This is a genomic window from Domibacillus sp. F004 (genome assembly GCF_057814295.1).
Genome location: NZ_JBVATB010000007.1, coordinates 1 through 57671, shown reverse-complemented (window position 1 = coordinate 57671; position 57671 = coordinate 1). Strand labels below are relative to the sequence as shown.

The 57671-nt window shown below is 39.9% G+C and carries 50 protein-coding genes, 2 tRNA genes, 1 rRNA gene and 1 pseudogene (1 of these 54 running past the window's edge); 19 read left to right on the top strand and 35 right to left on the bottom strand.

What is annotated here, in order from left to right; translation table 11 throughout:
• From ACZYRN_RS15790 to ACZYRN_RS15755, 8 genes are all read left to right on the top strand, one after another.
• Window positions 1-116, top strand: partial view of an ABC transporter ATP-binding protein gene (locus ACZYRN_RS15790; protein WP_488912589.1) — the 3' portion only. It extends 730 nt beyond the left edge of the window; the window shows 116 of its 846 coding nt (coding positions 731-846); its start codon lies beyond the left edge, outside the window; the stop codon is at window positions 114-116.
• Window positions 67-969: an iron-hydroxamate ABC transporter substrate-binding protein gene (locus tag ACZYRN_RS15785; RefSeq protein ID WP_488912588.1), complete on the top strand. Its 903-nt coding sequence runs from the start codon at window positions 67-69 to the stop codon at window positions 967-969. Before ACZYRN_RS15790 ends, ACZYRN_RS15785 begins: the two co-directional genes overlap by 50 nt.
• A gap of 69 nt (window positions 970-1038) precedes the next feature.
• Entirely contained in the window at window positions 1039-2049 is a 1011-nt protein-coding gene (locus tag ACZYRN_RS15780) for a FecCD family ABC transporter permease (RefSeq protein ID WP_488912587.1), read from the top strand.
• Window positions 2046-3053: a FecCD family ABC transporter permease gene (locus ACZYRN_RS15775; RefSeq protein ID WP_488912586.1), complete on the top strand. Its 1008-nt coding sequence runs from the start codon at window positions 2046-2048 to the stop codon at window positions 3051-3053. The genes ACZYRN_RS15780 and ACZYRN_RS15775 overlap by 4 nt, the downstream gene beginning before the upstream one ends.
• A gap of 327 nt (window positions 3054-3380) precedes the next feature.
• Window positions 3381-4805, top strand: coding sequence for a purine-cytosine permease family protein (locus ACZYRN_RS15770; protein WP_488912585.1), 1425 nt, complete (start codon window positions 3381-3383; stop codon window positions 4803-4805).
• A 728-nt stretch (window positions 4806-5533) separates the two neighbouring features.
• Entirely contained in the window at window positions 5534-7291 is a 1758-nt protein-coding gene (locus tag ACZYRN_RS15765) for a LytS/YhcK type 5TM receptor domain-containing protein (protein ID WP_488912584.1), read from the top strand.
• Complete coding sequence (locus tag ACZYRN_RS15760) at window positions 7275-8006, top strand: LytR/AlgR family response regulator transcription factor (RefSeq protein WP_488912582.1); 732 nt, start codon at window positions 7275-7277, stop codon at window positions 8004-8006. The genes ACZYRN_RS15765 and ACZYRN_RS15760 overlap by 17 nt, the downstream gene beginning before the upstream one ends.
• Window positions 8007-8149: 143 nt before the next feature.
• Window positions 8150-9601: a carbon starvation CstA family protein gene (locus ACZYRN_RS15755; RefSeq protein WP_488912581.1), complete on the top strand. Its 1452-nt coding sequence runs from the start codon at window positions 8150-8152 to the stop codon at window positions 9599-9601.
• A 316-nt stretch (window positions 9602-9917) separates the two neighbouring features.
• Here the strand turns inward: ACZYRN_RS15755 and ACZYRN_RS15750 are convergent, their stop codons facing one another.
• The gene (locus ACZYRN_RS15750; protein WP_488912580.1) at window positions 9918-10160 is read right to left on the bottom strand and encodes a hypothetical protein; all 243 of its coding nucleotides are present in this window, start codon (window positions 10158-10160) and stop codon (window positions 9918-9920) included.
• Between the two features lie 477 nt (window positions 10161-10637).
• Window positions 10638-12140, bottom strand: coding sequence for a malate:quinone oxidoreductase (locus tag ACZYRN_RS15745; protein WP_488912579.1), 1503 nt, complete (start codon window positions 12138-12140; stop codon window positions 10638-10640).
• Between the two features lie 543 nt (window positions 12141-12683).
• On the opposite strand from ACZYRN_RS15745, the gene ACZYRN_RS15740 reads away from it, so the two are divergent.
• A complete protein-coding gene (locus ACZYRN_RS15740) occupies window positions 12684-13007 on the top strand; it encodes a DUF5658 family protein (RefSeq protein WP_488912578.1) in 324 nt (107 codons plus the stop codon).
• A gap of 195 nt (window positions 13008-13202) precedes the next feature.
• Here ACZYRN_RS15740 and ACZYRN_RS15735 read toward each other — a convergent pair whose 3' ends face one another.
• The gene (locus ACZYRN_RS15735; RefSeq protein ID WP_488912577.1) at window positions 13203-13520 is read right to left on the bottom strand and encodes a DUF378 domain-containing protein; all 318 of its coding nucleotides are present in this window, start codon (window positions 13518-13520) and stop codon (window positions 13203-13205) included.
• Between the two features lie 216 nt (window positions 13521-13736).
• Here ACZYRN_RS15735 and ACZYRN_RS15730 point away from each other — a divergent pair.
• Window positions 13737-14082, top strand: a pseudogene (locus tag ACZYRN_RS15730) (staygreen family protein).
• Window positions 14083-14124: 42 nt separating this feature from the next.
• Here ACZYRN_RS15730 and rlmH read toward each other — a convergent pair.
• Window positions 14125-14604 (bottom strand): 23S rRNA (pseudouridine(1915)-N(3))-methyltransferase RlmH, encoded by a 480-nt coding sequence (rlmH, locus tag ACZYRN_RS15725; RefSeq protein WP_488912576.1) that lies wholly within the window; start codon window positions 14602-14604, stop codon window positions 14125-14127.
• Between the two features lie 253 nt (window positions 14605-14857).
• On the opposite strand from rlmH, the gene ACZYRN_RS15720 reads away from it, so the two are divergent.
• Window positions 14858-17143 carry a glycerophosphodiester phosphodiesterase family protein gene (locus tag ACZYRN_RS15720; RefSeq protein ID WP_488912575.1) on the top strand — a complete coding sequence of 762 codons (2286 nt, stop codon included), beginning with the start codon at window positions 14858-14860 and terminating at the stop codon, window positions 17141-17143.
• 91 nt (window positions 17144-17234) lie between these two features.
• Here the strand turns inward: ACZYRN_RS15720 and ACZYRN_RS15715 are convergent, their stop codons facing one another.
• The 31 genes from ACZYRN_RS15715 to rpmH form a co-directional block, all read right to left on the bottom strand.
• Window positions 17235-17378 (bottom strand): CxxH/CxxC protein, encoded by a 144-nt coding sequence (locus ACZYRN_RS15715; RefSeq protein ID WP_488912574.1) that lies wholly within the window; start codon window positions 17376-17378, stop codon window positions 17235-17237.
• Window positions 17379-17392: 14 nt separating this feature from the next.
• Window positions 17393-18586: a S1C family serine protease gene (locus tag ACZYRN_RS15710; protein ID WP_488912573.1), complete on the bottom strand. Its 1194-nt coding sequence runs from the start codon at window positions 18584-18586 to the stop codon at window positions 17393-17395.
• A 219-nt stretch (window positions 18587-18805) separates the two neighbouring features.
• Window positions 18806-19600: an MBL fold metallo-hydrolase gene (locus ACZYRN_RS15705; RefSeq protein WP_488912572.1), complete on the bottom strand. Its 795-nt coding sequence runs from the start codon at window positions 19598-19600 to the stop codon at window positions 18806-18808.
• 20 nt (window positions 19601-19620) lie between these two features.
• On the bottom strand, window positions 19621-20409 hold the full coding sequence (locus ACZYRN_RS15700) for a two-component system regulatory protein YycI (protein ID WP_488912571.1): 789 nt from the start codon (window positions 20407-20409) through the stop codon (window positions 19621-19623).
• Window positions 20396-21730 (bottom strand): YycH family regulatory protein, encoded by a 1335-nt coding sequence (locus tag ACZYRN_RS15695; protein WP_488912570.1) that lies wholly within the window; start codon window positions 21728-21730, stop codon window positions 20396-20398. Before ACZYRN_RS15695 ends, ACZYRN_RS15700 begins: the two co-directional genes overlap by 14 nt.
• The gene (gene walK / locus ACZYRN_RS15690; protein WP_488912569.1) at window positions 21727-23550 is read right to left on the bottom strand and encodes a cell wall metabolism sensor histidine kinase WalK; all 1824 of its coding nucleotides are present in this window, start codon (window positions 23548-23550) and stop codon (window positions 21727-21729) included. The genes ACZYRN_RS15695 and walK overlap by 4 nt, the downstream gene beginning before the upstream one ends.
• A gap of 5 nt (window positions 23551-23555) precedes the next feature.
• Window positions 23556-24269 carry a response regulator YycF gene (yycF, locus tag ACZYRN_RS15685; RefSeq protein ID WP_488912568.1) on the bottom strand — a complete coding sequence of 238 codons (714 nt, stop codon included), beginning with the start codon at window positions 24267-24269 and terminating at the stop codon, window positions 23556-23558.
• 248 nt (window positions 24270-24517) lie between these two features.
• Window positions 24518-24590: transfer RNA gene (locus tag ACZYRN_RS15680), tRNA-Phe, on the bottom strand.
• Between the two features lie 229 nt (window positions 24591-24819).
• Window positions 24820-24896 (bottom strand) — tRNA-Asp (locus ACZYRN_RS15675).
• Window positions 24897-25135: 239 nt separating this feature from the next.
• Window positions 25136-26422, bottom strand: coding sequence for an adenylosuccinate synthase (locus tag ACZYRN_RS15670; RefSeq protein WP_488912567.1), 1287 nt, complete (start codon window positions 26420-26422; stop codon window positions 25136-25138).
• 126 nt (window positions 26423-26548) lie between these two features.
• Window positions 26549-27913 carry a replicative DNA helicase gene (gene dnaB / locus ACZYRN_RS15665; protein WP_488912566.1) on the bottom strand — a complete coding sequence of 455 codons (1365 nt, stop codon included), beginning with the start codon at window positions 27911-27913 and terminating at the stop codon, window positions 26549-26551.
• A gap of 60 nt (window positions 27914-27973) precedes the next feature.
• A complete protein-coding gene (gene rplI / locus ACZYRN_RS15660; protein WP_488912565.1) occupies window positions 27974-28423 on the bottom strand; it encodes a 50S ribosomal protein L9 in 450 nt (149 codons plus the stop codon).
• A complete protein-coding gene (locus ACZYRN_RS15655) occupies window positions 28420-30393 on the bottom strand; it encodes a DHH family phosphoesterase (protein WP_488912564.1) in 1974 nt (657 codons plus the stop codon). Before ACZYRN_RS15655 ends, rplI begins: the two co-directional genes overlap by 4 nt.
• A gap of 65 nt (window positions 30394-30458) precedes the next feature.
• A complete protein-coding gene (locus tag ACZYRN_RS15650; RefSeq protein WP_488912563.1) occupies window positions 30459-31427 on the bottom strand; it encodes a YybS family protein in 969 nt (322 codons plus the stop codon).
• A gap of 91 nt (window positions 31428-31518) precedes the next feature.
• The gene (locus ACZYRN_RS15645) at window positions 31519-33483 is read right to left on the bottom strand and encodes a methyl-accepting chemotaxis protein (protein ID WP_488912562.1); all 1965 of its coding nucleotides are present in this window, start codon (window positions 33481-33483) and stop codon (window positions 31519-31521) included.
• Window positions 33484-33744: 261 nt separating this feature from the next.
• Window positions 33745-33981, bottom strand: a complete 237-nt coding sequence (gene rpsR / locus ACZYRN_RS15640) for a 30S ribosomal protein S18 (protein WP_045852641.1) — start codon at window positions 33979-33981, stop codon at window positions 33745-33747.
• A gap of 24 nt (window positions 33982-34005) precedes the next feature.
• Window positions 34006-34554 carry a single-stranded DNA-binding protein gene (ssb, locus tag ACZYRN_RS15635; protein WP_488912561.1) on the bottom strand — a complete coding sequence of 183 codons (549 nt, stop codon included), beginning with the start codon at window positions 34552-34554 and terminating at the stop codon, window positions 34006-34008.
• A gap of 75 nt (window positions 34555-34629) precedes the next feature.
• Window positions 34630-34923: a 30S ribosomal protein S6 gene (gene rpsF, locus ACZYRN_RS15630; protein ID WP_488912560.1), complete on the bottom strand. Its 294-nt coding sequence runs from the start codon at window positions 34921-34923 to the stop codon at window positions 34630-34632.
• Between the two features lie 231 nt (window positions 34924-35154).
• Complete coding sequence (locus tag ACZYRN_RS15625; protein WP_488912559.1) at window positions 35155-35841, bottom strand: ABC transporter permease; 687 nt, start codon at window positions 35839-35841, stop codon at window positions 35155-35157.
• 179 nt (window positions 35842-36020) lie between these two features.
• Window positions 36021-37121: a redox-regulated ATPase YchF gene (gene ychF / locus ACZYRN_RS15620; RefSeq protein WP_488912558.1), complete on the bottom strand. Its 1101-nt coding sequence runs from the start codon at window positions 37119-37121 to the stop codon at window positions 36021-36023.
• Window positions 37122-37291: 170 nt separating this feature from the next.
• The gene (locus ACZYRN_RS15615; protein WP_018395044.1) at window positions 37292-37492 is read right to left on the bottom strand and encodes a DUF951 domain-containing protein; all 201 of its coding nucleotides are present in this window, start codon (window positions 37490-37492) and stop codon (window positions 37292-37294) included.
• On the bottom strand, window positions 37492-38412 hold the full coding sequence (locus ACZYRN_RS15610; RefSeq protein ID WP_488912557.1) for a mechanosensitive ion channel family protein: 921 nt from the start codon (window positions 38410-38412) through the stop codon (window positions 37492-37494). The genes ACZYRN_RS15615 and ACZYRN_RS15610 overlap by 1 nt, the downstream gene beginning before the upstream one ends.
• Window positions 38413-38569: 157 nt before the next feature.
• Window positions 38570-39415: a ParB/RepB/Spo0J family partition protein gene (locus ACZYRN_RS15605; RefSeq protein ID WP_488912556.1), complete on the bottom strand. Its 846-nt coding sequence runs from the start codon at window positions 39413-39415 to the stop codon at window positions 38570-38572.
• Complete coding sequence (locus ACZYRN_RS15600) at window positions 39408-40169, bottom strand: ParA family protein (protein WP_488912555.1); 762 nt, start codon at window positions 40167-40169, stop codon at window positions 39408-39410. Before ACZYRN_RS15600 ends, ACZYRN_RS15605 begins: the two co-directional genes overlap by 8 nt.
• Window positions 40170-40300: 131 nt before the next feature.
• Complete coding sequence (gene noc / locus ACZYRN_RS15595; RefSeq protein WP_488912554.1) at window positions 40301-41146, bottom strand: nucleoid occlusion protein; 846 nt, start codon at window positions 41144-41146, stop codon at window positions 40301-40303.
• Window positions 41147-41209: 63 nt separating this feature from the next.
• Window positions 41210-41926 carry a 16S rRNA (guanine(527)-N(7))-methyltransferase RsmG gene (rsmG, locus tag ACZYRN_RS15590; RefSeq protein ID WP_488912553.1) on the bottom strand — a complete coding sequence of 239 codons (717 nt, stop codon included), beginning with the start codon at window positions 41924-41926 and terminating at the stop codon, window positions 41210-41212.
• A 12-nt stretch (window positions 41927-41938) separates the two neighbouring features.
• Window positions 41939-43831: a tRNA uridine-5-carboxymethylaminomethyl(34) synthesis enzyme MnmG gene (gene mnmG, locus ACZYRN_RS15585; RefSeq protein ID WP_488912552.1), complete on the bottom strand. Its 1893-nt coding sequence runs from the start codon at window positions 43829-43831 to the stop codon at window positions 41939-41941.
• A 29-nt stretch (window positions 43832-43860) separates the two neighbouring features.
• Entirely contained in the window at window positions 43861-45246 is a 1386-nt protein-coding gene (gene mnmE / locus ACZYRN_RS15580; RefSeq protein WP_488912551.1) for a tRNA uridine-5-carboxymethylaminomethyl(34) synthesis GTPase MnmE, read from the bottom strand.
• A 222-nt stretch (window positions 45247-45468) separates the two neighbouring features.
• Entirely contained in the window at window positions 45469-46218 is a 750-nt protein-coding gene (gene spoIIIJ / locus ACZYRN_RS15575) for a YidC family membrane integrase SpoIIIJ (RefSeq protein WP_488912550.1), read from the bottom strand.
• A 57-nt stretch (window positions 46219-46275) separates the two neighbouring features.
• A complete protein-coding gene (gene rnpA / locus ACZYRN_RS15570; protein WP_488912549.1) occupies window positions 46276-46611 on the bottom strand; it encodes a ribonuclease P protein component in 336 nt (111 codons plus the stop codon).
• Window positions 46612-46683: 72 nt separating this feature from the next.
• Window positions 46684-46818, bottom strand: coding sequence for a 50S ribosomal protein L34 (gene rpmH / locus ACZYRN_RS15565; protein WP_488912548.1), 135 nt, complete (start codon window positions 46816-46818; stop codon window positions 46684-46686).
• Between the two features lie 583 nt (window positions 46819-47401).
• Here rpmH and dnaA point away from each other — a divergent pair.
• The 8 genes from dnaA to ACZYRN_RS15525 all read left to right on the top strand — a co-directional run.
• Window positions 47402-48751 carry a chromosomal replication initiator protein DnaA gene (dnaA, locus tag ACZYRN_RS15560; RefSeq protein WP_488912547.1) on the top strand — a complete coding sequence of 450 codons (1350 nt, stop codon included), beginning with the start codon at window positions 47402-47404 and terminating at the stop codon, window positions 48749-48751.
• Window positions 48752-48941: 190 nt separating this feature from the next.
• Window positions 48942-50078, top strand: coding sequence for a DNA polymerase III subunit beta (dnaN, locus tag ACZYRN_RS15555; protein WP_488912546.1), 1137 nt, complete (start codon window positions 48942-48944; stop codon window positions 50076-50078).
• A gap of 106 nt (window positions 50079-50184) precedes the next feature.
• On the top strand, window positions 50185-50424 hold the full coding sequence (gene yaaA, locus ACZYRN_RS15550; protein ID WP_488912545.1) for a S4 domain-containing protein YaaA: 240 nt from the start codon (window positions 50185-50187) through the stop codon (window positions 50422-50424).
• Between the two features lie 26 nt (window positions 50425-50450).
• Window positions 50451-51569, top strand: a complete 1119-nt coding sequence (gene recF, locus ACZYRN_RS15545) for a DNA replication/repair protein RecF (RefSeq protein WP_488912544.1) — start codon at window positions 50451-50453, stop codon at window positions 51567-51569.
• 38 nt (window positions 51570-51607) lie between these two features.
• The gene (gyrB, locus tag ACZYRN_RS15540) at window positions 51608-53527 is read left to right on the top strand and encodes a DNA topoisomerase (ATP-hydrolyzing) subunit B (RefSeq protein WP_488912715.1); all 1920 of its coding nucleotides are present in this window, start codon (window positions 51608-51610) and stop codon (window positions 53525-53527) included.
• 198 nt (window positions 53528-53725) lie between these two features.
• The gene (gene gyrA / locus ACZYRN_RS15535) at window positions 53726-56194 is read left to right on the top strand and encodes a DNA gyrase subunit A (protein ID WP_488912543.1); all 2469 of its coding nucleotides are present in this window, start codon (window positions 53726-53728) and stop codon (window positions 56192-56194) included.
• A gap of 108 nt (window positions 56195-56302) precedes the next feature.
• Window positions 56303-57382, top strand: a complete 1080-nt coding sequence (locus ACZYRN_RS15530; RefSeq protein ID WP_488912542.1) for an HD-GYP domain-containing protein — start codon at window positions 56303-56305, stop codon at window positions 57380-57382.
• A gap of 216 nt (window positions 57383-57598) precedes the next feature.
• Window positions 57599-57671: ribosomal RNA gene (locus ACZYRN_RS15525) — 16S ribosomal RNA — on the top strand; the annotation flags it as partial.

The following is a 57671-nucleotide window of genomic DNA, read 5'->3' as shown; positions in this document are numbered from 1 at the left end:
GACGAGATCCTCGAACAAACAAACCAATGTGTATGACATACAATTTAATAAGAGGAGAACATAAAAATGAAAAAACTACTGATCCTATTTACTCTACTGTTGCTGCTAGTTACTAGTGCATGTGGTAACGAAACAACGGATAAAGAGAAAAAATCAGAAACAATCACATACCAATCTGAAAATGGTCCCGTTGAAGTTCCCGCTGACCCACAACGAGTTATTTTACTCTCTGGTTTCACTGGTAATGTGATTGATTTGGGAGTAAATGTCGTTGGTGTTGATGTATGGTCTAAGACGAATCCAACTTTTGAAAAAGAATTAAAAAACGTAGAAGAAGTATCCGATGAAAGCTTGGAAAAAATTATTGAATTAGAGCCGGATTTAATCATTGGATTATCAACCATTAAAAACATTGATAAATTAAGTGAAATTGCTCCAACTGTAACATATACATGGGGGAAAGTAGATTATTTAACACAGCACGTGGAAATCGGAAAGCTCTTAAACAAAGAAAAGGAAGCAAAAGAATGGGTTGAGGACTTTGAAAGCCGTGCCCAATCCGCAGGAGAAGAAATTCGAGCTAAAATAGGCGAGAATGCAACCGTATCTGTAATCGAAAGTTACGATAAGCAACTTTATGTATTTGGTGATAACTGGGCACGTGGAACTGAAATATTGTATCAAGCTATGAACTTAAAAATGCCTGAAAAAGTAAAGGAAATGGCCTTAAAATCGGGCTACTATGCGATATCGGCAGAAGTGCTTCCCGAGTATGCCGGAGACTATGTAATTTTCAGTAAATACTCGGATGCTGATAATTCATTCCAAGAAACCGAAACGTACAAAAATATCCCAGCCGTTAAAAATAATCAAGTATTTGAAATGAATGGGAATGGAGCATCTTTCAGTGATCCAGTCACACTTGATAAACAACTGGAATTTTTCAAAGAAGCATTTCTAAGTAACTAATACTATCCGGAGGAATTCTTATTTTAAGAATTCCTCTTCCCTATTCTATGATAGAAAGATGAGATAACTATGACGAATGACACTCAACATTCAATCCCATTTACATATAAATTAATTGCTGGAATCCTTGTATTTGCTGGTATGTTTGTTGTTGCTTGTGTTTTTGGAGCAGCAGATATTACGGTAAAAGATGTTTGGCTAGCACTTACGTCTAATGCTTCAGGCGAAAAAATATCGATCATCCGTGAAATTCGCTTACCACGTGAAGTGGCGGGGATTTTTGTCGGAGCCGCACTAGCCGTTTCCGGTGCAATTATGCAAGGTATGACGAGAAATCCACTTGCCGATCCAGGCTTACTTGGACTAACTGCCGGTGCAAATGCGGCACTAGCCATTACGATTGCCTTGATCCCTTCAGTAAATTACTTTGGTACTATGATTGCTTGTTTTATTGGAGCAGCTGCCGGAGCCATTATGGTTTTCGGCATTGGCGCAATAAAAAAAGGCGGTTTTTCTCCTCTTCGAATTGTATTAGCTGGCGCTGCTGTTTCCGCCTTTCTGCACGCTGTCGCAGAAGGTATTGGTATTTACTTTAAAGTTTCAAAAGACGTATCTATGTGGACTGCAGGAGGAATGATCGGCACTTCATGGGGACAACTTCGATTAGTTATCCCCTTTATTTTGATAGGTATACTTGTGTCTCTTTTCCTCTCAAGGCAGCTTACCATTCTTAGTTTAAATGAAGAAGTAGCAGTTGGATTAGGTCAAAAGACGGCACAAATAAAAACAATTCTTTTTATTGTTATTATTCTACTTGCTGGTGCCTCTGTTGCACTTGTCGGGAATATGGCCTTTATCGGTTTAATGGTTCCTCATATCGTCCGTGCAATTGTTGGAACTGATTACCGTTTTATCATACCAATGTCAGCTATTTTAGGAGCTACGTTTATGCTTTTTGCCGACACACTCGGTCGTACAATTAATGCTCCATATGAAACACCTGTGGTCGCCATTGTTGCGATGGTAGGCTTACCTTTCTTTCTGTTAATCGTACGGAAAGGAGGCAAAGCATTCTCATGATTGAGCCAACTTTAATAAGAAAACAGCGAATGATTTTATGTATTCTACTAGTACTTATTGCCATTACAGTCGGTATTGGGACGTGTTTAGGCTACTCCTCTTTATCCTATAACAGACTCATTCCAACCCTTCTCGGCCAAGGTACGTTTAAAGAGGAATTTGTTTTATTTTCTATTCGATTACCACGAATCATTATTACACTGTTAGCGGGCATGGCACTTGCATTATCCGGTGCTATTTTACAAGGCATCACACGAAATGATTTAGCTGATCCCGGTATTATCGGTATTAACTCTGGGGCAGGTTTAGCCATTGCCGTTTTCTTTTTGTTTTTCCCTATAAAAACAGGTTCATTTATTTATTTGCTTCCACTTGTCGCTTTTGTCGGTGCTTTAATCACTGCAAGTCTAATATATGTTTTTTCATATAATAGAAATGAAGGCCTTCAACCGGTAAAATTAGTGCTCGTTGGAGTCGGGTTTTCAATGACGCTTTCCGGGGCAATGATTGTCCTTATTTCATCCGCTGAACGTGAAAAAGTAGATTTTATCGCAAAATGGTTAGCCGGGAATATTTGGGGTGCGGATTGGCCCTTTATATGGGCGATCCTTCCTTGGCTGGCCGTCCTTATCCCCTTTACGCTATACAAAGCCAATCGGTTAAATCTTCTTGGACTTAGCGAACCCGTTGCGATTGGCGTTGGCGTTTCGATTGAAAAGGAACGGATTGTCTTGCTGTTAACAGCGGTTGCACTCGCAGCTTCCGCCGTTTCCGTTACCGGTGGAATTGCCTTTGTCGGACTTATGGCTCCCCATATTGCAAAAGGGTTAGTAGGGCCTAGAAGCCAATTATTTATCCCTATCGCGATTCTAATTGGTGGATGGCTCCTATTACTTGCAGATACAATTGGACGTAACTTAGTTGACCCCGATGGTATTCCAGCAGGCATCATAGTCGCATTAATCGGTGCACCATATTTTGTGTATTTATTATTAAAAAAATAAAAAAAAGCCCGTTCAATGTGTGTGATTTCAAACTGTTAATAAAATCCCTTGAGATGATATTTATTCTCAAGGGATTTTGTTGCCCATTTAATTTTCACCGCTCGATAGCCTCCACATCATACAACTCAAGATCTGTATCAACATTCCATCAATCTCACAGTATAGGACAGTATTCCTAAGATATAAGCAGGAATTGATAGATAGAGCAGATTTTTAGCGGCCTAAAACCCCAATAACCACGATAATGGCATTTGATTACATCTTATTTATATTGATATACTAATAAAGGGAGTTTGTGAATTTACACACAAAGAGGAGCTGATAAGTATGGGATCTGTCCAAGTAACAGATCACAAAGTGACAGAAGAAGTGAAAGAAGAGATAAAGGAAGAGATGAAGGATGATTATTCATTAGATAGGGTGCCACGAGAACAAAGAAATATGGGTTGGCTGAGTATAACCAATATTACTTTTGGCATAGCAACAGCCATTTTCTACTTTCAAATGGGAAGTGTTATGGCGCTTCAATTCGGAGCCATTAATGCCATCATATCCTCCATTTACGCGATCATCGTTGCCGGTATACTAGGAACATTCATTGCGTATCTTTCGGCAAAATCCGGTATGAACGTCAACTTATTATCTAGAGGCGGTGGATTCGGTTATATAGGTGCATCGTTAACCTCGTTCATTTATGCAACAAACTTCATTATGTATTGTGCATTTGAAGGCTTAATTTTAGTTTCTGCTGTTCATACCTTCTTCCCCGTCATACCAGAATGGGCGCTAATTGTTTTCTTCGGAACCATTGTTATCCCTTTGAATTGGTTTGGTATAAAACAACTGGATAAGCTGCAAAAGTGGTCTTTACCCATTTTCGGTATTTTTCTAGTAGCTGCCATTATTGTATCGATCTATACCCCTTCATTATACGAAGGGCATTTTTGGACCTATCTGCCGGATGGCGTTCAAGTCGGAGGAAAGGCCTTGCTGCTTTGCATCGGCATACATCACGGGATTATGGGCCTGACAGCCCTTCTAGCTTCGGACTATGCCCGCTTCCTTAAACCGAAAGATATTAAGGTCGGATCAGTGGCGATTGGATTTATTCCACAGATTTTCTGTTTTGGTATCATGGGCGGCCTCGGTATATGGTTTGGTGTTCGTCTAGGCGAGCCAAATCCAGGTGTTTACATCGTCCTGCTCCTTGGGATCGGCGGCGTATTATTCACCATGTTAACTCAGCTGAGAATTAACGTGACAAATATATATAGCGGCTCCTTATCACTGGCCAGCTTCTTTGAAAATGTCTTTAATTTTACACCGAGCAGACGGTTTTGGGTGGTCGTAACAGGAATATCTGCGATCGCTTTAATGCTGGGCGGCATCGTGGATCATTTGGATACAGTCATGACATTCCAGGGAGTCTTTCTCTTAGCCTGGGCAGCGGTATTAGTCAGTGACGCCATGATTGTGAAAAAATTATTCAAGATCGGACCTGGTTATTATGAAGCCCGACAGGAGTATTTGTATAAATGGAATCCTGTTGGAGTCGTATCTTTATTGATCGCAAGCGGGTTAGGAACCATTGCTGCATTAGGGTATATGGGAACATTTCTACAAAGTACGGCCGCCTTCTTTGCAGCGATTCTAGCAGCTGTACTCACAGTACTTTTGGCGTTTTTTACAAAAGGGAAATATTACACCCAAAACGAGCCCAATGATATCCCTAAGGAAGATTATATCGCCTAATAATTTTTATTTCAGTAAGTTTATTATTACAGTCTCCTGATTTGTTGATTATTTTTCCCCCGCGCAGCAATCGCCGGCCAACTGATTGCTTGCCATTCATTATACCCACCACCTTCCGGATCGTCTTTTTCTTAGACAACTCCATTCGTTATGTTATTAAAACAAAAAGAGTTTTGAATAAAAATAATAAAAAAGAGTAGTCGTCTAAACTAATTAAGTCCGACTACTCTTTTTTTCTATTATCTCAACAAATTTTGTTGAAGCTGGTGATAGATGCACAGTTTTTAAAAAACATACTCCTATATTTCTCTTTGGTATTTCATCTATATCTAACAAGAAAGCAACGAAGATTAATTATAAAATGAATTATCGGTTAGTCACTTCATCATCTGTCCTGTGCATCTACTGGAACACGCTTGCCCATTCCTTTCTAGTTAAAGAATATCTACATGAATAATTATTTATAAAAACTTGAATGCGTGAGACTTTAAGAAGAGTCTTACATTATTTAACGGTTCTTCATTAAGTATTAGAATGTGGGCATATTTACTCTTTCTTCTTCTATTTACTTTTTTTACATTATGAAATAATCGTAGTATCAGAAATCTTATTGGGGGATTACTAGGTACCTCGGTCCAAACAAAAAGAGTATGGCTAATCGAAATATTGATACAATACAAATAAGGAAATTTCGGTTGATGAGCGTTATTTGAAAAAGGGGTATTTACATGTTGGTATTGTTGATTACGATGCTAGAACGACTTGGAATCATTGTAACTATCGCATTTATTTTAACGAGGTTTACATTCTTTAGGAGCATGTTTTATCAGGAGCAGCTTAATCGTCAGCAGCATTTTACGGCAATTGTCTTCTTTGGATTTTTCGGCATAATTGGTACGTATTCTGGGTTGAGTCTTAATACAGAAAGCCTGCAATTTAATCGTTTGCCTTCCAATCTTTCCACGGATGAGGCGATTGCTAACTCACGGGTAATTGGCATCGTGTTAGGCGGCCTGCTTGGCGGTTATAAGGTCGGGATTGGTGCAGGACTAATCGCTGGTTTTCATCGTCTTACATTAGGGGGATTTACAGCCATTTCTTGTGGCTTAGCTTCAATCATAGCAGGCCTGCTTTCCGGACTGTTCTATAGAAAGAACCGGCATGTAAAATTGGGGTCTGCTTTCATGATTGGAGCATTAGCTGAAACAATTCAAATGTCAGTCATATTATTAATCTCCCGCCCAATGGAACAAGCCTGGACATTAGTTGAAATCATCGGAGTACCAATGATTTTAGCTAATGGAATGGGCTGTACACTTTTCCTCTTGATTATTAAAAGTGTAATAAACGAAGAGGAAAAGGCCGGTGCCGTGCAGGCTCAGAAAACACTGCGCATTGCCGACCAGACCCTTGCTCACCTGCGAAATGGACTCAATGCCTATTCCGCTACAGCAGTCTGTCATATTATCCATAATGAACTAGAAACAAGTGCTGTTGCGATCACGAACTTGACAGAAATTCTCGCTCATGTTGGTCTTGGCTATGACCATCATCGCCCTGAAGTTCCTATCCAGACTCAAATTACTCTCGATGCCATCAGGCGGGGAGAGATTGTCGTTGCCAATCAACGCTCGATTCATTGCCGGGTAGAAGGCTGTCCTCTCGGTGCAGCGGTGATCGCTCCATTAAAACAGCGTGGCAAAACGATTGGCACTTTAAAATTTTATTTCCGCTCTGAAAGGGAAATTACCAACGTGGTGATGGAGCTGATTACCGGGCTAAGTTCGATGATGAGCAATCAGCTTGAGATTTCTCAGGCTGATAAAGCTTATCAGCTCGCCAAGGAATCAGAGATAATGGCGCTTCAAGCCCAAATTAGCCCTCATTTTCTATTTAATACACTCAATACAATCGTTTCGCTTATTCGCATTGATCCTTCAAAAGCACGAAAGCTACTTGTCTCTTTGTCACATTTTTTGCGGCAAAACCTGACCGTGACGACGCAAAGTAAGATTATACTTGAGCAGGAACTAAGGCATGTGAAAGCGTATTTGTCGATCGAAGAGGCACGATTTGTCAATAAATTAGAAGTTTTATACGATATTGATGAGGAAGCTCTTTTACAAAGCGTTCCGCCCCTTACCCTGCAGCCTCTCGTTGAAAATTCGATTAAACATGGCTTCAAAGATAAGGAAAATAATTGTATATTGAATATCACCATTCAAAGGAAAAATAAATCCACTTTTATAAAAGTCACGGACAATGGACAAGGAATGAGTAAGGAGCGGGCTGAAAAAATTTGTACAGAACACATCGATTCTAACAAAGGAAGCGGACTCGCTCTTTATAATGTGAACCGCAGACTGACAATAATGTTTGGAGATGATGCAGCGCTAAAAGTAAAAAGCGAACTGGATTCAGGCACAGAAATTTCCTTTTCAATCCCTTATGAAGCGGAGGTGAAATCAATTGGAACCACCTATTAAAACCTTAATTGTCGATGATGAATTATACAGTCGTGATGAGCTAAAACATTTATTGAAATCTTTTCCGTCTATCCAAGTTATTGGCGAAGCGGAATCTGGAGAATCCGCCATCGTGAAAGCTCTTCAACTGCAGCCTGACGCTGTTTTTTTAGATGTTGAGATGCCGCGAATGAATGGAATGGAAGCAGCCAAAACTCTAATGGAACTTAAAAAAGCACCGTTCATTGTCTTTGCGACAGCCTATCCTCAATTTGCTGCCGAAGCGTTCCGTTACGATGCGGTTGATTATTTGCTAAAACCGTATGACGAAGATCAATTGCAGGAAACAGTCGAGCGGATTCAGAAAAAGTTCAAAATCCACCATGAAAAGGGGCCGGGAAAACCGGCAGGGAAACTTGCTGTTGAAGCGAATGGAGAGATTTTTTATCTTGAACCAAAGGATATCCTTTATATGTTCAGGGACGATAAGCTAACAAAGATTATTGCAAACACAGGGGAATTTGAAACAAAAACACCTCTTAAAGATTTGGAGAGCAGACTTAACGTTTTCAATTTTTTTCGGATTCATAAAAGCTATTTGATTAATCTCGAATACATTACTCGTCTGACTCCCTGGTTCAATGGGGCTTACCATTTGCAAATTGAAGGTAGAGACGAAATGTTGTCGGTTAGCCGGAATTATGTAAAAGCACTAAGAATGCGATTGGAGATTTAAGCTTCTCAATCGCATCTTAATTGTTAATTAAAACATGATAATATTCATTTTTGACCTGTTAGTCTCAAAATCTCCTTCTAAGACACTTTGTCTATTATACTTATATGTAAACGCATTCATTTTTTACGAAAAGGGGAGCATTTATGTATACATTTCTAGGAGGTATTGTTCTTTTAATCTTAGGATATTTCACGTATGGAAAATTTATTGAAAAAATGTTCGGCGTAAAGGAAGATCGTGCTACTCCTGCTTATGTCAACAGCGATGGTGTTGACTATGTACCGATGAGCACATCTAAAAATTCCTTAATTCAGCTACTGAATATCGCTGGGACAGGACCTATCTTTGGTCCCATTATGGGCGCTCTTTACGGACCGGCCGCCTTTATCTGGATTGTTGTTGGCTGTATTTTTGCAGGGGCTGTTCATGATTATTTAACCGGGATGATTTCGATTCGTAACCGTGGGGCTCATTTGCCTGAACTTGCAAGCAAGTTTTTAGGAAAAGTGATGAAGCACGTTGTGAATGCCTTTACTATCCTTCTTCTTTTATTAGTAGGTACCGTATTTGTTAGTACACCGGCTAGTCTGCTTCATGTCTTAATGGATGGCAAAGTAGCGCTAGGTATTATTATTTCAATTATTTTCCTTTATTATATTTTAGCTACACTATTACCAGTTGATAAAATCATCGGACTTTTATATCCTTATTTCGGAGCATTGTTAGTCGTTAGTGCTCTTGGTGTCGGGATTGGATTAGTCGTTACCGGAGCACCCATTCCTGAACTTTCTTTATCTAATTTCCATCCTGATCATGCACCAATTTTCCCATTGATCTTTTTCACGATTACATGTGGGGCTCTTTCAGGATTCCATGCTACGCAAACACCTATGATTTCTCGTACAACACAAAATGAAAAACAAGGACGAAAAATTTTCTACGGAATGATGATTGCTGAAGGGATCATTGCAATGATTTGGGCTGCTGCATCAATGAGCTTATTTAACGGTTATAACGGATTAAATGATGTTCTTTCAGCTGGCGGGCCAGGAGCAGTGGTTAGCCAAGTTTCTACCATGATGCTTGGAGCGATTGGTGGTACACTTGCGGTGCTTGGTGTCGTTGTCTTACCTATTACTTCTGGCGATACTGCTTTCCGAAGCGCACGTATGATTATTGCGGAATACCTTAACATCGCCCAAAAGAAATTTTCAAGCCGCTTATGGATCGCTGTACCGTTATTCGTGATTTCAATCGTACTTACTCAGATCGACTTTAACATTTTGTGGAGATACTTTAGCTGGGCCAATCAAGCAACAGCAGTTATCGCCTTATTCGTCGGCGCTATGTATTTATACATTGCTAAGAAAAATTACTGGATTCCACTTATCCCAGGGGCCTTCATGTTAGTTATGGTTATTACCTATATTTTAAATGCGCAAATCGGATTCCGCTTATCAATGGGTATTTCATGGTATGGCGGCATCACTGGAGCTGCAGTTCTTCTTGTGCTATTTTTCCGAGCTGCTAAAAAAGCTCGTGCAAATAATCTACCACTTGATGAAGATATCTCAGGCTGGAATAGGGTTGCCTAATGGGATGCTGCAGTCCGGAATATCGTAAGGATGTGAACGAAAAGGAAGAGAAGATCAATCAAAAGAGCAAAGAGACTCCTCCCTTTTTGGTAAAATTCGTTAGTACTTTAATGACTGTTGAAGGGCTCATCTTCTATTTGCTCAAATAGATAAAAAGTGCACCGAGTGGGTGCACTTTTTGTTCTATACTATCTTAAGAATGGAGGATAGTGGTTCTTCTCACAATATCTAAAAAAGGAAGTTATGCTAAAAAGTACTTCTCTTCGTTTTTTATCCAAATGACTCTTTAAGTTTCTTCATAAAATCAACCTTTCTTTTATTTTTTACGGCGTATGAAGATTGCACCAACAATTACGGCAATGATCGCAATGATGATACCATCAATTAGCAAGCCGTTACTTGTTTCTTCTATTTCTTTTGTATTAGATACTAGCGCCGCTTCCTCCTGTTGCACAGTCTCTTCTGCTTGTTCTACTACCGTTTCTGTTTGATCAGAATCCTTTGTGATTAATAATTGAATCGCCTCACTTGCGCTGGTTTGCGTGCTGCCACTTATCATCTCTCTTCCATACCGTGGTCGTGCTTGGCGCCATCGTCATGCTCTTCAGCTGCTGTGGTGTCCTCAAAGTATGTGCAGGGGTTAGCTTTCTTGATTGTCCGACTGTTCTGGTATTGGTTAAATCATATGAAATTAACAATAATACGAGCTATTTTCCCAAGAGAATAAAGAAGAACTACTGTTTGTTTTTGTTTTGTAAATGGTTTAATGAGGAATATGTTGAATTTTCTTCACCTATAATGCGGTTTTCCACAGTCTCTCTAACTGCGAATTCTTTAAAAAAAGAACCTTTAATCTATTAATAGATTAAAGGTTCTTTTTTTAATTTCTATACTATCCCATTTTTTATTTAATTATTTTATCTCTGTTTTTTCATTCATTGCCTTTTCAATCTCTTCTTCATAGAAACAATTGTCCACTGATGAAAAATGTTGCTTAAACTTTTCATTAAATACCTTTGTTTCTAACTCTAAAGAATTAACTATAGACTAGCTCTTTTTGGCTTAGACCAAGCGTCTCTGCTGTTGAAGTATGAATTTCGTTCAGAAGCTCTGGATTTTCCATTAGTGACACGCCATAAGAAGAAATCATTTCTTTGATTTTTGGTTCCCATTCATTCATATGTTGCGGGAAGCATTTTTTAATTATCTCAAGCATAACGTGAACAGCAGTAGAAGCACCTGGAGAAGCACCTAGTAATGCTGCAATCGAGCCATCAGCTGCAGTAATAACTTCGGTACCAAATTGAAGCGTCCCTTTGCCGCCTTCAGCCGTATCTTTGATAACTTGTACACGTTGGCCTGCTACTACTAAATCCCAATCCTCGCTCTTAGCGTTCGGGATAAACTCTCGTAACTCTTCCATGCGCTGTTCTTTCGATAACATAACTTGCTGGATCAGGTATTTTGTCAATGACATCTCTTTTGCGCCTGCCGCCAACATAGTTAAGACATTATTCGGTTTTACGGAAGTTACTAAATCGAACATTGAACCTGTTTTTAAGAACTTTGGTGAGAAGCCGGCAAACGGTCCAAATAGTAACGATTTTTCATTGTCGATATATCGTGTGTCAAGATGCGGAACAGACATTGGAGGAGCTCCAACCTTAGCTTTGCCATATACTTTTCCATGATGCTGCGCTACAACTTCCGGATTATTACATACCATAAATATTCCACTTACTGGGAATCCACCAATATGTTTCCCTTCAGGTATACCAGATTTTTGTAGTAAATGCAGGCTTCCGCCCCCGCCTCCAATAAAGACGAATTTAGCAGTATGGTGTTCTACTCTATTTTTATCGATATTACGTACTTTTAATTCCCACGAGCCATCACTAGTACGTTTAATATTATCAACACTATGTTTGTATTTGATATCGACGTTTTTCTTCTTTAAGTGGTCAAACAACATGCAGGTTAAAGCACCAAAGTTAACGTCTGTACCAGAGTCGATTTTTGTTGCCGCAATAGGGTCATTCAATGGACGGTTTTGCATAATAAGCGGAATCCATTCCATCAGTTTTTCCGGGTTATCGGAAAATTCCATGCCTTTAAACAGGGGATTGTTTGAAAGCGCCTCAAAACGCTTCTTTAAAAACGCTATATTTTTTTCTCCTTGTACCATACTTATATGAGGTAATGGCATAATAAAGTCTTGTGGATTATGAATTAGCTTACTGTTTACAAGATAAGACCAAAACTGCATTGAAACTTGGAACTGTTCATTAATTTTAATAGCTTTGCTAATATCTAGAGATCCGTCTGGTTTTTCAACAGTATAGTTAAGCTCACACAGTGCAGCATGCCCTGTTCCCGCATTATTCCATTCGTTAGAGCTTTCCTCTCCCGCGTTTTCGAGCTTCTCAAATACTTTAATTTCCCATTCCGGTACTAACTCTTTCAGGAGTGTACCTAAAGTCGCACTCATGATTCCAGTGCCAATTAAGATGACGTCTGTTTTAGCTTTTCCATTGCTCATTTTTACCATCCCTATACCCTAAAATTTGCAGAAAGGATGCAGGCGCTCCTACTTAGGCGTCACATCAAGCCAAGGCCACACCTTTTCTGGTTCAATTATAATCATACCATAGTGTATTACAATTATTTATAGATTAAAATATTTTACTATTATCTAAACTAATTATAAGTTATTTAAAATCTGATAAAAAGCGGGAAATATACCCAAATGGCCCAAGGATCCAAAAAAATCAAAGCCTTAACCCGGCTTCTTGCTAGGATTAAGGCTTTAGTTTGCGATTACCAGTGAACCGCCACCATCTACTTTTCGCCGTTACTCGTGGTACGGTTCTCCGTAATAGTTCTAAATGAGGCAATAAAATAGTAGTTAGAAAATTATATGAGAGCTAAAGCGCACGTGCTTGTTTAGCGACGTATGGACTGAAGCCATTCGATAATAAATTTTAATTCTTTCCATATTACCATTGCCATGAATAGATATTACAAAATGTGTTTATGATGTTTTCATACTACTTCTTTTCTATTTAAAACGAAGGGCAGAGATATGAAAAATAAAAGCATTATCATGGATTACAGTTTATTAGTAGCTATTTTAAATATATTTGATGGCTTTGTTACTAATTATGGTTTAATGAACAATATTATTGAAGAAATGAATCCTATCATGGAGTTTTTGTGGGCGATTAGCCCAGTCTTATTTCTATGTATAAAAATTTTTCTCTCCATTTCGATTTTATATATTTCATATATGGTCTATCAAAAAAGCAAAGCCTCGTTTCAAAAACTTTTTCTTTTTTATTTAGCAGGAGTGCTTGTTATATATGCAGGGATATTTTATATGCACACTTTCTGGTTGTCGTTACTGTAAAATTTGTTAACTTTTTTATGTGACAAAACTAAAACCTTTACTTATGATACGGTTCACCTTAATGTATCTAAATGAGGTTTTCCTTCTAAAGTATCATAACAATTTAATATAAGCGGCAGCTGATAATTGTTTAACACATATCAAAATGGAAAATAAAGAAAGTCATGCGGTTGCATGACTTTCTTTATTTTCTTTTTATTCATCTTCTCTGGCAGGTTTTTTTGAATAAGGTATGTCTGGTTCCTCACCAAATTCAGTTCCATAATTAAGTTTACCATGGTCACGCCTATTATTAACTTCTCCTTTAGTATCCGTCTCTTCCCATTGCTTAAACAATAAGGTTAAACAGACTAATCCGCTTAGCCCAACTAGACTATAAATAACTCTTGATAAAAAAGCGTCTTGTCCACCAAATAATGCGGCTACCAAATCAAAATTAAAGAAACCGATTAATCCCCAATTAATAGCCCCAATTATTATTAATGTTAAGGCAATTCTTTGTAGGGTTCTCATGAAACATACCTCCTTTAAATTTAGATTCCTTCAACATACAATTCTTTACCCTTCGGTTACACTAGCTACCTTTAAGTACTGAGATTGTATATTTATCATTTGTATCAAATGGGGATTTTATACACTAAAATCGGGAATTGAATTGGGATTTTTTGTATATGTATATTAGCCTGTTTAAGGCTTGTATTTACGACTAAAGACACGACAATTAGCATAATGATAAAAAAAACGATTGAAGTTGATTGCTTGAACAATTTCAAGCCGGAAAAACTGTCTGTGGAATACCCTCACTGTGATTTAACTAGAGATCCATTTTTAACCATTGGAATTAATTATGCCTGGGATAAAATTAATCCTATGAGAGATGAAGTATTGAGTGAATGGAAACAAAATGGAAGGCGCTTATATTATTGTGTTTATTTATATAGACCATGGACAATATAACCAATATGTTTCAGCAAAACGCAATGAAATATTTAGACGTGAATTACCGCTTGCATTAACGGCTATTAGATACGGCGATAGTTTTTTTCAACGTATACCCTATAGAAGTGGGAGATGAATTTCGGTTGGCGTTAGTAGATATTCTAAATAAAAACCTCATTTACTTATGGTACGGTTCATTTCTGTTGATCCGGAAACTCCGGTATATTTGCTCTACTAAAATCAGCCGCATTAATTGATGCGGGAACGTCATATTGGAAAATGACAACTTTTCATCTGCACGGTTCAGTACCGTATCACTAAGGCCAAGTGATCCGCCTATAATAAAGGCCAGTTTGCTTTTTCCATATGTGGCAAGCTTATCTATATCAGCGGCCAGAGCTTCAGATGATTTCATTTTTCCGTTAATAGCGAGAGCGATGACGTGTGTGTCGTGCCCAATTTTTGAAAGAATTCTTTCTCCTTCTTTTTCCTTTACTTGTATTATTTCAGCATTGCTTAAGACTTCCGGCGCTTTTTCGTCTGCTACTTCAATGAGATCTATTTTTGCATATGCCGAAAGTCGTTTCATGTACTCATCAATCCCTTGTTTTAAGTACTTTTCCTTTAATTTACCGACTGTTATAATAGAGATATTCACAACATAACCCCACTTTACAAACAATTTACAAACAGTTTATCCACAAAAGTTATCCACATATCAACATGTTCTTTATTTATATTTTACCATATGTTCCACATGTGAATATCCTACTTTCGTTCACTTCTTTTTTTCTACGCAGGGAGAAAAGAAGGAATTTTTTGATTTTTCCATTAAATTTAATCGTTCTTCATTCTTCCTTAATATTCTGCTGACAGAATAGAACAGAAGTCTATTATGGGAGGTAATGATGATGAAAAAGAAACAGACAGTTCGATTTATTCTGGCATCTGGTATTTTATTTAGCTCCATGTACACAGTACCGTCAGCCAATATACTGGCCTCTGAAACTCTTTTAACAGAGTCTTTTAACACAGCGGCGCTTCCTGCTGGATGGGAAGTGATTCAAGGACAAGCAGCGGTGCAAAATAATGCGCTTGTTTTAACATCTCCTTCAACATCGCAGCCTGCGCGCGTGCTGGCTCCCGCGTCTGTAGCTGGAGGCGATTATGTGATTGAAGCGGATATGACATTTTTGTCTGCTGTGGAAGACACACGCTGGGCGTCCATTATGTACCGGGTGCAGGAAAACGACTACCCGTACTATCAGTTTGCTGTCCGCCGCGGAGCAAATGCATTAAATGGTGTTGAGTTCGCTCTTCGTAATCCCAATAATCAATGGTCTGTTCTTGAAAAAGGACCGTATAGTGAAGCTTTTGATTACAACCAAACATACAAAATGAAAATTGTTTCAAAAGGCAACAGAGTGCAACAATACATAAATGGACAGCTCGTCACCAATACCGATCAAGCAACGGCTCTTCAAGACGGACGAATTGGCTTCCAAGCGGCGGGTTCAACAGTAAAATTTGATAACATCCGCGTGATCGAACAAACAGAGGAATTGCCCTCTTTACAAGCTTCTGGGGCATTTCTTGGCGATCAACCAGAAACCAATATGCTGAACGCACCAACAGTTATTTCAAGCAAAGCACAGTTAGAACAAATGGATGGTGTTTCTTCAATGGTGCTGAAGCCCAATCAGGAATTGAATATAAATGGAATCCCGCTTCAAACGCATTTAGAGAAGATGGCCGGCCATACCATTCCGCTTCTTCACATTGAAGATCAGGAAACAGCAGAAAAAACAGCGTCATTGCTTTCTGAACTTTCCATCCAGGACGTGCACATTCTTTCGTCTCAACCGGCCATTTTGAAAATCGTTAAAGAGACGAATCCAGCCGTACGCGGAGCTCTGATGTATAACCGCAATTCATTAAATAAACACGATTTGAACCGTTTTATCCAGTCTCTTCATGAATCAGGCGCCAAAACGGCCATTTTCCCGCAAAAATTATTGACAGCAGATACGGTTCATTACTTACACAGTCGTTCTGTCGCTGTCTGGGGCACAACAGCGAGTGACAGTGAGCTTGATGCACACCGTTTAATTCATGCAGGTGTTGACGGCATTATAGCGGATCATCCAGCAGCGGTAGTCGACGCATTCAGCCGCTATCCTGAAAATACACTTGTGCAGCGTCCGATCGTAGCGGCACACCGGGGAATTCCATCGATGGCACCGGAAAATACAATGGCCGGCTACCGTCTCTCATATGAGCTTGGTGCTGACTTAATTGAAACAGATGTCCAAAAAACGAAAGATGGCGAAATCATTATTATGCACGACTATACGGTTGACCGAACGACTGATGGCACGGGCAGCGTAGCGGAAATGACATTAGATCAAATTCGTGCACTGGATGCCGGTTCCTATTTCAGTCCGGAATTTTCTGGTGAAAAAGTACCGACATTCCGAGAATTTTTGCAAGAATTTAAAGGAAAAGATGTTATTTTACTTGTAGAATTAAAAGCGGACAACCTTTCCGAAGAAACCATTCAGATGATTAAAGAGGAAGGCATGACTGATCAAGTTGTGCTTCAAAGCTTTCATTTAAACAGTGTGCAAAAGTCCGTTGAGACAGCGCCAAATATTCCATCCGGCTACCTATATTCAGCAGCTGTCCCGTCAACAGAACAGGCACGTCTTGCAGATGCAAGTAAAATGATGAACTATTCGACCCGCTTGAATGCCACATTAAACTCCAGCTATAGCAGTTTGTCACCTGAATTTACAGCATACTTGCGTCAACGTGGCATGATCAGCTATCACTGGACATTCCGGAATCAGGCTGATTTCGGCGAGCAGCTTCAAAACGGCATGATTGGCCCTATTACTGATTACACACAGTGGTTAACAGATGCACCCATTCGAATTGAAACACCTGTGAAAAAGCGTGTATTGAAACCTGGAAGTACAACAAAAATTGAGAGCAAAGCTTTTTTAAACTATCGGACAGAGAAAAAAGAAAATATTGAAACAACATTATTTGCAACAGGAGATGGTGTCTCTATTGAGGGCAATACAATTCGAGCTTTGAAACCGGGCACATCGTATGTTTTTGCACAACATACATTTACGATGCTTGGACAAGAGTGGTCTCTTGTTTCAGAACCCATGGAAATTATTATAAAATAATAGAAAATGCCGTTATCAACATGTTGATAACGGCATTTTCTGAATCTTATCCACATACCCACAGATTTCATCCACATTTTGTGCCCGAATATTAGTTTCCTACCACATATATGGCTTGATTTTTGCAAAACTCACATGAAACCGCTTCTTCTATTTTTTCTATTTTAGGCGCTGTTTCATATTCGTCAACAGCAATATCTAAGGCCAGTTCAGCGTGTTCTAAACAACAGTACATCTTTTTTTCCTCCATTAAAAATCACTTTCCGCCACTAATTCTAACTCAGTTTGCTGTTGTTTTCCAGCCCGGTAATAGGTGACGGTTACACTATCTCCTGCTTTTTTATTGTTATACATATATTTACGCAGTGCGATAACGTCTTGAACTGGTTTACCATCCAATTCGGTAATCACATCGTATTCACGCAATCCTGCTTCCGCTGCCGGCGATTTAGTAAGTACCTGTTCAATGATAACCCCTTCCGTTACCGTCTCAGGCAGTTTGAGTGTTTGCTGCTGATGATAGGATGGCAATTCGCTGACGTTTTGAAGCGTAATACCCATAGCGGGACGCTTCACTTCTCCAAATGATTCAAGGTCTTCAATAATGGGAAGTGCTGCATCAATTGGAATGGATAATCCGATCCCTTCAACAGCATTTTCAGCAATTTTCATCGAGTTGATACCAATTACTTGACCGGCAATGTTTACAAGCGCACCACCGCTGTTACCCGGATTGATTGCCGCATCTGTTTGTAATACTTCCGCCTGCCAGTCGTTTATCATATCACCATTCAAATCAACAGGAATGGCACGTTCAAGTCCGGAAACGACACCTTGTGTAACGGAACCTGAAAATTCAAGACCAAGCGGATTTCCAATGGCAATAACCGGTTCACCGATTTTCAATGCTTCTGAGTTGCCAAATTCAGCTATCTTCTTAACATTTTTACCGCTAATCGATAAGACGGCAAGATCGGTCCATACATCGCCGCCAATAAGTTTTGCCGGTTCTTTCGTACCATCCGCAAGCGTTACTTCTAGCTGCTGTGAGCCTTCAATAACATGGTAATTCGTGACGATAAATGCTGTATCTGCCTCTTTTTTATAAATTACACCGCTTCCTGTACCTGCTTCCTGCGTCGTTGCTTCTGACCCGAAAAAGCTCATTGATTCTTGAATATTTGTAATGCCAACAACCGTATCTTTCGCTTTATCAACTGCTTTTGTTACATCTGTAGTCACATCAACTGAAACCTGCTCTGTATGGCCAGTGGATTGATTTTCAACGAAAGTTTGTTCATCGTTCTGATAATCCATTATGGATGGAACGGTTGCGACGACCAGCCCCGCACCTACAACAACGCCTGCCAATCCGGATAAAAAATAGCCGCCTTTTCCGCCACGCTTGTTGCGTCCCGTTCGTCCTTCATCATAATAACCCATCTACTCCTCATCCTTTCCGCCCAATTATTGTCTCACCATTCAATTTATCTATTCTCAAAAAATTATACGCTTTTGACTAAAAAAAGGGCAACTAATAAGGAAATAGGCAGCTTCCTGTTCAAATTCGAACGGAAAGCTGCCTATTTTGTTTGGGTAACAAGTAAGAATTTAAAAACACAAGTTTCTCAGTGCCCTCCACACAGACTCGGTATCTTCTAGTTAAATAACAGCAAGTGGCGTTGATATTTTCGGATCGGTATCAAATAAATGAAATTGTTCTCCAACGCCAGCATCTTTCAGCTGTAATGTTTGTGAGACCGCCATTTTTGCAAGTTCTTTCATATTGTTGTCTGTGCTTAAATGCGCCAAATAAATTCGTTTCGTATTTGGTCCAATGACATCATTCATGGCGAGGGCAGCGTCTTCATTCGATACGTGGCCGACATCGCTTAAAATACGCTGCTTAATGTTCCATGGATAGCGGCCCATACGCAGCATTCCAACGTCATGATTACTTTCGAATACATAGGCATCTGCATTGTCAATTAATCCTTTCATCCGGTCACTGACGTAGCCTGTATCTGTAATAAGCACGAGCTTTTTTTGACTGTTATGAAAAATATAAAACATCGGCTCGGCTGCATCATGTGATACCCCGAAGGACTGAATGTCAAGCGCACCGAATGTTTTCACCGTTTCCATTTCAAATATAAACTTTTGGCTGGCCTCAATCGTACCGGTTAACCGGTCCATTGCCCGCCATGTCTTTTCATTTGCATATACCGGCAATTTGTATTTTCTAGCCAATACTCCGAGCCCTTTAATATGGTCACTATGTTCATGTGTAACAAGAATGCCAGATAGGTCCTCCATCTTCTTGCCGATTGAAGAAAATAGCTCCTCCATCTTTTTACCACTTAATCCTGCATCCACAAGAAACGATTGACCATCTGATTCCACAAAAATTGCGTTGCCGGTACTTCCGCTTGCAAGTACACTGAATTGAATTGTCATGTCCTACCACTCCAGTTAAATTACGACTCTTTTTCCGTTTGATAAATCGATCCGTCAAATGCATTCACATAAATTTCTTCTGTCTTATTAGCTTTTTTCAGCTGAAAGTACCATGTTGGTGACAACACCTGTGCCTCTGTTAGCTGTACGACGGTATAGTAGCCAAGTTCTGCATTAGCAATTTCACTATCCGGCTGAATAAGGCCATTTTTGTACAGAGCGTCAATCGCCTGGAACGCTGGTAAAATCGCTTCTTCTTCACGGTTTTCATCAATGTCTGACAGCATCGTCTGTGTATAGCCAATAATGTTATCAGCATCATCCAACTGCACCGTTAAATAACCACTTATATTTTCGAACAGTTTTTTATTATCAAACTGTTGATAAAAAATAACTGTTTTTTCATCACGATTTCGCTTCCAATAGGAATAGCGGTCGCCCTGTAAAACATTGTTTTTCACAAAAGAAACAATTTTTTCATAGGTTGCCCCGTCCGTTTCATACGGCTTATCGAGCTCACTCATAACTTCAGTTCCCTTGCTCTTAATCGTCATTTTCTGCTTGGTTAAAAAGAGAAAATCGTTTTCAGCAAATATTTTTGGCTTAGCCGTAATAATGGATAGCTCTTCAGCATTAACCGGCATTTTTTCATATTCAATCCGGTCAGATTTAAGCTTTTCTTCAATGGACGTTTCCTTAATAACTTCAAAACGAGTCGCCCCATACTTATTATAAAACATAACAGCCAGAAACAGATTAAGCACAAGAAAGACGGCAATAAAAATCGTTTTCGTTTTACTCCAATCCATCGGCCGCTCCCCTTTCATCAGTCTCCATACGATGCCACGTTCCATTGTATTGATAGTACCAAGAAGGTTGAAGCGCTAAGATTTTCGGTGATTCACGTTCAACAGTCATTTCGTAGCCAATCTGAATATTTGTCAAAAGCGACGGGTCGATTTTTTGGCTAAGAACTTTATCAATGGCTTCTTCTCCGTCTTCAAGCTTAATAGGTGCCTCTGTTTCAGGGAGTGGACTATCTAGTTGAATAATAAAGGAAGGGCGCACATATTGAAAAATACGCTCTCTTCCCCAAGTTTGAGATAGTTCAGCCATTCCTTGTTCATTAAATACGGGGTAATCATCTAAATACAAACGGTAACTAATGAATGATGAACCTGGCGTTGTGCTGAATAGCCGATAGTCATCCACCCAGCCATTATGATCATTAACGAAGCTAACACTTTTATCAATAAGCGTTTTAAGTGCCATCTTCTGACCAATTTCATTTTCCAATGCCAAATTCGAATACGTAATAACACCCGTCTTATGATTAACATGCATTAAACTTGAACCGTCTGTATACTCCGTTCTTTCCGAACTTGATCCCCGTTTTACATAACTCGGATCATTAAACAGGGCTTTTTTAAAGGTTTCAGCCTCTATTTGTTCAGGTAAATATTTTTTCGTATACAATACAGGCGCTTCTTTTCTTACGAATAAAAGTGATCCGTTTGGAATTTGGTGCGCGATGTATGGTTCAAGACGGGATGATTGAACTAAATAACGCATTTTAAATTCTGAAAGTGATGCCGATTCAATCCGACTTTTAAATACAAGTCGTTCCTGTACGGAAACAAAGTAAACAGAAGCGCTGTTACTATCCTCTGCCTCTCCAATTACTATCCGGTCAAATACAGCGCTTGGAACATCGGATTGATTAAACGTTAATATGTTTTTAGCTGTATCAAACGGAATGAAGCCAGAAAAAAATAATTCCACGTGAGAATTACCAGTTAACAGTTCGTTAAATTCTTGCTCATTCAATAAACTAGAAATATTTTCTGGTTCATTAAATGTCCATGAAGCCATTTCTTCCATGAACCATGTAAGCTCTTCTTCTTCCACGGTTCCATAATGTTGATCCTGCAAATGAGCAACAATTTTTGCGGGCTTTAGCAGCGAGGAAATTTTGCGCTGCTGGCCAATTTCTACTTCTGTTACAATTGTATCTGAACTATCTGTAATCGTTTCATAAGAAGGCTTATAATTCCAGATGCCCCATGTAAATACCATACTTATGAGCACAAGTAGTGCCAGGGCAGCGGATTTAATTTTTTCATAATTCATACCCAATCATCCTCTTCAGAAAGATCTGCCGGCAACGTAAAGAATATCGTGGTACCTTTTCCTTCTACACTTTTTGCCCAAATGTGGCCGTCATGTGCACCAATCAACTCTTTTGCAATCGCAAGGCCAAGACCAGTACCGCCCATTTTCCGCGAACGTGCTCGATCTACACGGTAAAAACGTTCAAATATGCGTTCAAGACTCTTTTTTGGGATACCCATTCCTTGATCACTAACACTTATTTGAATCGTATCGCCATGCTCTTCTACTTTAAATGAAACAAGTCCGCCTTCTGGGGAATATTTTAGCGCATTAGAGATAATATTATCGATAACCTGTGTCAGTTTATCCTGGTCAATTGTGACATAAATCGGATAACGAGGCAGTTTGCGTCGGAATGTAACTTCCTGCGATTTTGTCATTTCAAAACGATCGATAATTTTATTAAAAAATTCGATAAAATCGGTATCTTTCTTGGTTAAATTGTATTCACGGCTGTCGAACTTCGATAATTGAAGTAAATCATTTACTAATCGAATCATCCGCTCTGTTTCGGTTTGGGTCACATCAAGAAAATTTGGGGCAATGTCTGGATCTTGCCATGCCCCATCAGCAAGCGCTTCTAAGTAGCTGCGCATTGTCGTAAGCGGCGTCCGCAATTCATGTGAAACATTCGTCACAAATTCACGTCGTTCTATTTCAATTTTTTCTTGTTCTGTAATGTCATGTAAGACTGTGATCAATCCGTTGACAAAACCTGTTTCTTTTTGAATAACTGAGAAGTTCGCCCGTAAGATGTACGGTCGGTCATGCGTACTATAATCAAGAATGACCGAATCCTGTTCATTTAATAAATCATCAAACGAATAGTCTTCTTCTAAATTTAGAAGGGTTACAATAGGCTGTGAAATAATTGTTTCACGTGAAACATTTAGCATTTTGGATGCTGGTTCATTAATTAAAATAACACGACCGCGACGGTCTGTCGCAATCACACCATCAGTCATATGTGATAAGACCGATGATAGCTTACGACGCTCACCTTCTGTCGTCGCTTGCGATTCCTGAAGCCGCTTCGTTAAATTATTGAATGTTACAGCAAGTTCACCAATTTCATCTTGACCATATACTTTTACTTTTCGCGAAAAGTTTCCTTTCCCAAGTGCAACCGCCTGCCGCCTCATATCCGTAATTGGCCGTGTAATGGTTCTTGCTAGTGTAATACCTAATATCGCGGTAATAGCCAGGGCGAGAATCGCTGCAGAAAATAAAATTTCATTAATATCATCTAACTGACTGAAAACAGTTTCAATATCTCCAATTAAGTAAACAGCGCCAATCACTTCGCTGTTTGATAAAATAGGAGATGTTAATACCCAAACGCGCTGACCGGTTCGGTCATTAATAAACATATTATCTTCTGTTGCACCTGCAGACAGCGCTCGTTTTATGGCAATTTCGGTCATGCGCTGCCCGACGACTCCCTGGTTATTCGCATCAGATGTACCGATAATCCGACTTCGTTCATCAACGACACGTACTTCCGTAATATCTCCAGCAGAAAAATCTTCCAAAATACGCCGGATATCCTGTTCCACTGTATTCGATTCATCATCACGCTCTTTTAACATCTCTTCACGCAAATTGTACTCCAATAAATTAACGCGTTCTTGCAAAGATGTTTTGAAGTTCGTTACAAACTTTTCCTCAAGGGAGTTTACAAAATATACACTAATAACTTGCATCGCAAATAAAATGAGCAAAACGTACGTGAGCACAAATTTCATTTGAATGGAACGAAAAAAACCTACCCGTTTCATCAATGCTACTCCTGCTCAGGATTGCGCAAGTAGTAGCCTACCCCTCTTCGGGTCACGATCCAAGAAGGATGGCTCGGGTTATCTTCAATTTTTTCTCTTAACCTGCGCACAGTGACGTCCACTGTCCGGACATCTCCATAATAGTCGTATCCCCAAACTGTTTGAAGCAAATGTTCACGTGTCATCACTTGTCCGATGTGTTTAGCTAAATAATGAAGTAATTCAAATTCACGGTGTGTTAATTCAATCGTTTCTTCTCGTTTGGAAACAATGTAGGCATCGGGATGAATAGTTAACGCCCCGACCGCAATTTCATTCGTTTCGGCCTCTTCCTCTTCTTGGACAGGAACTGCTGTTTGATGTCGGCGCAAATTCGCTTTCACACGAGCAATAAGTTCACGTGTAGAAAATGGTTTTGTGACATAATCGTCTGCCCCGAGTTCAAGACCAAGTACTTTATCAATCTCAGAATCTTTTGCCGTGAGCATAATAATCGGCATTTCATACTTTTTACGTACTTCACGGCACACTTCCATCCCATCGCGGCCCGGAAGCATAATATCTAGTAGTATGATATCCGGTTGCATTTCTTCTACCATCTCAACCGCCTGGTCTCCATCATATGCACACTGAACATCGTATCCTTCCTTTTTCAAATTAAACTGCAAAATATCTGCAATTGGTCTTTCATCATCAACAACCAATATTTTCTTCTGCATAATATAATGTCCCTCGCTTCTTTTTCAATACGTTAAAGATGGCTTCAAATAATATATTTTATCATATTTGCATCTCTTTTACCTTTTTTAACTTTACCATGAATAGTGTGACCGCGGCATCCCGTTTCTCACCGGTAAACATTTCATAAAGTGGAACTTCACTTTAACCATAGACCCTTACTTCCTTTAGTAGGGGTAAAATAATAAAAAGCACCACGGGAGCGAAATCACCGCGATGCTTTTTTTGATGGCTCAGGACGGAATCGAACCGCCGACACAAGGATTTTCAGTCCTTTGCTCTACCAACTGAGCTACTAAGCCTAATGAGATACATTTATAAACTAAAATTTTTTTATCCTTCATCTGTTCGTGCTACGCTCGAAATGATACACTGATGCAAGTTCAAGGAGATTATGATCACTCTGCTAAGTGAGGCTATTAAGATAATATATTCATTATCTGTTAAAAACATAGCAGCCGTTACTTATGAAGGACAAATCATAGGTGTCAACGGCCGCTGTTAAGACATAACATTAGGTTAAAGTAAAAATGGCGGTCCGGACGGGACTCGAACCCGCGACCTCCTGCGTGACAGGCAGGCATTCTAACCAACTGAACTACCGGACCAACAATATATTTACTAGCAACTTTGCTAATAGTATCACATGCCTAAGAGACTGACAATACATTTTGAAATTATTTGTCGAAAAATGCGAACAAAACAAAAAAATATCGACAATTTTGTGGCTAGGGCCGAATATTCCAATACAAATCTCGTTATTTCATATCCTCATTTATGAACACTAGTCCAAAAAACGGAATTAAATGAAAAAACCGATTTCATGAAGAAATCGGTTTACTAAAAATTAACCCCAAACGCTTCTCACAACATTCGTTTGATTGCGGTCCGGTCCAACAGAGAATACAGAAAGCGGAATACCTGTTAACTGTGAAACACGCTCGATATAATGACGCGCATTTTCAGGAAGCTCATTCAAGTTTTTCACACCTGTAATATCTTCTGTCCAGCCTGGAAGTTCTTCGTATACAGGCTCACATTCCGAAAGTGCACGAAGATTTGCTGGATATTCCGTAATCAATTCACCTTTATATCGGTAAGCCGTACAAATTTTTAACGTTTCAATACCTGTCAATACGTCGATGGAATTAAGAGAAAGATCTGTTAAACCACTGACGCGGCGTGCATGACGAACAACAACACTATCGAACCAGCCAACGCGGCGTGGACGGCCTGTCGTTGTACCGTATTCACGTCCAACTTCACGGATACGATCACCGATTTCATTGATCAATTCAGTTGGAAATGGACCATCGCCAACACGCGTTGTGTACGCTTTAGATACACCAACAACATGTGTAATTTTAGTAGGCCCAACACCAGAACCAATTGTCACACCCCCGGCAACCGGATTTGATGACGTAACAAACGGATATGTTCCTTGATCAATATCAAGCATAACCCCTTGAGCACCTTCAAATAATACACGGCGTCCCTCATCAAGCGCATCATTCAACACAACAGATGTGTCACAGACAAGATCTTTAATTTGCTGGCCGTATTCATAATATTCATTTAGAATATCTTCTACTTTAAATCCTTCTGTTTCGTAAAATCTTTCTAGAAGACGATTTTTTTCCGCAATATTATGTGTTAATTTTTCCTCAAATGTTTCCCGATCTAAAAGATCAGCCATACGGATACCCATACGTGCCGCTTTATCCATGTATGCAGGTCCGATTCCTTTTTTCGTTGTCCCAATTTTATTCTCGCCTTTACGTTCTTCTTCGACTTCATCGATTTTCAAATGATAAGGCAAGATGACATGCGCACGGTTGGAAATACGAAGATTATCCGTTGATACACCGTGTCCATGTAAATAGGCAATCTCCTCTACAAGCGCTTTTGGATCGACAACCATACCGTTTCCGATTACACAAATCTTATCCGAATAAAAAATACCGGACGGAATTAAATGAAGTTTGTATGTAACATCATTGAATTTAATTGTATGGCCAGCATTGTTCCCACCTTGATAGCGGGCAACTACTTCTGCATTTTCAGAAAGAAAATCTGTAACTTTCCCTTTTCCTTCATCGCCCCACTGCGTTCCTACTACTACTACTGATGACATTTTTTGCACCTCCGAAGGTTCATGAAAAACGTTTTCTTAAACACAGCTATTTTACCAATAATAAATAGTATTCGTCAAACAAAAAATACGAACATTTAAATATTTTTTTAATTTTTCATTCGTTTTTTATGCTCCGGGCGGTGCTGACATGTCATCAAAACGCCGCTCGATATTCACAAATTTATTGTATTCTTTCACAAACGCAAGCTCGACTGTACCGGTTGGGCCATTCCGCTGTTTCGCAATAATAATCTCAATCATATTTTTATTTTCTGATTCCTTGTCATAGTAATCATCACGGTACAAAAAGGCAACAATGTCTGCATCCTGTTCAATCGAACCAGATTCCCGTATATCCGACATCATCGGACGCTTATCTTGCCGCTGCTCTACACCACGTGATAATTGAGACAGAGCGATAACAGGCACTTCAAGTTCACGGGCAAGCCCTTTTAATGAACGAGAGATTTCCGACACTTCCTGCTGCCGATTATCACCGGATCGGCCATTCCCTTGAATAAGCTGTAAATAATCAATTAAAATCATACCTAAACCTTGTTCCTGTTTTAAACGACGGCATTTTGACCGAATCTCACCGATACGTATGCCTGGTGTATCATCAATATAAATACCTGAATTGGACAGGCTGCCCATCGCCATAGTTAATTTGCGCCAGTCCTCGTCCGTTAAAGCACCCGTCCGCAAGTTTTGAGCATTAATATTGCCCTCCGCACATAACATCCGCATTACTAACTGTTCTGCACCCATTTCCAAACTGAAAATCGCGACTTTTTCATCTGTATTCGTTGCAACGTTTTGAGCAATATTTAGTGCAAAAGCTGTTTTACCTACTGATGGACGAGCAGCAACGATAATTAAATCATTACGCTGAAAACCAGCTGTCATTCGATCAAGCTCAGCAAATCCAGTCGGTATACCCGTTACATCGCCTTTTCGGTTATGAAGAAGCTCAATATTGTCGTACGTGCGGACAAGTACATCTTTAATAGTATGGAATGCACCGGCATTTTTGCGCTGTGCTACTTCCATAATGCTTTTTTCCGCTTCACTGAGCAAATCTTCTACTTCGTTTTCCCTATTGTACCCATCCTGCGCTATCGTCGTTGCTGTACGAATTAGGCGGCGCAGAAGTGACTTTTCTTCAACAATACGAGCATAGTATTCAATGTTAGCTGCTGTTGGCACAGAAGCTGCCAGTTCACTTAAATAGGCAATGCCTCCTACATCCTCAATCTGCTTTGCAGCTGCCAGATCTTCCGTCACTGTCACAACATCCACTGCTTTGCCATGATCACCAAGTTTTAGCATCGTTAAATAAATTTGCTGATGGGCATTCCGGTAAAAATCTTCCGGAATTAAAATTTCAGAAGCGACTGTTAACGTAGATGGTTCAAGAAAGATCGCACCCAGTACAGCCTGTTCTGCTTCAATATTTTGCGGCGGAATGCGGTCCGTCAATAAATCGCTCATTTTCAATCTCCTTACACAAAAAATGTGACCAGATAAATCCGATCACATTTTTTTATTTATTTACTGGTCCTCTGTTACATGAACTTTCAAGACAGCTGTCACTTCATTATGCAATTTAACGGAAACATTTGTATAGCCAAGACTACGAATACCATCGGGTAAATCCATTTTGCGCTTATCTAATTTGATATTATGTGTCTTATTTAATTCATCGGCTATTTGCTTTCCTGTAACAGAACCGAAAATGCGGCCGCCTTCGCCTGTTTTTGCATGCAATTCAACTGTTAGTTTTTCAACTGTTTCCTTTAGCTTTTTCGCTGCTTCGAGTTCTTCTGCAGCAATTGCTTGTTCCTTTTTCTTTTGTGCATCAAGTGTATTCTTATTACCGGATGTTGCTTCCACCGCAAAACCGTTTTTAATCAAAAAGTTGTTTGCATAGCCATCCGCCACATTTTTCACTTCACCTTTTTTCCCTTTACCTTTTACATCTTTTAAAAAAATAACTTTCATTCTTCTTTTCCCCCTTCAGTCAGTTCATCAATAACTCGACATAATTCCATTTCAACCTCTTCAATCGATGCGCCTTTTACCTGTGTCGCAGCATTCGTTAAATGGCCGCCGCCATTCATTTGTTCCATAATAATTTGTACGTTTACATCACCAAGTGAGCGAGCGCTTATGCCAATCGTTTCTTCTCCCCTTCTCGCAATGACAAAAGATGCCTGCACACCGTTCATCGTAAGGAGTGTATCGGCTGCTTGGGCAATCAATACCGAATCGTATATATAATCGTTTTCTCCTTTTGCAATGGCTAGGCCATCTTTATAAAAATAAACGGTTTCAATAAGTTGACCACGCTGAATATAAGTATGAATATCCTCTTTCAAAAACTTCTGAACAAGAATCGTGTCCGCTCCATGTGTGCGTAAATATGCAGCTGCATCGAATGTGCGGGCACCTGTCCGTAATGAAAAGCTTTTCGTATCAACAATAATCCCTGCCAAAAGCGCTGTTGCTTCAAGGGATATTAATTTTTTTGTTTTCGGCTGGTATTCAAGCAATTCCGTTACAAGTTCAGCCGTCGAGGATGCATATGGCTCCATATAAACGAGAATTGGGTTTTTAATAAATTCTTCCCCGCGTCTATGATGATCAATCACAATGACTCGTTCAGCTTTTGTCAATAGTTTGTCTTCAATAACTAAAGACGGCTTGTGCGTATCGACGATTACGAGCAGTGTTTTATTTGTTGCAATTTCGAGTGCTTCTTCAGGCGTAATGACGCGTGAATAAAGTTCAGGATTTTGTTCTTTTAATTCCTGTATTAGTCTCTCTACTGCTGTATCAATTTGTGAAAAATCAATAACAATATATCCTTCACGGCCATTTAATTCGGCTACGTGACGAATGCCCAATGACGCCCCGACTGCATCCATATCCGGATACTTATGGCCCATCACAATGACTTTATCACTTTCTGCTACAATATCACGAAGCGCATGAGAAATAACCCGTGCCCTAACGCGCGTTCGCTTTTCTGTCGGATTTGTTTTCCCACCGTAAAACTTTACTTTTCCGTCGTCTTGCTTAATCGCAGCCTGATCGCCGCCACGGCCCAATGCTAAATCAAGACTGGACTGAGCAATGTCACCGAGTTCGGGCAGCGGAACTAATCCTTGTCCAACTCCGATGCTAAGAGTGAGCGGCGCATGGTATTTCACCGTTTCTTCCCTTATTTCATCTAATATTGAAAACTTTGTTTCTTCAAGTCTTTTTAAAATGCGCTCATTCAATACAGCAAAAAAACGATCCGATGAAATACGCTTTAAATACATTCCATTCTCTTTTGCCCAACTATTTAGCATAGATGTTACTGCACTATTTAATCTGCTTCGTGTCTGATCATCCATTCCCTGTGTTAAATCATCATAGTTATCAAGAAAAATAATGCTGAGCACTGTTTTTTCTTCTTCAAATCGCTTTGCTGTTTTTTCTTGTTTCGTCACATCAAAAAAGTAGACAAGACGATCTTCTGGTTTAATGATGACCCGAAATGATTTATCATGGAGCGAAATAACGGTTTCTTTTTCTCCTTTAATGACCGCAGGCATGGGCTCAGCCACTTCATAAAGCGATTCACCAACAATTGTCTCTTCTTTAAAATAAGAAGTCAAAAAGGCGTTTGCCCACTCGATTTTATATTCTTTGTCATACAAGAGAATTCCGATCGGCAGCTTTTGAAGCGTTTCATCCCCCACTTTTTGCAATCTGTACGTCAGTGTTGTCACATATTGTTCCACTTCCACGTGCAGTCTTTTTTCTCCAAGATACAAAAATAGAAGGAGTAAAATCGTCACCGTGATCATCACAAATCCTGCAATACGATTATATGTTAGCAGCCATATAGATGCCATGGTTAAAACCAGGGCGATAAAGATCAAAAGCAATTGAACAATTCGCCTGTTATAATACGAAAGCATAGCTTCAGCTCCTAATTGTAGAACTCCATTGCATATACTTAATGGAGCCGATTTTAAAAAGCATGTTACGGCTTTTTCTGCATTCGCTGTCTCAAATCAAATCCTAAGTCAATTATACCTAATAATCGGATAAGATAAAGGACCGGAATGACTGGAATTGATAAAATTGTAATGATAATTGGAATTGCTTTCGACCATTTTTTCCTGTGCGCAAAAAAGAATACAAATGATAAACCTTGTATGTACAGACAACCTTGTAAAATAAACATGATGTTTACATATATATCATACCAAGTTGTTCCCTTTTCTGGAGTAGCGATTAATGCGCTGATCATGAATAATAAATAATACCACAAAATCGAGTTTGGCAGACGTACCGAGTGAAATGGTTGGACCGGCTTTGTTTGAATGCCAAGTCTTTTCGCAATGGGGTAGTTAATGATCATTAGGATAAACACCATGCCAAATGATGTCACGATTAATAAGGCAGGCAGGATATCACTAATATAATTCATTGCCAGATCCACTTGCTCTCTCATCTGATCCATGTCTCCCGAGCCGATTAATGGACCAGTTTCATTCATTGCCACCTCGAAAGCAGCACGAAATTCATCCAAAAAGGTTAAATCAAACAACCAGATCGTGACGACATATTGACCGATGACATTCAATAGAAATGTTAAACTTCCCGCCATATAAACGATCCAATTATCTAGTTTCCTTCTAACCATTGATCCCATTACAATACCAGTTGTTCCATACAGCAATGCTGCCGGCAACATAAAAGGACCACCTATTATAAAGGTAACAGCTATTGCCGCGATAAGAAGCATAAGAGCCGGGGGGATCTTATACTTTGCACTGTAAATAAAAAAAGGCAGCAATAAAAACAGGACACCAATTACTGATAAAACTGGCACATACACTGAAACAAGAAGCAGCACGGTAAAAAGTGCCAGCATGAGTGCTCCTTCTGTTATTATTTTCGTTTTTTCCACTTCAACACTCCGTTCATGCGCCGTTAATTCCGACAATCTCCCTCTTTATTCTACAATCCTTTCTCCATCCATTCAACTTTAAATACAAAACAGCCCGAACGAAAGATCGGACTGTTTTCATAAGTACTTATATGCGGAATTGATGAATCGCTTTAATCAATTCTTCATTTAATGAAGCAAGCTGTTCAGATGCTAATGCTACACTTTCTATAGCTGCGAGCTGGTTTTTCGTTCGATCTTGTACTTCTTCGCATTTAGCAGCAGAAGATCGCGCTTCCGCTGCTAAATGACCTACCGTTTGCACGACGATATCTTTTTCATTGTTAGCTATATGGATATTACTCGCAATTTCAACAATCGCAGTATCCATTTTGTTCATTAACTCCCCTTGTTGCGCAAAAACAATTTCAGTTTCGCGCACAGCTTTTGTCTGTGTCAAAATATGATCGCTGGCTTGGCCCATCGTATTAATCACATGTTCAGATCCAAGCTGAACAGCCGCAATTTTTTTATGGATCTCGCCAGCTGCTTTTTTTGACTGTTCTGCAAGCTTTCTCACTTCCTGCGCCACAACTGCAAATCCTCTTCCATGATTACCTGCACGTGCAGCCTCAATTGATGCATTTAGTGCAAGTAAATTCGTTTGCATCGAAATTTCTTCAATTACGTGCACGATGCTTTCAATACGGGTAATGTCTTCTGCCAGCGTTCGAATAGCGACCATTGCTATATCCATCCATTCCGTTGATGTATCCATTGCCAATGCAACATCCGCCACATGAGCTGATCCTTTTTCAGTCGCTTCAGCAGTCTGTTCAGCGAGTTTTGACATCGCCAACGCCTCTTCGGAAATAGAACTGATTAAATGGCCTAGTTCCATTGAACGATCAGCTGCTTTTTTGGTTCCGCTTGCTGACCTTTCTGTACCATCCGTTAATTCTTCAAGCGCGGAGAAAGCCATCGAACCTGATTCGTTAATTTCTTGTACTGCTATGTTTAATTGATGAATGGATTCCCTTACATTCGCAGCAGCAGCATCTGTTATGCCGACTATACCGCGCATTTTTTGTACCATATTATTAAAATTTCTCCCAAGAGCTGTAACTTCATCTTTTCCTGACATATGGACATGCGTTTGTAAATCACCATCCGCTACTTGCTGAACAGAGTCGTTCAGCTTTTGAATCGGTTTTGTCACTTTAGATGATAAAATCAACACGACAAAAATGACTAAAAAAAGAATGGAAAATGTCGTAATTGCCAGAATTTTTTTCATTTCATTAGAGACACCAAACAAACTTTCTTTTTCATATACAGCACCGATTTTCCATCCCGTTTTACTAACCGTATCATATACGGTTAGCCCCGTTTCTGTGTCAATGACACCACTTTTCTCTCCATTAATCACAGAAGCCATCACGGAATCTTTCGTAACATCCTGTCCTTTTTCTGTTGGATGAATAATCGCTTTCCCTTCATTTGATAAAATAATGGGAAATCCATTGTAGCCAATATTCAGCTCGTTCATTCGATTTGTCATACTCGTTAAATTAATATCTGATCCAATGACGCCAAGAAGGTCTTCGCCACTCATAATTGCTTTTGATACAGTGATTACATAATCACCTGTTTTGCTTTCGTATGGCTCGCTCCATACTGGATCTTTTGATTTTACAGCCTTAGTATACCATGCTTCTTTCACTGGGTTATAATCGGCTGACAAAGCTGTTGTTGGTGTCATTTTAAACACACCATTTTCAGAAGCATAATAAACACTGAGCGCATCTTTATATATGTCCGTGTATCGATTGAAAACCATTTGAATTTGTCTTTCTACATTATTGTTTAGCTCGTCGGTAGAACGATATGTATGAGCATATTGGACAACTTGATCCGATTCCGATAATAATTGAATACTTTCTTCGTATTTCCCCAAAAAAACAGCCGCTGAATTGTTCAGTTCTTTCACAAAACCTTGTGTCTGTTCTGTCATATCTTTAGCTATTTTTTGTTCTATTTGCCAGCTTGTAAAAAGAATAATAAAGGCAAACGCACAAATTAACAAAATCGCAATCGGTACTATGAATTTCATTCGAATTGACTTCATTTATTGATCTACACCCTTCTTCCTAACCCCGCCTTCCATTATAGTTTTATATACCTATTATATTGTTAAGCTACTGTAAAGTTTATATTAAAACCAACCCCAAAAGTTATTGTTTTTACGCTTAAGCTCGATTGATTGTTATACATCGTTAGCTTACCGAGCCTGAATATGTTTTTTTGTCTTTCTTTTAGATTCACTCAATAAAAAAAGCATGATGCTGAGAATTCAGCATCATGCTTTTTTTTATTATCTTTCTTCTCCAACGAATGGAAGAAGTGCTACCTGCCGTGATCGTTTAATTGCAATAGTTAAACGGCGTTGGTATTTCGCGCTTGTACCTGTAACACGGCGTGGAAGAATTTTTCCACGTTCCGAAACGAACTTTTTAAGCAAATCAACATCTTTATAGTCGATATGAGTGATACCGTTAGATGTGAAATAACAAACTTTTTTACGCTTACGTCCACCTCTGCGTCCTGCCATGAGTTTCCCCTCCTCTTTGATTATTTAGAATGGAAGATCATCATCTGAAATATCAATTGGTTTACCATCATTTGCAAACGGGTCTTCATTCATTTTAGAATAATCAGAATTGTTATTGCTGCGTTGTTGATTCTGCTGTTGCTGGCCAAACGGAAAATCCTGATTGTTATTCCGCGGTTCGGCACCATAAGAGCCTCCACCCTGCTGCGATTGAGAAGCATCTGTGTAATTGCCTCCACTATTGCCGCCTGATGAACGCGGTTCGAGAAATTGGACACTGTCAGCTTGAACTTCTGTCACATAAACGCGCTTTCCATCCTGCCCTTCATAATTGCGTGTCTGGATACGTCCTTCCACACCGGCAAGACTTCCTTTTTTCAAAAAGTTTGCCACGTTTTCAGCTGGACGGCGCCAGATGACACAATTAATAAAATCCGCTTCTCTATCTCCCTGCTGGTTCGTATACGTGCGGTTAACCGCAAGTGTAAACGTCGCAACAGCTGCCCCTGCTGGTGTGTAGCGAAGTTCTGGATCTTTCGTTAAACGGCCGACTAAAACCACTCGGTTTATCATCAGAATCAACTCCTTTTCTGTTGAAATGTTTCACGTGAAACATGTTGAAAAAGATGTATGTTTATTACATTAAGATTATTTTTCTTCTTCTTTAACAACGATATGACGGATAATATCATCACTGATCTTCGCAAGACGGTCAAACTCTTCAACTGCTGCGGCATTTTCAGCTTTAGCATGAATAAGTCGGTAGAAGCCTTCACGGAAATCATTGATTTCGTACGCTAAACGGCGTTTACCCCAATCTTTTGAATCGATGATCTCCGCACCATTAGAAGTAAGGATACCATCAAAACGCTCAACTAGCGCTTTTTTCGCTTCATCTTCAATGTTTGGACGGATAATGTACATGAATTCGTACTTTCTCATCTTCGTTCACCTCCTCGTGGACTATGCGGCCCTTTGATTCCCAAAGAGCAAGGAGTAAGTTTTCATTACTCACAAGATGAAATTATAACATTAATCTTTCAACAACGCAACATTTTTCATAATGCAGGGAAATAGAAAGGAACTTACAGCTACTTAACCCTTTTTATTATAGAACATATGTTTGAAAATAGCAATATTAAAACATTTTTTGTTTTAAAAAAACCGGGTATGTTAAAAACAGACCACAATGGCTGTATTTCCGTAGGCCGTGAGCACAATAACCAACTGGTATTTCACTGCAATAACCGTTGATGCGCCGGTCATCATCCCTGGCAGCTGCACGAGACCAATTGTTTTCATAGCTCCCGTATTTGGAATGAGTGCAGCTTTTACAGTCTCTTCAATTAATTCTTGAGATGCCTGGCGGTTTGTTGCACCAAGTGCCAGCTTTCCCATTATAAGTTCTTTTGTTAAATCAAATTCTGTCTTTAGCCTGTCAAATACTAGACTAACCGCTACCATTGAGCTGCCGATAATCATTCCGCTCATCGGCAAAATATACTGGGCTTTATCGTCGACAATATCAAACATAACCCATATGGCCACAGACAGAAGTTCAGCTGTTAAAATGGCTGCCATTGCAATCCAAAAGGAATGGGTAAATGCACTGCCGCGCTTCGTACACGTTCTTGCCGCAATGACGATCATCACTATAATGATACACGAAAAAACAACAGCAGACTGATTGGAAAACACAAAGGTAATGACGTATCCAATGACCATTAGCTGAATAAACGCGCGAATCGCCGCAAAAAGAATCTCTTTTGAAATGCCAAGATTTTGCTTGTATGACAACCAAAGGGGAGTCGTCATAAATAAAAAAGCCGCTAGTAAAGCGCCATAACTAATGTCTTTCAACTACTGCATCTCTATAAAAAAACCACTGGAAAATCCAGTGGAGTGATCAAAACTTTATTTAGCCGCAGGCGCTCGGCGCTCATGGTCGTAAGCCTTTCGGACAAACGCCTGGGCTCACAGGATGTGAGTCATGAATGCGTTGCCGCACGAAGCGGCGCTTTTAGCATTCGAACAAATCATTAAACGTTAAACCGGAAATGAACAACGTCTCCATCTTTCATCACATATTCTTTTCCTTCAAGGCGCACTCTTCCTGCTTCTTTAGCTGCTGTCATTGAACCGTTAGATACAAGATCATCGTAAGAAACTGTTTCTGCCCGAATGAACCCACGTTCAAAGTCGGTATGAATAATACCAGCACATTGAGGTGCTTTCATGCCATGGCGGAATGTCCATGCACGTACTTCCTGCACACCTGCTGTAAAATATGTGGCAAGACCAAGCAAAGAATACGCAGCTTTAATTAATTGATCAAGCCCTGACTGTTCAATGCCCAGCTCTTCTAAAAACATCGCTTTTTCATCATCATCAAGCTCCGCAATTTCTTCTTCCACTTTTGCGCAAATGACAATGAGTTCAGATCCTTCCCCTTCTGCATACTCACGTACTTTTTGTACATGCTCATTGCCTGACGGATCTGAAATTTCTTCTTCACTTACATTAGCTACATATAGCATTGGCTTCGCTGTAAGCAAATGCAGTTGTTTCACAATTTTTTGCTGATCATCTGTGAATTCAATGGAACGGGCTGGCTTGTCCGCTTCAAGTGCTTCTTTTATGATCACGAGTACGTCGTGCTCTGCTACTGAATCTTTATCTTTTTGTTTTGCCAGTTTCGCTACACGCGCAAGACGTTTGTCTACCGATTCAAGATCAGCAAGAATCAATTCAAGGTTAATGACTTCAATATCATCAATCGGATCAACTTTTCCGGATACATGTGTAATGTTTTCATCATCAAAACAGCGGACAACCTGACAAATTGCATCGACTTCGCGAATATGAGATAAAAATTTATTGCCAAGCCCTTCCCCTTTGCTAGCTCCTTTTACAATGCCTGCAATGTCAGTAAATTCAAATGCAGTTGGAACCGTCTTTTTCGGCGTTACCATTTCTGTCAATTTTGCGAGGCGCTCATCTGGTACTTCTACAATTCCAACATTTGGATCGATTGTACAAAAAGGGTAGTTTGCCGATTCTGCTCCTGCTTTTGTAATCGCGTTAAACAATGTTGACTTCCCTACATTTGGAAGACCAACAATTCCTGCTGTTAATGCCATATTATTCACTCCTTATTTTCTTGAAAGGATCGAAGGCTGCATTTGTGACAGCTCGCCACAATCCCTTCGTAACCCGCTTTCTGCGAGCCTACGAACAAAAATATTTTTTCAACCTTTCCCTATTATATGGACTGAGAGGAAAAAAGGCAATTTCACAAAAAAAGAGCGGCTCATTCGCCGCTGCTCTGTTCGAGTACTTTTTTCATTTTTTTCGCAAATTCACGGCGTGGCAGCATGACACTGTGGCCGCATCCTTCACATTTAATGCGGATATCCATACCAAGGCGGATAATTTTCCAGCGATTCGTGCCGCATGGATGGGGTTTTTTCATTTCCACCACGTCATTTAATTCAAATTGTTTCTCTTCCATTAACCTGTCCCCCCGCTTTTGGACTTCTTCTGTTCCGTTTCCGGCTCATCTGTCTTCGAATACATAACCATACGCGGATACGGAATTTCAATGCCATGTTCATCTAAGCATAATTTTATATCTTTCCGAATCATGCGGGCAACATAATAGTGATTCATCGGTGTTGTTTCCGCTGTGATTCGGAGCGTTACATCCGATGCAGCGAGCATTTGAATACCTAATAGTTTGGGGGTTTCAACGATTTCTGGATATTTTGCTTGAAGCGTTTCGAGCAATTCGCCAATAACCTGTTCTGCTTCTGCAATATTTTCTTCATAAGCAATGCTCACATCAACGACAGCTACGCTATTGTGAAGCGAAAAATTCGTTACTTCAACGATGCTTCCATTTGGTAAAATATGTAGCTCGCCTGTCCAATTTTTAATTTTCGTCGTGCGCAGCCCAATTTCTTCAACCGTTCCTTCAAACTGGCCAATGCGGACAACATCACCAACGGAAAACTGGTCTTCAAAAATAATAAAGAAGCCGGTAATAACGTCACGTACCAAGTTTTGTGCCCCAAAACCAATCGCTAAACCAAGTACACCAGCACCGGCAATTAATCCTTTTACGTCAAATGATAAAATGGCCAATACATTAACAAGCGCAATAAAGTAGACGACGTATGCCAATACATTTTCAATTAATTTTAAAAGTGTATTTTCGCGTCGCTCTGAAAATGTAAGTGGCGCTTTCGAACGAATGATAAAAAAGTTACGAACCGCTAATTTGCCAACTTTCACAATGAGCATAGCGGCGAGAATCGTTAATATAATCTTAATTGTTCCTTCGCCAAACGCAAGCCACGTCTCTTCATTCGTAAATTTAGCCCACAACTTTTCGAGAGCGCGCTGATACGTTGATAATGATGGTTCTTTCAAAACAAAAGCCCTCCCTCTCCTGCTCTTCTTCTTAAGCTGTCACTATTTTAACAGGATCAGATGCTCATTTACAGCTATGCGCTTTGTTTTGATTGTTTCGGCTCGTAGTAGACAAGAAGGAAGAACAAATCTTTTCACACCATCCATCCCTTCATCGTCACTCTTGGTTGAGCATTTCTAATATACGGTTCAAATCATCAATAGACATGTATTCAATTTCAATTTTTCCTTTTTCACCACTTTTTGACTGGCGGATTTGCACAGATGTTCCAAAACGTTCACGCAAGGCTTCTTCCCGGTCAATGATAAACAAATCTTTTTTTACTTTTTTTGTTTCACGTGAAACATTTTCACTTAGTTTGCGAATCCAGTTTTCCAGCTGACGCACCGTCCAACCTTCATATACCGCTTTTTGTGCTATTTCATTTTGTTTATCCTTTTCTTTCACACCAAGAAGTGCGCGGGCATGTCCCATTGTAAGCTTTCCTTCAGCAATATAAAGTTGAATTGCATCTGGCAATCCAAGCAAACGGACATAGTTTGCAATGTGAGGGCGGCTTTTCCCGACTCGCTCGGCAAGCTCCGCCTGTGTCACGTTTAACTTCTCAATAGCCATTTGATATGCCGCTGCTTCTTCCATAACGGTTAAATCTTCACGCTGCAAATTTTCAATAAGCGCGAGTTCTACCATCTGTTCTTCCGTCAATTCTTTTACAACAGCCGGTACTTCTGCCAATCCAGCAGCTTTTGCAGCACGGTAACGACGCTCGCCAGCGACAATTTCATAGCCTTTAATACTTTTCCGAAGCATGATTGGCTGCATAATGCCATGTAATTGAATAGACTTTTTAAGTTCTTCAATTGCTTCTTCATTAAAAAACTTCCTTGGCTGATGCGGATTTGGGCGGATGTCTTTAATGGAAATATCCTGAACAGAAGTATTATTATCGGGTCCCAAATCTTTAAAAAGTGCATCCAACCCTTTTCCAAGCCCTTTAGCCACTTACTACCACCTCTTTCGCAAAATCAAGATACACTTCTGCCCCGCGTGAACGAGCATCGTAATGCATAACTGCTTTTCCGTGACTTGGTGCCTCACTCAAGCGTACATTGCGTGGAATAATAGTTTGATACACTTTATCCCGAAAATACTTTTTTACTTCCTCTACGACTTGAATACTCAAATTGGTTCTTGCGTCAAACATCGTAAGCAATACGCCTTCAATATATAAATCTTTGTTTAAATGCTTTTGAACGAGACTCACAGTGTTTAACAACTGATTTAACCCTTCAAGAGCATAATATTCACATTGAACAGGTATTAAAACTGAGTCAGCCGCCGTTAATGCATTAATCGTTAATAATCCTAGCGATGGCGGGCAGTCTATTATTATGTAATCAAAACTATCACGAAGTGGTTCAAGCGCTTGCTTAAGCCGCTTTTCACGTGCGCTGACGGACACAAGCTCAATTTCTGCTCCCGCCAGTGCAATCGTAGCTGGAACGGAGTACATCCCTTCCGTTGTGGTCGATTTTATAACATCTGCCAGTTCTACATCATCGATCAGAACATCATAAATACATTGTTCAACACTGTTTTTTTCGATACCAATACCACTCGTCGCATTGCCTTGAGGATCAATATCAAGAAGCATAACTTTCTTTTTCAATGAGGCAAGAGAAGCCCCTAGATTAACAGATGTTGTTGTTTTCCCTACGCCACCCTTTTGATTGGCAATTGCAATTACTTTTCCCAATAGAACTCACCTGCTTTCATCTATCCATGTTGCCTAGTTCTTATTTTAACAAAACAACTACAACTTTGCCTTTTTTCCATAAGAAAAAAGCCGTTTTTGACTGAGTGATTAGCAAAAAAGGCTTTTTTTCGTCATTGTTTTGGTTTTTTCGGTATTTGAATCGTAATTCGATAAAATTCATCACTTTCTTCTTCTGACTGTTCCACATTAATACCACTTTGCTGAACGAGCGAGAGCGACTGCCGGATCGTGTTAACTGCAATACGAATATCACGGCTGATCGCTTTTTTACGTGGTTTCGGCTGTGCTTTTTCAAGCATTTTTATTACGCGGTCTTCTGTCTGCTTCACGTTTAACTGTTTAGTTTGTATGATTTGCAGTAATTCACTTTGCAGCTGTGGCTGTTTAAGTGGGAGCAAAGCGCGTGCATGTCTTTCTGTAATCTGTTTCTCGGCAATCGCTTGCTGCACATCCTCCGGCAGCTTTAGCAGACGAAGCTTATTCGCAATAAACGATTGACTCTTCCCGATCGTAGCTGCAAGTGATTGCTGTGTCAGCTCGCTTAAATCAAGCAGTTTTTTATAAGCAATCGCTTCTTCAATCGGCGATAAGTCTTCACGCTGCACATTTTCAATTAAAGCAGCAGATGCTGTTTGTTCATCTGTAAATGAACGAATGATGACCGGAACGGCGGAATGGCCCAGACTTATTGCCGCTCTGTATCGTCTTTCGCCTGAAATAATTTCATAGCGGTCTTCTTCTAGCTGACGAACGACAATCGGCTGAATCATGCCGTGTACGGCAATCGTTGACGCAAGCTCATGAATTTTTTCTTCTTGAAAGACAACACGCGGCTGAAATCGATTTGGTTCGATCCACTCCACAGCAAGTTCTCTTACTTCATCTGCTGGCATTGTTTCTACAGCAGGTGATAACTCACTCTTCCCTCCAAATATACGGGAAAAAGAATCCTTCATGACTACACCACCTTCTCCATCTGAAAATAGTATTCGCCACGATACGTTCTGTTCCTGCTATCATTATTCAATTGGTGCTTTATTTGGGGTACCCGGTTTGCGCGGATATTTTTTCGGTGTTTCTTTTTCTTTACGAATCACAATAATGGTTCGCTCGCTTTCTTCTACAGGTAGTCGAAATGAAAAAATATCTTCCGTTTTCCCCCCAAGAACCGCAATTGCTCTTGACGCTTTCTCCATTTCATCAGCAGCGCTTGCTGCTTTCATAGCAATAAAGGCGCCGCCTGTTTTTACATATGGAAGGCACAGCTCCGTTAAAACGGACATACGAGCAACTGCACGTGCTGTGACAATGTCATACTGTTCACGATGTGCCGGATTTTGTCCCATTTCTTCGGCCCGGCCATGGACAAAGTGAACATGTTCCAGTTTCAAATCTGAAGCAAGATGATTTAAAAAGGTAATTCGTTTATTAAGCGAATCTATAATCGTCACATCAAGCTTAGGAAAAGCGATTTTTAGCGGAATGCTTGGAAAACCGGCTCCCGCACCTATATCACAGACGCGGAGTGGCTTCGTTAAATCGACATACATCGCTGCTGTTAATGAGTCAAAAAAATGCTTTACATATACATCTTCCTGCTCTGTAATAGCTGTTAAATTCATTTTTTCGTTCCACTCGATAAGCAGTTCATAGTAATGCTGAAACTGATTCATTTGCTCATTTGATAGAGTAATTCCCTTTTCTGTGAGTTCTGATTGAAATTGATCGATTTTCATATGATCCCTTCCTTATTCACTTCCGGTCCGTGCGACACGGCCTTGTTCTAGATAGACGAGCAAAATAGAGATGTCGGCTGGATTGACGCCTGAAATACGTGAAGCCTGTGCAATGGACAACGGGCGTACTAACTTTAAATTCGTACGAGCTTCATTCGCGATATTTGTAATTTTGTCATAATCAATGTCGGCTGGAATTTTTTTATTCTCCATTTTTTTCACACGCTCTACCTGCTGAAGTGATTTTTCAATGTAGCCTTCGTATTTTACTTGAATTTCAATCTGCTCTTCTTCGTCGGCACTGAGTGGAATTTCTGGCGGTGCGAGCAGTTTAATATGTTCATATGTCATTTCAGTCCGGCGAAGCAGGTCTGCAGCACGAATGCCGTCTTTTAGTTCACTTCCCCCCGCTTTCCGAATAATGGTTTGTGTGTGTTCATTCGGCTTAATCATCGTTACTTTTAATCGTTCAAGTTCCTTGACAATGGCTTCTTTTTTCGCCATGAAACGGTGATAACGTGCTTCAGAGATAAGACCGGTGTTATATCCAATCTCCGTTAAGCGCATGTCTGCATTATCGTGACGAAGCAATAGCCGATGTTCCGCACGTGACGTGAGCAAACGGTACGGTTCTGTCGTTCCTTTTGTCACAAGGTCATCAATTAATACGCCGATGTACGCATCAGAACGATTCAAAATAACTTCTTCCTTACCAAGCACGCTGCATCCTGCATTAATCCCTGCCATTAAACCTTGCGCGGCTGCTTCTTCATATCCAGATGTCCCATTAATTTGACCTGCTGTATACAGATGCTTTACGCGCTTTGTTTCAAGCGTTGGCCAAAGCTGATTAGGAACGATTGCATCATATTCAATAGCATAGCCTGCACGCATTATTTCTGCTTTTTCCAGACCTGGAACACTCCGAACCATTTCCATCTGCACTTCTTCAGGAAGACTCGAAGACATACCTTGCACATATACTTCTTCTGTGTTTCTTCCTTCTGGCTCAAGGAAAATTTGATGACGCGGTTTATCATTAAAACGGACAATTTTATCTTCAATTGACGGACAGTATTTCGTGCCCGTTCCGTCAATCATTCCTGAGTGCATCGGCGAACGGTGCAAATTGGCATTAATTATGCGATGTGTTTCAGGACTTGTATACGTGAGCCAGCACGGCATTTGATCTGTAATAAACTTAGTTGTTTCATAACTGAATGCACGTGGTACATCGTCACCTGGCTGGATTTCTGTTTTTGAATAATCGATTGTCAGGCTATTGACACGTGGAGGTGTGCCCGTTTTAAATCGCTTCATTTCAAATCCAAGTTCTTGTAAATGTTCAGACAAGCGAATGGAAGGCTGTTGATTATTCGGGCCGCTGGAATATTTCAACTCACCAATGATAATTTCACCACGCAAAAATGTACCTGTCGTTATGATCACCGCTTTTGCTTCATAACGTGCGCCCGTTTGTGTAATGACACCGCGACACACACCATCCTCTACGATTAACGTTTCTACTTTTCCTTGCATGATTTTTATATTTGGTTCCATCTCAATTGTTTTTTTCATTTCTTGCTGATACAGCACTTTATCTGCCTGTGCACGCAGCGCACGCACAGCAGGTCCTTTTCCTGTATTTAAAAGACGCATCTGAATATGCGTTTTATCAATATTTTTCCCCATTTCGCCCCCAAGTGCATCAATTTCCCTTACAACTACACCCTTGGCTGGTCCACCGATAGACGGGTTACATGGCATATACGCAATCATATCAAGATTGAGTGTAATCATGAGCGTTTTTGCACCAAGACGCGCTGAAGCCAGCCCCGCTTCTACACCTGCATGGCCAGCTCCAATGACAATAACGTCATACTCTCCTGCTGCATATTGTTTCATATCCTATTTCTTCCTTCCTATTTCTCGATTTATTTCCCAAGACAAAACTGTGAAAACAGTTGATTAATTAAACCGTCCTGCACACTTTCACCTATAATTTCACCAAGCAGTTCCCACGTTCTTGTTAAATCTATTTGAATAATATCAATTGGCACATTTGATTCTGCCCCATTAATGGCATCTGTAATCGATGAATACGCCTGTTTCAGTAAAGCAATGTGACGTGAGTTTGACACGTACGTCATATCCTGTGCACCGACAACACCGGAAAAAAATAACGCAGCAATTGCTTCTTCAAGTGCATCAATTCCTTGTTCTGCAAGCAGTGAGGTTGTTAGGATCGTCTTTTCTTTTGCCAATTCTTTCACATGATTCATATTCAGTTTCGGCGGCAAATCTGTTTTATTGACGATGATAATTGCATTCATCGTATTGATCACTTTAAACAGTGCTTCATCTTCAACCGTTAATTCATCTGAATAATTAAGCATAAGTAAAATTAAGTCCGCTTTTGCTAGCACTTGACGCGATCGCTCGACACCAATTCGCTCAACAATATCTTCTGTTTCCCGGATACCGGCTGTATCAATAAGTTTAAGCGGCACACCGCGTACGTTTACGTATTCCTCAATAATATCACGTGTTGTACCTGGTATATCAGTTACAATCGCTTTATTTTCTTGAACAAGTGTATTTAGCAAAGAAGATTTCCCCACGTTCGGCCGTCCAATAATAACTGTGGACAATCCTTCACGCAGCACTTTCCCCTGTTCCGCTGTCTTCAAAAGGTTTTCAATCTCCATTTGAACAAAACGTGACTTCTCAAGAAGTGTGTCGTGAGCCATTTCTTCCACGTCATCATATTCAGGATAATCAATGTTCACCTCTACATGAGCAAGTGTTTCCAATATTTCTTGACGCAATTTTTGAATGAACTTAGATAGACGACCTTCTACTTGATTAAGTGCAACATTCATCGCTTTATCTGTTTTTGCACGGATCAGATCCATTACCGCTTCCGCCTGTGACAAATCAATTCGGCCGTTCAAAAAAGCACGCTTTGTGAATTCCCCTGGTTCAGCAAGACGTGCTCCTTCATTCAACACAATTTGTAATACACGGTTAACTACGGTCATCCCCCCATGACAATTGATTTCAATAACATCTTCACGTGTAAAAGTTTTTGGCCCTTTCATTACAGAAATCATCACTTCTTCCACATTATGCCCTGTGGATGGATCAATTAGATGACCGTAATGAATTGTATGAGTTGGTACTGTGGATAACGTTTTATTTCCTGGTGCACGAAATACCTTATCGGCAATTGGAATGGCCGCGTTGCCGCTTAAACGCACGATCGCGATCGCTCCCTCACCAGACGGTGTCGAAATGGCTGCGATTGTATCAAATTCCACTCAATTTCACCCTCTCCGTTTGCTTTTTAACAATTTTTTATCTATGACAGCCCATTGGCTTCAATTTCATTCCCTAAATAAATAGAATACCATAACAAGTTGGGGAAAAAAAGACGAAATTCATCCACATGTTGATAACTTTAAGTAAGTATTTCAAAAAGGAATGATTTCCCTTTTTCTTCATAACAAAAAGACATTGTCTATTTAGACAATGTCTTTTTGTTATGAAGTAGATGAGTTTTTTAGTTTATTTGGTCCATTAATAATGAGTGTTTGAATAATCATAAAAATACTGCCCACAACCCAATATAATGAAAGGGCTGCCGGGAGCGTAATTCCGAAGACAATAATCATAACCGGCATAAGCCAAAGCATCATTGCCATCTGCGGATTTTGATTCGCTGTTCCAGCCATCATCAATTTTTGCTGGAAGAATGTAAAGACACCAGCAAGTACTGACAAAATAATGTCAGGTGAGCCAAGATCAAACCAAAGAAATGTATGATTTTTAATTTCTCCTGTTCTCATAATAGCTTGATAGAGACCGATAATAATTGGCATTTGAATGATAATTGGAAAACAGCCCGCAACTGGATTAATACCATGTGTTTGAAAAAGTGCCATCGTTTCCTGTTGCAGTTTTTGCTGGGTTTGTGCGTCTTTTGACTTGTATTTTTCTTTAAGCTTTGCGATTTCCGGTTGAAGCAGCTGCATTGCTTTAGCACTTCTTGTCTGCTTGATCATAAGCGGCAAAATAATAATCCGGATGACGATCGTTACAAAAACGATTGCTAATCCATACCCGCCAACGACTTCAGCTGTTTTCGTAATAAATAGTGAGAGCGGGTAAATAATATACTCATTCCAAAATCCTTCACTGTCCGCTGTAATTTCTTGATTGATTTCTGTACAGCCAGCGAGGATAGTGGAAAAAAGAGCTAGAATGAGGATTGAAAGCGTTTTTTTACTCAAACTGTTATGCCCCCTTTCATTAACTTACTCTTTATTTCACTTTTTCAATCGTTTTGCTTATAGCGCTTTGGCCAATTTCAATACATGCATGAGACTGCTTTTCACTTCATTGCAGGTCATCTCCGCGGCCGGTTTTCTCGCTATAATGATGAATTCATAACCTGGTGCGACATCTGCCTTTAGCTCCGCGAAACTTTGTCTTATGTATCGCTTAATTCGATTGCGGACAACAGCGTTCCCTATTTTTTTGCTAACAGACAGACCAATGCGAAAGGGAACATTTTGTTTTTTCTTATACATATAAACGACAAACTGGCGATTCGCAAACGATTTTCCTTTACTAAAGACCGTTTGAAACTCGTCATTTTTTTTTATTCGAAATGATTTTTTCATCTATAACACCTGCTATTTCTTTCATTCGCACAATGATTTTAGAAAAAAAGACCACTGAAATGGTCAGTGGTCTTATGCAGATAGTACTTTTCTGCCTTTTGCACGACGGCTCGCGATAATGCGGCGGCCATTTTTAGAACTCATACGTGCACGGAAACCGTGAACTTTACTTCTTTTACGTCTGTTAGGCTGGAACGTTCTTTTCATATTAAAACACCTCCCTGAGGTTTTCAAATTCATTTTTTAAAACAGTCTTTTTCAATTATAAGTATGTAGGTCTATATTGTCAACTGAATTTTAAAAACGGGTTTGATCTACTTTTTTTACTGTCTTTTCTATGTGGAATTCAATTATACAGTATGCATATTTTGTTGAATGTTCTCGTATTGTGGATAGTATTTAATCGCACTTTTGATTATCCACAGCTTCTTCCTATCAATCTTCACAAGTCCTCACCCTGTGGACAATGTTTTAAACAGCACTTCTCATCCTGTGGATAATCCATTCCAATCATTGCAACTACTCATTATTTCTGCTATCATTATTTTGTTTTCACTCTGAATAACTTATTTATAGACAAAATTTATCCACAGATGTGGATAGACTGTGGAAAAACTATATACATGTTGTTTTTAACTTTATCTACAGAGTGTGGGTTTTGTCGAAAAACCACTTTTATCCTATTATATATTTATTCACAATCAATGTCATGTATAATTATGAATACATCCTTTTTTATGTTGTACAATCATTAAACAAGATATGCTAGGAACGAGAAAGAAGGTGCCCCATGGAAAATATAGATGATCTCTGGAATAAAGTACTTGAGAGCATTCAAGCGAGAATAAGCAAACCAAGCTACGACACTTGGGTAAAGTCGACAAAAGCTCATTCTCTTCACGGGGATGCTATTGTTGTTGCAGCCCCCAATTTTTTTAATAGAGACTGGCTCGAAGGGCATTACACACATCTTATGTCTGATATCATTGGCGATTTAACGGGAGAAAAGCTCGATGTTTACTTTATTTCTCCAGACGTCCATGATTTCGATGCATATGAACCTCCAAAACATAAAACAGAACATAAAAATCAAAAAATCAACGGACAGGATACTATTCAAAGCATGCTAAATCCCAAATATACATTTGAAACATTCGTTATCGGATCGGGTAACCGTTTTGCCCATGCCGCTTCTCTTGCGGTGGCAGAAGCACCTGCTAAAGCCTATAATCCACTCTTTATTTACGGGGGTGTTGGGCTTGGAAAAACACACTTAATGCATGCAATCGGCCACTATGTAATTGAGCATAATCCCGGAGCAAAAGTTGTTTATTTATCATCAGAAAAGTTCACAAACGAATTTATTAACTCCATCCGTGACAATAAAGCCGTAGAATTTCGAAATAAGTACCGGGGTGTAGACGTACTTCTTATTGATGATATTCAATTTTTAGCTGGAAAAGAACAAACACAAGAGGAATTTTTTCACACGTTTAATACGCTGCATGAGGAGAGCAAGCAAATCATCATTTCAAGTGACCGGCCTCCAAAAGAAATTCCGACGCTTGAAGACCGCCTTCGTTCACGCTTTGAATGGGGACTTATTACTGATATTACACCTCCAGATTTAGAAACGAGAATAGCTATTTTACGTAAAAAGGCACGTGCTGAAAACTTGGATGTGCCCAATGAAGTAATGCTTTATATCGCCAACCAAATCGATACAAACATTCGTGAACTCGAAGGAGCACTTATTCGAGTTGTGGCTTATTCTTCACTAATCAACAAAGAAGTGAATGCAAGTGTAGCGGCAGAAGCGTTAAAAAGTATTATTCCAGGGGCGAGACCAAAAATCGTAACGATCCCGGATATTCAACGGGTCGTTGGCGAGCAGTATGATATTCGGCTAGAAGATTTCAAAGCGAAAAAACGAACAAAAATGGTCGCTTTTCCACGACAAATCGCGATGTACCTCTCACGTGAATTGACGGATTTTTCATTGCCTAAAATTGGAGAAGAGTTTGGCGGACGAGATCATACAACAGTCATTCATGCGCATGAGAAAATATCAAAACTGCTCGACACAGATCCCATGCTTCAAGATAAAGTAAAAGAGATTATTTCGATTTTAAAAGCTTAATAACTTGTGAATAGAATGGGAAGATTATCAACAGTCTATCCACATGTGGATAGACTGTCCTTATTTCGTTTTAAATGAGTTATCCACAAATCAACAGGCCCTACTACTACGACTATTACTTTATTAATATATAATTAAAAGATTAATCGTTACTAAAACATTATTTTAATATAACTATGGAGGGGTACATATGAAATTTTCTATCCAAAAAGATCGCCTTGCTCAAAGTGTGCAAGATGTATTAAAAGCTGTAAGTTCTAGAACGACAATTCCTATTTTGACAGGCATTAAAATTCATGCTTCCGATGATGGGATTACATTAACAGGTAGCGACTCCGATATTTCAATTGAATCGTTCATTCCAAAAGATGAAGGAGAAGAATCAATTGCTGTCGTTGAAGAAACAGGCGGCATTGTATTAAATGCGCGGTTTTTTAGTGAAATCGTGCGAAAACTACCTGCATCGACAATTGAATTTGAAACAACTGCATCGTTCCAAACAATCATTCGTTCTGGACATGCCGAATTTAGTTTGAATGGACAAGATGCAGATGAGTATCCTCATTTGCCGCAAATCGATGATGAAAATATGTTTAAGCTGCCTGCTGATCTTGTCAAAACGCTAATACGTCAAACCGTTTTTGCCGTATCGTCTTCTGAAACACGCCCGATTTTGACAGGTGTCAATTGGAAAATCGAAAATGGTACACTTATTTGTACGGCAACAGATAGTCATCGTCTTGCATTGCGTAAAACGTCAGCAGATGGGCTGCCTGATGGCGAGTACAATGTTGTTATTCCAGGGAAAAGTTTAACGGAACTGAGTAAAATTTTAGACGATTCAAACGAGCCGGTTGAAATTGTGATGACAGAGAATCAAGTACTTTTCCGTTCAAAACATGTGCTGTTTTTTTCACGTTTGCTTGAAGGTAATTATCCAGATACAAGCCGTCTTATTCCGGATGAGTACAAAACAAAAATGGAACTCAATACGAAAGAATATTTACAAGCTATCGATCGTGCCTCGCTTTTAGCACGTGAAGGGCGGAATAATGTGGTGAAAATGAGCAGCAGTGAAGAGGGGGAAATCGAAATTTCATCCAATTCCCCTGAAATTGGAAAAGTCACAGAGCAAGTGAACAGTATTTCAACGGAAGGAGAGGAATTGAAAATTTCATTTAGTGCGAAATATATGATGGATGCACTCAAAGCTCTTGAAGGAACTGAAATTGATATTCAGTTTACAGGAGCCATGCGCCCATTTGTCATTCGTCCGCTTCATGATGACTCGACACTTCAATTAATTTTACCCGTTCGTACGTATTGATAAATTAAATTGAAAAGCGGAGTAGGTGGGCTCTGCTTTTTTTGTATTTGAGAAGATTATTTAGTAAAATTAAAGTATTGGTTTTTTGAACGGAGGAAAAGAAAAAATGACAACCCAAAAAGTAGGTATTGATACAGATATTATTACGCTTGGTCAATTTTTGAAGCTTGCCGGAATAATTCAAACAGGCGGCATGGCAAAATGGTTTTTAAGTGAACATGAAGTGTATGTAAATGGCGAGGAAGATAACCGTAGAGGACGGAAACTGCGGGCAGGAGACCAGGTGGAAATTCCAGGGGACGGTGTGTATGAAGTGGTATTTGGATCGGTCGAAGAAATCGATTAACTGTCAGAGAAAGGTGTTATGCATACATGCACATTGAACAGCTGGCTCTGGAGCATTATCGAAATTACGAATCATTGCTCGTTGATTTCGATGATACCGTTAATGTCATCATAGGTGAAAATGCACAAGGGAAAACAAATGTGATCGAGTCTATTTACGTATTAGCGATGGCTAAGTCACACAGAACGTCGAATGATAAAGATTTAATTCGCTGGGAAGCGGAGTATGCTAAAATAAAAGGGAGAGTGCAAAAAAAACATCAGTCACTCCCGCTTGAACTAATCATTTCAAAAAAAGGGAAGAAAGCGAAACTGAATCATCTTGAACAGACGCGTTTAAGCCAGTATATCGGTAATATGAACGTCGTGATGTTTGCGCCGGAAGATTTGACGCTTGTGAAAGGCAGCCCGCAGGTAAGAAGGCGTTTTATTGATATGGAGATCGGGCAGGTTTCGCCTGTTTACTTACATGATTTAAGTCTTTATCATAAAGTGCTGCAACAGCGAAATCATTATTTAAGGCAACTACAGGCGAAACGAGCGTCAGATTATACAATGCTTGACGTACTGACAGATCAATTGATTGAACTAGCCATAAAAGTGATGAAAAAGCGTTTTGAGTTTATTCATATGCTTCAAAAATGGGCAGAACCGCTCCATTCCAGCATTTCACGTGGGATTGAGACACTAAATATTTTATATGAACCGGCTGCACAAGTTTCACAGGAGCACAGTGATGAACAGATGCAGTCCATTTTAGAAGAAATGTTTCATAAAGGGCGCATCAAAGAGGTGGATCGTGGTGTATCGTTGACGGGACCGCATCGGGACGACCTTCTTTTTTATGTAAACAATAAAAACATTCAAACATTCGGTTCACAAGGACAGCAGCGAACGACTGCGCTTGCAATCAAGCTTGCTGAAATTGAGTTAATTCAATCGGAAATCGGTGAATACCCAATTTTATTGCTTGACGACGTATTATCTGAACTTGACGATTACCGTCAGTCGCATTTGCTCAATACAATTCATGGAAAAGTACAAACATTTGTGACGACTACGAATACGGATGGTATTGAGCATAATACATTAAACGCTGCTTCCGCTTACAATGTGACAGACGGAGCGATTACACAAATAAAGTAATATCAATTTACCGAAGGAGAAGGTGACTGGATTTGACAATGGAACAACAAAATACGACACCTTCCTATGACGCTAATCAAATACAGGTGCTTGAAGGACTCGAAGCTGTTCGAAAACGTCCAGGTATGTATATCGGTTCGACGAGTGCAAGAGGTCTTCACCACCTCGTCTGGGAAATCGTCGATAATAGTATTGATGAAGCTCTTGCTGGCTTCTGCACGGAAATCAACGTCATCGTTGAAAAAGATAACAGTATAACTGTAAAAGATAATGGACGAGGTATCCCGGTTGATAATCAAGAGAAGATGGGCCGTCCGGCTGTTGAAGTCATTTTAACGGTTCTGCACGCAGGCGGTAAATTCGGCGGTGGTGGTTACAAAGTATCAGGTGGGCTTCACGGTGTTGGAGCATCTGTTGTAAACGCACTTTCAAAGATTCTTGAAGTATATGTACATCGTAATGGGAAAATTCACTATATGGCTTTTAAAAAAGGTGTTCCACAAGAAGATTTGAAAGTGATTGGGGAAACGGATGTGACAGGCACACATATTCGTTTCAGTCCAGACCCTGAAATCTTCACCGAAACACTTGAATATGATTACGATACACTTACGCAGCGTTTGCGCGAGCTGGCATACTTAAATAGAGGACTAAAAATCACACTTGAAGATAAACGGGATGAAGAAAGGCAAGCGGAATTTCACTACGAAGGTGGAATTAAGTCATATGTCGAGCATTTGAACCGTTCAAAAGAAGCGCTTCATGAAGAAGCAATTTTTATGGAAGGCGAGCGGGAAGGTATTCAAGTCGAAGTGGCTCTTCAGTACAATAACGGGTATGTCGGAAACATTTATTCATTTGCAAATAATATTAATACGCATGAAGGCGGAACTCATGAAGTCGGCTTTAAAACGGCGCTGACACGTGTTGTGAATGACTATGCCCGCAAACATGGCCTCATGAAAGACATTGATACGAACTTATCTGGCGAAGATGTTCGCGAAGGGCTAATAGCTATTGTTTCGATCAAACACCCGGATCCACAGTTTGAAGGACAGACAAAAACGAAGCTGGGCAACTCGGAAGTGCGCACAGTTACTGACTCTGTTTTTGCAGGCCGATTTGAAACATTTATGCTTGAAAATCCGAATACCGCACGCAAAATTGTTGAAAAAGGGATGATGGCAGCACGCGCCCGTTTAGCGGCCAAGAAAGCGCGTGAATTAACACGGCGTAAGAGTGCACTTGAAATATCCAATCTTCCAGGCAAACTTGCAGATTGTTCATCGCGTGATCCAAAAATTAGTGAACTTTACATTGTAGAAGGTGATTCAGCTGGTGGATCGGCGAAACAAGGCCGTGATCGTCACTTTCAGGCGATTTTACCCCTGCGCGGGAAGATCTTGAATGTTGAAAAAGCTCGTCTTGATAAAATATTATCAAATAATGAAGTGCGCGCGATGATCACCGCCCTCGGTACAGGAATCAGTGAAGAGTTTGATCTATCAAAAGCACGCTATCACAAACTAGTTATTATGACTGATGCCGATGTTGACGGTGCGCATATTCGAACACTACTTTTAACTTTCTTTTTCCGCTATATGCGCCCATTAATTGAAGCCGGTTATGTATATATTGCACAGCCGCCTTTATACAAAGTGCAGCAAGGAAAGCACATTCGTTATGCTTACAATGATCATGAGCTTGAGGAAGTGATGGCCTCACTTCCTGCCAATGCCAAACCGACTTTACAGCGATATAAAGGTCTTGGGGAAATGAATCCGACCCAGCTATGGGAAACGACGATGGCTCCAGAGTGGCGTACATTGCTTCAGGTAACATTAAAAGATGCAATGGAAGCGGATGAAACATTTGAAATTTTAATGGGCGATAAAGTCGAACCGCGCCGGAAATTTATTGAGGATAATGCACGTTATGTTAAAAATCTCGATGTATAAACAAAACAAAGGGTAAGAGCACAACATTCTGTCTCGATATCTTTGTGACCTATATCCGATACAATCGGGCATTAACGGGTGGTGGATCTCCGCTTCACTTTCTTTTATGGAGACTATACTGCCTATTAATGCGGGATAAATTAAAATGGCGCCCGTTAATGCGGGCGCTCCCACTTTTTTAAAAGGGAGGATTTTTACATGGCTGATACGCCACGCTCGAATGTAAAAGAGATTAATATAAGTCAAGAAATGCGTTCTTCATTTTTAGATTATTCGATGAGCGTTATCGTTTCCAGGGCGCTTCCAGATGTACGTGACGGCTTGAAACCTGTGCACCGCCGCATTTTATATGCAATGAATGACCTTGGTATGACAGCCGATAAAGCATACAAAAAATCAGCACGGATCGTTGGAGACGTTATTGGCAAGTATCACCCGCACGGTGATTCGGCTGTTTATGAAACAATGGTGCGCATGGCGCAGGACTTTAACTATCGCTATATGCTTGTAGAGGGACACGGAAACTTTGGTTCTGTCGATGGGGATTCAGCGGCAGCTATGCGTTATACAGAAGCGCGCATGTCAAAAATTGCGATGGAAATTACGCGTGACTTGAATAAAGATACAATTGATTACAGAGATAACTATGACGGTTCTGAACGCGAACCGGTTGTTTTGCCGGCACGTTTTCCAAATTTGCTTGTAAATGGTGCATCTGGAATAGCTGTCGGAATGGCTACGAATATTCCACCACATCAGCTTGGTGAAGTAATCGATGCTCTTCTTGCCCTTAGCAAAAATCCAGAGTTGACCGTGCTGGAATTAATGGACTACATACCTGGACCTGATTTTCCAACGGCTGGGATTTTAATGGGGAGAAGCGGAATTCGCCGCGCATATGAAACAGGGCGCGGCTCTATCATCCTACGTGCCCGTACCGACATTGAAGAAAAAGCGAATGGGAAAGAAACGATTATCGTTCATGAAATTCCCTATCAAGTAAACAAAGCAAAATTAATCGAGCGGATTGCAGAATTAGTCCGCGATAAAAAAATAGATGGCATTACTGATCTTCGCGATGAATCCGACCGTGAGGGCATGCGGATCGTGATGGAAATCCGCCGCGATGCGAATGCAAGTGTCGTTTTAAATAATTTATATAAATATACAGCAATGCAAACGAGTTTTGGTATTAACATGCTGGCCCTTGTAGATGGTCATCCGAAAGTACTTAGCTTAAAAGAATGTTTGACGCATTATCTTGCTCACCAGCAAGAAATTATTCGTCGTCGTACACAGTTTGAATTAAATAAAGCGGAAGCACGTGCCCATATTTTAGAAGGGCTTCGCATTGCGCTTGATCATATTGATCGTATTATCTCACTTATCCGCGGTTCCCAGACAGCGGATCTTGCACGAGTAGGATTAATTGAACAATTTGGCTTGTCAGAAAAGCAAGCCCAGGCTATTCTCGATATGCGCCTTCAGAAATTGACAGGACTCGAACGTGAAAAAATTGAAGAAGAATATCAAAGTTTGATGGCGATCATTACCGAATTAAAAGCAATATTGGCTAATGAAGAAAAAATACTGGAAATCATCCGCGAAGAGCTGACTGAAGTTAAAGAGCGATTTAATGATAAGCGCCGCACAGAAATTACCGATGGCGCACCTGGCGATATAATGGACGAAGATTTAATTCCAGTCGAAAAAATTATCATCACATTAACGCATAAAGGCTATATTAAACGTCTGCCTGTTTCAACGTACCGAAGTCAGCGCCGCGGTGGCCGCGGTATACAGGGAATGGGTACAAATGAAAATGACTTTGTGGAGCAACTGTTAACAACATCCACCCACGATACTATTCTCTTTTTCACAAACAAAGGGAAAGTATATCGTCTGAAAGGGTATCAAATTCCTGAATATAGCCGAACCGCAAAAGGGATTCCACTTGTAAACTTACTGGGTGTTGATCAAGATGAATGGGTTAACTCAATGTTGTTTGTTGAGAAGCTTACCGAAGAAGCATTCTTGTTTTTTGCAACGAAGCAAGGAATCGTGAAACGGACACCGCTTATGGATTACGCTAATATTCGCACAAATGGTTTAATTGCGCTTAACATTCGTGAAGATGATGAACTCATCTCAGTTAGATTAACGGACGGCCAAAAACATATCGTCATAGGAACAAAGCAAGGAATGCTTATTCGTTTTCCAGAAGATAATGTCCGCTCAATGGGGAGAACATCAACAGGTGTAAGAGGTATCAAACTGTCAGATGATGATCATGCAGTTGGCATGGAGCTTGTTGAAGAAAACGATTATATTTTAATCGTCACTGAAAATGGATATGGTAAATTAACACCTGAATCAGACTATCGCATTCAAACGCGGGGCGGTAAAGGATTAAAAACGTGCAATATTACAGAAAAGAATGGCCTGATGATTGCTGTGAAGACTGTGACAGGTGAAGAGGATCTTATGCTAATTACAATGGGCGGTGTCATGATCCGAATGGATGTAGGCAGTATCTCTATTACCGGCCGCAGTACCCAAGGAGTTAAGCTTATCCGTCTTGGAAATGAAGAGATGGTTGCAACTGTAGCAAAAGTAGAAAAAGAAGACGAAGAATTAGTCGAAACAGAAACAGAAACAGAAGAATAATAAACCGAGCACAGGAAGATTTTAATGTTCCTGTGCTTTTTTGTCTATCAATTAAGTATAATGTTTATTATAGTTAGGTATAAAGACTCAATTAAAGGGGGTAGATATATGTTTGTGAAAGTAGAGGATTTGCAACAGGGATGGCGGGTTAATGAGGCGGTATTTGCGAGTACGGATCAACCGATCATTTTAAAAGGAACTATTTTGACTGAACAGCACATTCGATTTTTAAAAGCATTCGCTATTCAATTGGTTGATGTTGTTTCTCCCGAAGAACAATCTCTTTCATTTCTTCATTTTGATGTATTAAAAGAAAGCAGTCCAAACATTGATATGCTGGAGCAGCAGTATTATAAAACCTTTAAAGGAATAAAAGAAGAGTTCCAAAAATGGCAGTCAGGAATGAATGTAGAAATTTCGAGGATAAGAACGATCATTTTGCCGTTTCTAAAATATATGCTTGAAAACCCAGAGCAGCTTTATAGAATTTCGTCTTTTTCAAAAAAAGAAGATTATTTATTTCATCACACTGTATCGCTTGGTATTTTATGCGGAATGATCGCGCAAAAAATGAATTATGAAAAAGGAATGATTGTACAGGTAGCATTAGCTGGCGTGCTTGCTGATTCTGGCATGTCTAAAATTAATTCTACTCTTTTCAGTAAGACAACTGGCCTGACGGAACAAGAATTTAAAGAAATTCAAAATCACCCGATTTCTAGTTACAGCATGGTAAGAGAGCTAAAACTGTTAAAGTCTGAAGTGAAACTGGCTATTTACCAGCATCATGAACGCCTAGACGGTTCGGGTTATCCAACGGGAGCCTCAGGGAAAAAAATACACCCGATGGCGCAAATTGTAGGAATTGCAGATACATATCATGCTTTAACAACAGACAGAATGTTTCAAAATAAACGGTCTATTTTTAAAGCGATTGAGTTTCTTCAAGAGGATTTATTCGGAAAATTCGATCTATCTATTATGAATGCCCTATTTTCTATTGTAGCCAATTTAGTACCGGGAACAGTAGTTGAGTTATCGGACAGCAATAAAGGAAAAGTATTGTACATTCATCCAATGAATCGAACGAGACCAATCATTGAATTACCGAATGGGGAGGTCATTGACCTGGTGAAAAGAAGAGATTTACACATTGAAAGAGTAGTAGGGAAACAGCTGTTAAAATAAAAACGGCTGTTTTTTTATTATATTTTTATAAAAAAGACTTGCTCTTTGTATTTAACGATGGTATATTATTTAAGTCGCCCAATGGTGACAACAGAAAATGAATAAATTGAACATTGAAAACTGAACAAAATCAATAAAAACGTCAACGTTTTAGTTTTAAATCTTATCTGGCAGATGCTCGTCATCTGCAGATAAACAAATGAGCAAGTCAAACACTTTTTGGAGAGTTTGATCCTGGCTCAGGACGAACGCTGGCGGCGTGCCTAATACATGCAAGTCGAGCGGACTT

Coding starts and splice junctions, on each gene's coding strand:
- gyrB (WP_488912715.1), top strand. CDS start 51,608: ATGGAACAACAAAATACGACACCTTCCTATGACGCTAATCAAATACAG.
- gyrA (WP_488912543.1), top strand. CDS start 53,726: ATGGCTGATACGCCACGCTCGAATGTAAAAGAGATTAATATAAGTCAA.
- ACZYRN_RS15655 (WP_488912564.1), bottom strand. CDS start 30,393: ATGCTTTCGTATTATAACAGGCGAATTGTTCAATTGCTTTTGATCTTT.
- ACZYRN_RS15740 (WP_488912578.1), top strand. CDS start 12,684: ATGAAAAATAAAAGCATTATCATGGATTACAGTTTATTAGTAGCTATT.
- ACZYRN_RS15615 (WP_018395044.1), bottom strand. CDS start 37,492: ATGGAAGAGAAACAATTTGAATTAAATGACGTGGTGGAAATGAAAAAA.
- ychF (WP_488912558.1), bottom strand. CDS start 37,121: ATGGCATTAACAGCAGGAATTGTTGGTCTTCCAAATGTAGGGAAGTCA.
- dnaB (WP_488912566.1), bottom strand. CDS start 27,913: ATGAGCGATTTATTGACGGACCGCATTCCGCCGCAAAATATTGAAGCA.
- dnaA (WP_488912547.1), top strand. CDS start 47,402: ATGGAAAATATAGATGATCTCTGGAATAAAGTACTTGAGAGCATTCAA.
- ACZYRN_RS15750 (WP_488912580.1), bottom strand. CDS start 10,160: ATGATAAGTGGCAGCACGCAAACCAGCGCAAGTGAGGCGATTCAATTA.
- yycF (WP_488912568.1), bottom strand. CDS start 24,269: ATGCAGAAGAAAATATTGGTTGTTGATGATGAAAGACCAATTGCAGAT.
- ACZYRN_RS15700 (WP_488912571.1), bottom strand. CDS start 20,409: ATGGATTGGAGTAAAACGAAAACGATTTTTATTGCCGTCTTTCTTGTG.
- ACZYRN_RS15780 (WP_488912587.1), top strand. CDS start 1,039: ATGACGAATGACACTCAACATTCAATCCCATTTACATATAAATTAATT.
- ACZYRN_RS15670 (WP_488912567.1), bottom strand. CDS start 26,422: ATGTCATCAGTAGTAGTAGTAGGAACGCAGTGGGGCGATGAAGGAAAA.
- ACZYRN_RS15715 (WP_488912574.1), bottom strand. CDS start 17,378: ATGTACTGTTGTTTAGAACACGCTGAACTGGCCTTAGATATTGCTGTT.
- rsmG (WP_488912553.1), bottom strand. CDS start 41,926: ATGAAAATCGATCAATTTCAATCAGAACTCACAGAAAAGGGAATTACT.
- walK (WP_488912569.1), bottom strand. CDS start 23,550: ATGAAACGGGTAGGTTTTTTTCGTTCCATTCAAATGAAATTTGTGCTC.
- ACZYRN_RS15530 (WP_488912542.1), top strand. CDS start 56,303: ATGTTTGTGAAAGTAGAGGATTTGCAACAGGGATGGCGGGTTAATGAG.
- noc (WP_488912554.1), bottom strand. CDS start 41,146: ATGAAGGATTCTTTTTCCCGTATATTTGGAGGGAAGAGTGAGTTATCA.
- yaaA (WP_488912545.1), top strand. CDS start 50,185: ATGACAACCCAAAAAGTAGGTATTGATACAGATATTATTACGCTTGGT.
- ACZYRN_RS15770 (WP_488912585.1), top strand. CDS start 3,381: ATGGGATCTGTCCAAGTAACAGATCACAAAGTGACAGAAGAAGTGAAA.
- rpmH (WP_488912548.1), bottom strand. CDS start 46,818: ATGAAAAGAACGTTCCAGCCTAACAGACGTAAAAGAAGTAAAGTTCAC.
- ACZYRN_RS15755 (WP_488912581.1), top strand. CDS start 8,150: ATGTATACATTTCTAGGAGGTATTGTTCTTTTAATCTTAGGATATTTC.
- ACZYRN_RS15775 (WP_488912586.1), top strand. CDS start 2,046: ATGATTGAGCCAACTTTAATAAGAAAACAGCGAATGATTTTATGTATT.
- ACZYRN_RS15745 (WP_488912579.1), bottom strand. CDS start 12,140: ATGAGCAATGGAAAAGCTAAAACAGACGTCATCTTAATTGGCACTGGA.
- rplI (WP_488912565.1), bottom strand. CDS start 28,423: ATGAAAGTTATTTTTTTAAAAGATGTAAAAGGTAAAGGGAAAAAAGGT.
- ACZYRN_RS15785 (WP_488912588.1), top strand. CDS start 67: ATGAAAAAACTACTGATCCTATTTACTCTACTGTTGCTGCTAGTTACT.
- ACZYRN_RS15645 (WP_488912562.1), bottom strand. CDS start 33,483: ATGAAATTCATAGTACCGATTGCGATTTTGTTAATTTGTGCGTTTGCC.
- ssb (WP_488912561.1), bottom strand. CDS start 34,554: ATGATAAACCGAGTGGTTTTAGTCGGCCGTTTAACGAAAGATCCAGAA.
- rpsR (WP_045852641.1), bottom strand. CDS start 33,981: ATGGCAGGACGCAGAGGTGGACGTAAGCGTAAAAAAGTTTGTTATTTC.
- ACZYRN_RS15705 (WP_488912572.1), bottom strand. CDS start 19,600: ATGACAATTCAATTCAGTGTACTTGCAAGCGGAAGTACCGGCAACGCA.
- ACZYRN_RS15765 (WP_488912584.1), top strand. CDS start 5,534: ATGTTGGTATTGTTGATTACGATGCTAGAACGACTTGGAATCATTGTA.
- rpsF (WP_488912560.1), bottom strand. CDS start 34,923: ATGAGAAAGTACGAATTCATGTACATTATCCGTCCAAACATTGAAGAT.
- recF (WP_488912544.1), top strand. CDS start 50,451: ATGCACATTGAACAGCTGGCTCTGGAGCATTATCGAAATTACGAATCA.
- ACZYRN_RS15695 (WP_488912570.1), bottom strand. CDS start 21,730: ATGAATTATGAAAAAATTAAATCCGCTGCCCTGGCACTACTTGTGCTC.
- ACZYRN_RS15735 (WP_488912577.1), bottom strand. CDS start 13,520: ATGAGAACCCTACAAAGAATTGCCTTAACATTAATAATAATTGGGGCT.
- rnpA (WP_488912549.1), bottom strand. CDS start 46,611: ATGAAAAAATCATTTCGAATAAAAAAAAATGACGAGTTTCAAACGGTC.
- ACZYRN_RS15720 (WP_488912575.1), top strand. CDS start 14,858: ATGAAAAAGAAACAGACAGTTCGATTTATTCTGGCATCTGGTATTTTA.
- dnaN (WP_488912546.1), top strand. CDS start 48,942: ATGAAATTTTCTATCCAAAAAGATCGCCTTGCTCAAAGTGTGCAAGAT.
- mnmG (WP_488912552.1), bottom strand. CDS start 43,831: ATGAAACAATATGCAGCAGGAGAGTATGACGTTATTGTCATTGGAGCT.
- ACZYRN_RS15710 (WP_488912573.1), bottom strand. CDS start 18,586: ATGGGTTATTATGATGAAGGACGAACGGGACGCAACAAGCGTGGCGGA.